The 57,671-nt window shown below is 35.1% G+C and carries 53 protein-coding genes, 1 tRNA gene and 1 pseudogene (1 of these 55 running past the window's edge); 36 read left to right on the plus strand and 19 right to left on the minus strand.

What is annotated here, in order from left to right:
* The first annotated feature begins 80 nt into the window (after positions 1-80).
* The 4 genes from Q0L65_RS06855 (at position 81) to Q0L65_RS06870 (ending at position 3,577) form a co-directional block, all read left to right on the plus strand.
* Positions 81-419: a T9SS type A sorting domain-containing protein gene (locus tag Q0L65_RS06855; RefSeq protein WP_296684734.1), complete on the plus strand. Its 339-nt coding sequence runs from the start codon at positions 81-83 to the stop codon at positions 417-419.
* Positions 420-647: 228 nt separating this feature from the next.
* Positions 648-1,469: a UDP-2,3-diacylglucosamine diphosphatase gene (locus tag Q0L65_RS06860; RefSeq protein ID WP_296684736.1), complete on the plus strand. Its 822-nt coding sequence runs from the start codon at positions 648-650 to the stop codon at positions 1,467-1,469.
* A gap of 39 nt (positions 1,470-1,508) precedes the next feature.
* A complete protein-coding gene (locus Q0L65_RS06865; RefSeq protein WP_296684738.1) occupies positions 1,509-2,504 on the plus strand; it encodes a glycosyltransferase family protein in 996 nt (331 codons plus the stop codon).
* Between the two features lie 92 nt (positions 2,505-2,596).
* Complete coding sequence (locus Q0L65_RS06870; protein ID WP_296684739.1) at positions 2,597-3,577, plus strand: acyl transferase; 981 nt, start codon at positions 2,597-2,599, stop codon at positions 3,575-3,577.
* Here Q0L65_RS06870 and Q0L65_RS06875 read toward each other — a convergent pair.
* Complete coding sequence (locus Q0L65_RS06875; protein WP_296684741.1) at positions 3,574-4,515, minus strand: DUF3078 domain-containing protein; 942 nt, start codon at positions 4,513-4,515, stop codon at positions 3,574-3,576. The two genes, Q0L65_RS06870 and Q0L65_RS06875, sit on opposite strands and share 4 nt — an antisense overlap.
* Positions 4,516-4,545: 30 nt before the next feature.
* Complete coding sequence (locus tag Q0L65_RS06880) at positions 4,546-6,318, minus strand: 1-deoxy-D-xylulose-5-phosphate synthase (protein WP_296684742.1); 1,773 nt, start codon at positions 6,316-6,318, stop codon at positions 4,546-4,548.
* A 37-nt stretch (positions 6,319-6,355) separates the two neighbouring features.
* Between Q0L65_RS06880 and Q0L65_RS06885 the strand changes: the two genes are divergently transcribed.
* Entirely contained in the window at positions 6,356-6,799 is a 444-nt protein-coding gene (locus Q0L65_RS06885; RefSeq protein ID WP_296684744.1) for a nucleoside deaminase, read from the plus strand.
* A gap of 177 nt (positions 6,800-6,976) precedes the next feature.
* Here Q0L65_RS06885 and Q0L65_RS06890 read toward each other — a convergent pair whose 3' ends face one another.
* Positions 6,977-8,521, minus strand: a complete 1,545-nt coding sequence (locus tag Q0L65_RS06890) for a ribonuclease E/G (protein ID WP_296684745.1) — start codon at positions 8,519-8,521, stop codon at positions 6,977-6,979.
* 381 nt (positions 8,522-8,902) lie between these two features.
* Complete coding sequence (locus tag Q0L65_RS06895; RefSeq protein WP_039112429.1) at positions 8,903-9,193, minus strand: HU family DNA-binding protein; 291 nt, start codon at positions 9,191-9,193, stop codon at positions 8,903-8,905.
* A gap of 134 nt (positions 9,194-9,327) precedes the next feature.
* Between Q0L65_RS06895 and mutY the strand changes: the two genes are divergently transcribed.
* The 3 genes from mutY to gldD are packed head-to-tail and all read left to right on the plus strand — an operon-like array spanning position 9,328 to position 11,395.
* A complete protein-coding gene (mutY, locus tag Q0L65_RS06900; RefSeq protein WP_296684750.1) occupies positions 9,328-10,359 on the plus strand; it encodes an A/G-specific adenine glycosylase in 1,032 nt (343 codons plus the stop codon).
* A gap of 34 nt (positions 10,360-10,393) precedes the next feature.
* Positions 10,394-10,807: a single-stranded DNA-binding protein gene (ssb, locus tag Q0L65_RS06905; protein ID WP_296684751.1), complete on the plus strand. Its 414-nt coding sequence runs from the start codon at positions 10,394-10,396 to the stop codon at positions 10,805-10,807.
* Positions 10,808-10,831: 24 nt separating this feature from the next.
* Positions 10,832-11,395 (plus strand): gliding motility lipoprotein GldD, encoded by a 564-nt coding sequence (gene gldD / locus Q0L65_RS06910; protein WP_296684753.1) that lies wholly within the window; start codon positions 10,832-10,834, stop codon positions 11,393-11,395.
* Between the two features lie 50 nt (positions 11,396-11,445).
* On the opposite strand, the gene Q0L65_RS06915 is transcribed toward gldD, so the two are convergent.
* The gene (locus Q0L65_RS06915) at positions 11,446-11,823 is read right to left on the minus strand and encodes a heavy metal-associated domain-containing protein (RefSeq protein ID WP_296684755.1); all 378 of its coding nucleotides are present in this window, start codon (positions 11,821-11,823) and stop codon (positions 11,446-11,448) included.
* Between the two features lie 96 nt (positions 11,824-11,919).
* Here Q0L65_RS06915 and Q0L65_RS06920 point away from each other — a divergent pair, with 96 nt between their 5' ends.
* Positions 11,920-12,786: a DMT family transporter gene (locus Q0L65_RS06920; protein ID WP_296684757.1), complete on the plus strand. Its 867-nt coding sequence runs from the start codon at positions 11,920-11,922 to the stop codon at positions 12,784-12,786.
* Between the two features lie 51 nt (positions 12,787-12,837).
* Here the strand turns inward: Q0L65_RS06920 and Q0L65_RS06925 are convergent, their stop codons facing one another.
* A complete protein-coding gene (locus tag Q0L65_RS06925) occupies positions 12,838-14,886 on the minus strand; it encodes a pitrilysin family protein (protein ID WP_296684759.1) in 2,049 nt (682 codons plus the stop codon).
* Between the two features lie 8 nt (positions 14,887-14,894).
* Positions 14,895-16,220 (minus strand): pitrilysin family protein, encoded by a 1,326-nt coding sequence (locus Q0L65_RS06930; protein WP_296684761.1) that lies wholly within the window; start codon positions 16,218-16,220, stop codon positions 14,895-14,897.
* Between the two features lie 252 nt (positions 16,221-16,472).
* Between Q0L65_RS06930 and rplU the strand changes: the two genes are divergently transcribed.
* Together rplU and rpmA are read left to right on the plus strand one after the other, a co-directional pair.
* Positions 16,473-16,916 (plus strand): 50S ribosomal protein L21, encoded by a 444-nt coding sequence (gene rplU, locus Q0L65_RS06935; protein WP_296684763.1) that lies wholly within the window; start codon positions 16,473-16,475, stop codon positions 16,914-16,916.
* A 25-nt stretch (positions 16,917-16,941) separates the two neighbouring features.
* Positions 16,942-17,202 carry a 50S ribosomal protein L27 gene (rpmA, locus tag Q0L65_RS06940; protein WP_296684764.1) on the plus strand — a complete coding sequence of 87 codons (261 nt, stop codon included), beginning with the start codon at positions 16,942-16,944 and terminating at the stop codon, positions 17,200-17,202.
* Positions 17,203-17,279: 77 nt separating this feature from the next.
* Here the strand turns inward: rpmA and Q0L65_RS06945 are convergent, their stop codons facing one another.
* Together Q0L65_RS06945 and ahcY are read right to left on the minus strand one after the other, a co-directional pair.
* A complete protein-coding gene (locus Q0L65_RS06945) occupies positions 17,280-17,765 on the minus strand; it encodes a DUF1761 domain-containing protein (protein WP_296684766.1) in 486 nt (161 codons plus the stop codon).
* Positions 17,766-17,886: 121 nt separating this feature from the next.
* A complete protein-coding gene (gene ahcY, locus Q0L65_RS06950) occupies positions 17,887-19,203 on the minus strand; it encodes an adenosylhomocysteinase (RefSeq protein WP_296684768.1) in 1,317 nt (438 codons plus the stop codon).
* Positions 19,204-19,435: 232 nt separating this feature from the next.
* On the opposite strand from ahcY, the gene Q0L65_RS06955 reads away from it, so the two are divergent.
* The 5 genes from Q0L65_RS06955 to Q0L65_RS06975 all read left to right on the plus strand — a co-directional run bounded on the left by Q0L65_RS06955 (position 19,436) and on the right by Q0L65_RS06975 (position 24,320).
* Positions 19,436-20,095, plus strand: a complete 660-nt coding sequence (locus Q0L65_RS06955) for a 4'-phosphopantetheinyl transferase superfamily protein (RefSeq protein WP_296684770.1) — start codon at positions 19,436-19,438, stop codon at positions 20,093-20,095.
* Between the two features lie 2 nt (positions 20,096-20,097).
* Positions 20,098-20,727 (plus strand): nicotinamide riboside transporter PnuC, encoded by a 630-nt coding sequence (gene pnuC / locus Q0L65_RS06960; RefSeq protein WP_296684773.1) that lies wholly within the window; start codon positions 20,098-20,100, stop codon positions 20,725-20,727.
* The gene (locus Q0L65_RS06965) at positions 20,682-21,311 is read left to right on the plus strand and encodes an ATP-binding protein (RefSeq protein ID WP_366051449.1); all 630 of its coding nucleotides are present in this window, start codon (positions 20,682-20,684) and stop codon (positions 21,309-21,311) included. The genes pnuC and Q0L65_RS06965 overlap by 46 nt, the downstream gene beginning before the upstream one ends.
* Positions 21,312-21,480: 169 nt before the next feature.
* Positions 21,481-21,885 (plus strand): alternative ribosome rescue aminoacyl-tRNA hydrolase ArfB, encoded by a 405-nt coding sequence (gene arfB / locus Q0L65_RS06970; protein WP_296684774.1) that lies wholly within the window; start codon positions 21,481-21,483, stop codon positions 21,883-21,885.
* A gap of 296 nt (positions 21,886-22,181) precedes the next feature.
* A complete protein-coding gene (locus Q0L65_RS06975) occupies positions 22,182-24,320 on the plus strand; it encodes a TonB-dependent receptor (RefSeq protein WP_296684776.1) in 2,139 nt (712 codons plus the stop codon).
* Positions 24,321-24,372: 52 nt separating this feature from the next.
* Here Q0L65_RS06975 and Q0L65_RS06980 read toward each other — a convergent pair whose 3' ends face one another.
* Positions 24,373-24,786 carry a hypothetical protein gene (locus Q0L65_RS06980; protein WP_296684779.1) on the minus strand — a complete coding sequence of 138 codons (414 nt, stop codon included), beginning with the start codon at positions 24,784-24,786 and terminating at the stop codon, positions 24,373-24,375.
* Between the two features lie 169 nt (positions 24,787-24,955).
* Here Q0L65_RS06980 and greA point away from each other — a divergent pair, with 169 nt between their 5' ends.
* A complete protein-coding gene (gene greA / locus Q0L65_RS06985) occupies positions 24,956-25,432 on the plus strand; it encodes a transcription elongation factor GreA (RefSeq protein WP_296684782.1) in 477 nt (158 codons plus the stop codon).
* A 10-nt stretch (positions 25,433-25,442) separates the two neighbouring features.
* On the plus strand, positions 25,443-25,832 hold the full coding sequence (locus tag Q0L65_RS06990) for an HIT family protein (protein ID WP_296684784.1): 390 nt from the start codon (positions 25,443-25,445) through the stop codon (positions 25,830-25,832).
* A 20-nt stretch (positions 25,833-25,852) separates the two neighbouring features.
* Here the strand turns inward: Q0L65_RS06990 and Q0L65_RS06995 are convergent, their stop codons facing one another.
* A complete protein-coding gene (locus Q0L65_RS06995; protein ID WP_296684785.1) occupies positions 25,853-27,007 on the minus strand; it encodes a HAMP domain-containing sensor histidine kinase in 1,155 nt (384 codons plus the stop codon).
* A gap of 164 nt (positions 27,008-27,171) precedes the next feature.
* Between Q0L65_RS06995 and Q0L65_RS07000 the strand changes: the two genes are divergently transcribed.
* Both Q0L65_RS07000 and Q0L65_RS07005 read left to right on the plus strand, forming a co-directional pair.
* A complete protein-coding gene (locus tag Q0L65_RS07000) occupies positions 27,172-27,555 on the plus strand; it encodes a DUF3127 domain-containing protein (RefSeq protein WP_296684788.1) in 384 nt (127 codons plus the stop codon).
* A gap of 185 nt (positions 27,556-27,740) precedes the next feature.
* Positions 27,741-29,084, plus strand: a complete 1,344-nt coding sequence (locus Q0L65_RS07005) for a deoxyguanosinetriphosphate triphosphohydrolase (protein WP_296684790.1) — start codon at positions 27,741-27,743, stop codon at positions 29,082-29,084.
* Between the two features lie 94 nt (positions 29,085-29,178).
* Here Q0L65_RS07005 and tyrS read toward each other — a convergent pair whose 3' ends face one another.
* Positions 29,179-30,474: a tyrosine--tRNA ligase gene (gene tyrS / locus Q0L65_RS07010; protein WP_296684791.1), complete on the minus strand. Its 1,296-nt coding sequence runs from the start codon at positions 30,472-30,474 to the stop codon at positions 29,179-29,181.
* 171 nt (positions 30,475-30,645) lie between these two features.
* On the opposite strand from tyrS, the gene Q0L65_RS07015 reads away from it, so the two are divergent.
* Positions 30,646-31,635: an NAD-dependent epimerase/dehydratase family protein gene (locus Q0L65_RS07015; protein WP_296684793.1), complete on the plus strand. Its 990-nt coding sequence runs from the start codon at positions 30,646-30,648 to the stop codon at positions 31,633-31,635.
* 51 nt (positions 31,636-31,686) lie between these two features.
* On the opposite strand, the gene Q0L65_RS07020 is transcribed toward Q0L65_RS07015, so the two are convergent.
* Positions 31,687-31,757, minus strand: a tRNA-Gln gene (locus tag Q0L65_RS07020).
* Positions 31,758-31,983: 226 nt separating this feature from the next.
* On the opposite strand from Q0L65_RS07020, the gene Q0L65_RS07025 reads away from it, so the two are divergent.
* Positions 31,984-35,265, plus strand: coding sequence for a DUF2723 domain-containing protein (locus Q0L65_RS07025; protein WP_296684794.1), 3,282 nt, complete (start codon positions 31,984-31,986; stop codon positions 35,263-35,265).
* A 61-nt stretch (positions 35,266-35,326) separates the two neighbouring features.
* Here Q0L65_RS07025 and Q0L65_RS07030 read toward each other — a convergent pair whose 3' ends face one another.
* The 3 genes from Q0L65_RS07030 to Q0L65_RS07040 are packed head-to-tail and all read right to left on the minus strand — an operon-like array spanning position 35,327 to position 37,857.
* Entirely contained in the window at positions 35,327-35,773 is a 447-nt protein-coding gene (locus tag Q0L65_RS07030; RefSeq protein WP_296684796.1) for a DUF4296 domain-containing protein, read from the minus strand.
* A gap of 5 nt (positions 35,774-35,778) precedes the next feature.
* Positions 35,779-37,119, minus strand: a complete 1,341-nt coding sequence (locus tag Q0L65_RS07035; RefSeq protein WP_296684798.1) for a dihydroorotase — start codon at positions 37,117-37,119, stop codon at positions 35,779-35,781.
* A 12-nt stretch (positions 37,120-37,131) separates the two neighbouring features.
* The gene (locus Q0L65_RS07040; RefSeq protein WP_296684799.1) at positions 37,132-37,857 is read right to left on the minus strand and encodes a polyprenol monophosphomannose synthase; all 726 of its coding nucleotides are present in this window, start codon (positions 37,855-37,857) and stop codon (positions 37,132-37,134) included.
* A 105-nt stretch (positions 37,858-37,962) separates the two neighbouring features.
* On the opposite strand from Q0L65_RS07040, the gene Q0L65_RS07045 reads away from it, so the two are divergent.
* The 3 genes from Q0L65_RS07045 to Q0L65_RS07055 all read left to right on the plus strand — a co-directional run bounded on the left by Q0L65_RS07045 (position 37,963) and on the right by Q0L65_RS07055 (position 40,014).
* Positions 37,963-38,634 carry a DUF4271 domain-containing protein gene (locus tag Q0L65_RS07045; protein WP_296684801.1) on the plus strand — a complete coding sequence of 224 codons (672 nt, stop codon included), beginning with the start codon at positions 37,963-37,965 and terminating at the stop codon, positions 38,632-38,634.
* A gap of 12 nt (positions 38,635-38,646) precedes the next feature.
* Positions 38,647-39,396, plus strand: coding sequence for a uroporphyrinogen-III synthase (locus tag Q0L65_RS07050; RefSeq protein ID WP_296684802.1), 750 nt, complete (start codon positions 38,647-38,649; stop codon positions 39,394-39,396).
* 147 nt (positions 39,397-39,543) lie between these two features.
* The gene (locus tag Q0L65_RS07055) at positions 39,544-40,014 is read left to right on the plus strand and encodes an Lrp/AsnC ligand binding domain-containing protein (protein WP_264534381.1); all 471 of its coding nucleotides are present in this window, start codon (positions 39,544-39,546) and stop codon (positions 40,012-40,014) included.
* Between the two features lie 105 nt (positions 40,015-40,119).
* On the opposite strand, the gene leuS is transcribed toward Q0L65_RS07055, so the two are convergent.
* Positions 40,120-42,987: a leucine--tRNA ligase gene (gene leuS, locus Q0L65_RS07060; protein WP_296684804.1), complete on the minus strand. Its 2,868-nt coding sequence runs from the start codon at positions 42,985-42,987 to the stop codon at positions 40,120-40,122.
* A 196-nt stretch (positions 42,988-43,183) separates the two neighbouring features.
* On the opposite strand from leuS, the gene Q0L65_RS07065 reads away from it, so the two are divergent.
* From Q0L65_RS07065 to truB, 4 genes are read left to right on the plus strand one after another with little or no spacing between them, the layout of a single operon-like run.
* The gene (locus Q0L65_RS07065) at positions 43,184-44,059 is read left to right on the plus strand and encodes a permease-like cell division protein FtsX (protein ID WP_296684806.1); all 876 of its coding nucleotides are present in this window, start codon (positions 43,184-43,186) and stop codon (positions 44,057-44,059) included.
* Positions 44,060-44,099: 40 nt separating this feature from the next.
* Positions 44,100-44,345 (plus strand): DUF3098 domain-containing protein, encoded by a 246-nt coding sequence (locus tag Q0L65_RS07070; RefSeq protein WP_296684807.1) that lies wholly within the window; start codon positions 44,100-44,102, stop codon positions 44,343-44,345.
* Positions 44,346-45,131, plus strand: a complete 786-nt coding sequence (locus Q0L65_RS07075; protein ID WP_296684809.1) for an undecaprenyl-diphosphate phosphatase — start codon at positions 44,346-44,348, stop codon at positions 45,129-45,131.
* A complete protein-coding gene (gene truB / locus Q0L65_RS07080) occupies positions 45,131-45,838 on the plus strand; it encodes a tRNA pseudouridine(55) synthase TruB (protein ID WP_296684810.1) in 708 nt (235 codons plus the stop codon). Before Q0L65_RS07075 ends, truB begins: the two co-directional genes overlap by 1 nt.
* Here the strand turns inward: truB and Q0L65_RS07085 are convergent.
* A complete protein-coding gene (locus Q0L65_RS07085) occupies positions 45,810-46,415 on the minus strand; it encodes a thioredoxin family protein (RefSeq protein WP_296684812.1) in 606 nt (201 codons plus the stop codon). The genes truB and Q0L65_RS07085 overlap by 29 nt on opposite strands.
* A 158-nt stretch (positions 46,416-46,573) precedes the next feature.
* On the opposite strand from Q0L65_RS07085, the gene pyrH reads away from it, so the two are divergent.
* The 3 genes from pyrH to Q0L65_RS07100 all read left to right on the plus strand — a co-directional run bounded on the left by pyrH (position 46,574) and on the right by Q0L65_RS07100 (position 50,521).
* Positions 46,574-47,281, plus strand: coding sequence for a UMP kinase (pyrH, locus tag Q0L65_RS07090; RefSeq protein WP_296684814.1), 708 nt, complete (start codon positions 46,574-46,576; stop codon positions 47,279-47,281).
* 83 nt (positions 47,282-47,364) lie between these two features.
* Entirely contained in the window at positions 47,365-47,928 is a 564-nt protein-coding gene (frr, locus tag Q0L65_RS07095; RefSeq protein WP_296684816.1) for a ribosome recycling factor, read from the plus strand.
* Between the two features lie 106 nt (positions 47,929-48,034).
* Entirely contained in the window at positions 48,035-50,521 is a 2,487-nt protein-coding gene (locus Q0L65_RS07100; protein WP_296684817.1) for a DUF5686 family protein, read from the plus strand.
* On the opposite strand, the gene Q0L65_RS07105 is transcribed toward Q0L65_RS07100, so the two are convergent.
* A complete protein-coding gene (locus Q0L65_RS07105; protein ID WP_296684819.1) occupies positions 50,510-52,780 on the minus strand; it encodes a cation:proton antiporter in 2,271 nt (756 codons plus the stop codon). The genes Q0L65_RS07100 and Q0L65_RS07105 overlap by 12 nt on opposite strands.
* A gap of 190 nt (positions 52,781-52,970) precedes the next feature.
* On the opposite strand from Q0L65_RS07105, the gene Q0L65_RS07110 reads away from it, so the two are divergent.
* The 4 genes and pseudogenes from Q0L65_RS07110 to rpoN form a co-directional block, all read left to right on the plus strand.
* Positions 52,971-55,391 (plus strand): MMPL family transporter, encoded by a 2,421-nt coding sequence (locus tag Q0L65_RS07110; RefSeq protein WP_296684821.1) that lies wholly within the window; start codon positions 52,971-52,973, stop codon positions 55,389-55,391.
* A gap of 160 nt (positions 55,392-55,551) precedes the next feature.
* On the plus strand, positions 55,552-56,985 hold the full coding sequence (gene asnS / locus Q0L65_RS07115; RefSeq protein WP_296684822.1) for an asparagine--tRNA ligase: 1,434 nt from the start codon (positions 55,552-55,554) through the stop codon (positions 56,983-56,985).
* A gap of 35 nt (positions 56,986-57,020) precedes the next feature.
* Positions 57,021-57,410, plus strand: a pseudogene (locus Q0L65_RS07120) (GxxExxY protein).
* A 35-nt stretch (positions 57,411-57,445) separates the two neighbouring features.
* A protein-coding gene (gene rpoN, locus Q0L65_RS07125; RefSeq protein WP_296684824.1) for an RNA polymerase factor sigma-54 crosses the window boundary here: on the plus strand, positions 57,446-57,671 show its 5' portion. Its footprint extends 1,241 nt past the window's final position; only the first 226 of its 1,467 coding nucleotides appear in the window; the start codon lies at positions 57,446-57,448; its stop codon lies beyond the right edge, outside the window.

Consider the following 57,671-nt stretch of genomic DNA (forward strand, 5'->3'; position numbering starts at 1 on the left):
ACCACTGCAGATTACGCAGTGGTTTTTTTTATATTCTGTAAAATAAATTCGTTATATTTGCGTTAGTGAATCTTTTTTGAATGACAAAAATCTACTTTTATACTACTATTTTAACGTTGTTCTTTTGTTCTTTGAGTGTTTCTGCTCAGGAAACAAGACTACAATCTAGACTACAAGAATCAACTTCAATAGAAGGCTTGAACCTGTATCCTAATCCTGTGAGTAATGGTAAAGTATATATTACAACTAAAAATGATTTAGATAAAGAGATACAAATTTTTGATGTTTTAGGCAAAAAAGTACTCCAAACTATGTTGAGTTCAAGAGAACTCAATGTATCTACATTAACTCCTGGTGTATACATCATCAAAATCAAAGAAGAAGAAGCTTCTACCACTCGAAAATTAATCGTACGATAATTTTTCACTCATCATTCTACAACCTTTTTAAAAATATTTTTTTAGAATAACTCCTATTTTAAATAAATTATATTTTAATAATCTTAAGCAAACATCCCCATAACACTTCCTTTCTACTTTCGTAAAAATTATTTATGAAATCGCCGTTATCAAAAAGTTTGCGCAAGCAAACACCAATAAACAAAAAGCGATAACATATATGACTGTTGGTAAATAACTTTTACATATATGAAAAAGAAAAGAAAAATACCCTTAGTTGTACTAAGCGACGTACACTTAGGAACTTATGGCTGCCATGCGAATGAATTACTCTCTTACTTAAAATCTATTCAACCTGAAATGCTCGTTTTAAATGGAGATATTTTTGACATTTGGAACTTTAGTAAAAGTTATTTTCCAGCTGCTCATATGAATGTGTTGCGGCAGATTTTAAAAATGTCAAACCAAGGAACTAAAGTAATTTATATCACTGGAAATCACGATGAGGCACTTCGAAAATACTCTGATTTTGTTTTAGGAAATTTTGAATTAGCTGACAAATTAATTTTAGAATTAGACGGAAAGAAAACATGGATTTTTCACGGAGATGTATTTGACTCTTCTACGAAAGGATATGCAAAGATCTTAGCTAAACTCGGAGGAAAAGGATATGATTTATTGATTCTAATCAACAGCTTAATCAATTGGTTTTTAGTTCTGATGGGCAAAGAAAAGAGAAGCTATTCTAAAATGATCAAAGATAGTGTTAAAAAGGCCGTTGCTTTTGTCTCTAATTTTGAAACTACTGCCGCCGAAATTGCCATCGAAAAAAAAATCGATTATGTGATTTGTGGACACATTCACAAACCGCAAATGAAAGAAGTTGCTAATGAACACGGAAAAGTAATGTATTTAAATAGTGGTGATTGGGTAGAAAATCTTACTGCATTAGAATACAACAAAAAGAAATGGCGCCTATTTCATTATAAAAAAATTGATTTTAAAAATCAAGATATAGCTGTTGATGATGATACAATAAACGACATTGTCAACAAAATTCTTTCTCAATAACACCAAATCAATTGCATTTAAAAGCACAAATAACATTGGATGAAAATATTTTATGCTATTCAAGCAACAGGTAATGGTCATATAAGTAGAGCAATGCAACTATACCCCTACTTACTTAAATTTGGAGAAGTAGATTTTTTTATGAGTGGTAGTAATGCCAGTTTAGCTATTGATTTACCAGTAAAATTCAAAAGTTCTGGTTGTAGTTTATTCTACAGTAAATGTGGCGGTTTAGATTATTGGAATATTACCAAGAAAATTAAACCTATCCAAATGTATAAAGAGGCTAAATCCTTGCCTCTTAAAAATTATGATGTAGTGATTAATGATTTTGATTCTATTACTTCATTAGCTTGTAAACTGCAAAAAGTACATTCTGTTCAATTGGGGCATCAAGCAAGTTTTGTTTCAAAACAAACACCAAGACCAGATAAGAAAAGCGTAATGGGAGAAATGATTTTAAAACATTATGCTTCAGCACCAAAAAACATTGGATTACATTTTGAAAAATACGATTCGTTCATTGTTCCTCCTATCATTAAAAATGAAATTCAACAAGCAGAACCTACCAATTTGGGTCACATCACGGTTTATCTTCCGTCATTTGATCAAACTTGTCTAGAAAAAGCTTTTAGCAACCTTCCTGACCAAGAATTTCATTGGTTTTTGAGTGAGGTAAAATTCAAACACACAATAGGTAACATTACTTATTATCCTGTTAACCAAATCAATTTCAACGAAAGTTTAATTAGTTGTCATGGCATCATTACTGGGGGCGGATTTGAAACTCCAGCCGAAGCGTTGTATCTGAAAAAGAAAATACTAAGTATCCCGATTCTAAACCACTACGAACAAGAATGTAATGCAGCGGCATTGAAAAAAATGGGCGTACCTGTGGTTTACGAAGTCGGTGATAACTTTGAATTAATTATAGAGAATTGGCTTAACAATAACAATTCAATGCCTTTGATTCAAGCCAACAATATTAATGAAACGTTACAATATCTATTTGAAACCTATCATCAAACCACCTAAATAAATTCTATTTAAAGCTCCATTTTTAGGAGCTTTTTTTATACCCGTTTCTTTTCCCATTTATTTCGATTACTTTTGTAAAAAAATAATTCTTGATTTCAACCCACGATATATTTACCATTAGTAATCAAAAACAATTTGACAAAATTGCTTTGAAAGTATTCCGTTTTCAATACGAGAATAATTTGGTGTATCGTGAATTTTGCGATTTTTTAAAAACAGATGTACAAAAAGTAAAATCAATACAACAGATTCCTTTTTTACCCATTCAGTTTTTCAAAAGCCACTCCGTAGTTTCCAATACTAATCCTATCCAAGCTACTTTTACCAGTAGTGGTACAACCGGAATGAGTACTAGTAAACATTTAGTTACAGATGTAAGTATTTATGAAGAAAGCTATCGCAAAGGATTTTCTCAGTTTTATGGCAACATTGAAGACTATGTAGTTTTAGCATTGCTTCCTTCGTATTTAGAAAGAGAAGGCTCATCATTAATTCATATGGTAGATGATTTAATTCAACTATCAAATCAGCCCGAAAGTGGATTTTACTTGCATAACTACGACGAACTAATTGAAAAATTAATTCAACTAGATCAAGCAGGACAAAATGCAGTTCTAATTGGAGTCACCTATGCTTTACTCGATTTAGTCGAAAAACATTCATTTCAGTTAGAGAACACTATTATTATGGAAACCGGAGGGATGAAAGGCAAACGAAAAGAAATGATTCGCGAAGAATTACACCAACAACTTTGCGAAGGATTTGGCGTCAATGCCATCCATTCAGAATATGGAATGACCGAATTATTGTCACAAGCCTATTCTTTAGGTGAAGGAATTTTTGAATGTCCTTCTTGGATGCAAATCCTCGTTCGCGATACCGAAGATGCTTTGTCATATGTGAGAGAAGGCAAAACAGGCGGCATCAACGTCATTGATTTAGCCAATATCAATTCCTGTTCGTTTATTGCTACACAAGACCTAGGTAAAAAATATTCCAATGGGAGTTTTGAAGTTTTAGGTCGATTTGACCATTCTGATATTAGAGGTTGTAATTTGATGGTGATTTAAAAAGTGTAAACAAGGCCAACGCCTAACATTTGTTTCAATTGTACCTTAGGTCCTACCGTAACCTGTTTGCCGTCGATCTCCTTCTTGGCTTTAATATCATCATCATAAATAATTCGTGCACCAATACTTGCACGAACATATTGATTCACTACTAAGTCTAATAGAAAGTCATAATCAATATCAATATTGCCAAAATTATTAATATAATCAGAGTACAGCACTACTTTATTAACCAAATTAATATTTTTTACTATTTCTTTTTTATAGTAACTCGTAAATAAAAACCCTAATTCTGTCTTTGATTTTTTTCCATCAACAATACTATTGCCATTCGAATCGTACTGTGCTTTAGTAACACCAAATGCGCCCTGATTCGCCAGACGCTGGTCTAAAACTAAAGTAGTCTTAAAGGTAAACGGCGAAATATAAAAAATTCGATGCTTCTTTTTACTCGCATTTTCTGCTCCAACTCCTAAAAAAATATAAGCCGGGGCAAACAATCGAGAGATCGCTTTTTGTGTATTGGGATACGAATATCCATTGGTGAATTGAGTATTGAAATTAAATTTGGCAGAATGATACCAATTGGTAATCGTATCTTTTCGGTACCCAAAAGTAGAGTTAATCTGAATAGCATCGTCTGTTTTTCTCATCTCATGTCCATCCTGTTTATTTAACCCATAACGAATAGATAAATCATTTACCCACTTTTGATTGTCTTTGGCATAAACTCTAGAAAAATCTCCTTTGAGTAACCCTGAAACAGCACTATTACCTCCTGCACTCCAGTTGACAAAAGTAATTTCTGAAATATCAAATCCCAGTTTATTTTTTTTTGTCCAATGTGAAATTGAATCGGGCGATTTTGTACTTACCAATTCTTGAGCAAAAATCGTAATTGAAAAAAGGAATAAAAAAAGAAAAAAACGGAATCTCATTATATTTTTAGTATTAAAATTTTGATTTATTTATAGTACCTCTCGGAAAAGAGCTTCCAAACTTGTAACGTCAATTTTACAATATTGTTGCAATTCCAAAACAGTACCTTGCTCAATAAATTCATCTGGAATCCCTAATAACCGAACACTGGAATGGTACTTATTGGCAGCCGAAAATTCTAAAATGGAACTACCAAAACCCCCTGTAATTACGCCATCTTCAACAGTAATTATTGTATCAAATTTTGAAAAAATAGTATGTAAAAGTGTTTCGTCCAAAGGTTTTACAAAAGGAAAATCAAAATGAGCAATCTCTTCTGGATAATTTAAATTTTCTAAAGCTTGCGTCACATTATTCCCAATCGTTCCGTTAGACAAAACGGCTATTTCAGTTCCTTCTTTTATACAATATGCTTTACCAATGGGTATGGTTTGATAGGGTGTTTGCCAATGGGTGTTTTGTCCACGTCCACGTGGGTAACGAATAGCAATAGGATGTTCCAATCCTAATTGAGCGGTGTACAAAATGTTCTGTAAAGCCATTTCATTTCGTGGTGAATACACAATTAAATTTGGAATACAACGCAGATAGGCCAAATCAAAAACACCATGATGAGTAGCGCCATCCTCTCCCACTAAACCAGCCCGATCCAAACAGAAAATAACCGGTAAATTTTGCAAAGCCACATCATGAATCACTTGATCATACGCTCTTTGTAAGAACGTCGAATAAATATTGCAAAAAACAACCATCCCTTGTGTTGCCATTCCGGCTGCCAAAGTAACCGCATGTTGTTCCGCTATCCCTACGTCAAAAGCACGTTTAGGAAAGGCATCCATCATTAATTTTAGCGAACTTCCAGTAGGCATTGCCGGAGTAATACCTATAATTTTTTCATTCTTTTGTGCCAAATCCAAAATCGTTTCACCAAAAACATCTTGGTATTTTGGCGGTAAATTTGCTTCCGATTTAGGAATAATTTCTCCCGTATTAGCATCAAATTTTCCTGGGGCATGGTATTGCACTTGATTCTCTTCCGCTTGTTGCAGTCCTTTTCCTTTGGTCGTAATAACGTGCAAAAATTTTGGCCCTTTTACTTTTTTTAGTCGCTCTAATTCTTGGATTACTGCCTGAATATCATGTCCATCAATAGGTCCTGAATAGTCAAAATTCAAGGACTTAATCATGTTGTTTTGTCTCGGATTTTTTCCTTCTTTGACGGCCGTCAAATAGTTTTTCAACGCACCCACGCTTGGATCAATCCCAATGGCGTTATCATTTAAAATGACTAATAAATTAGCATCGGTAACTCCAGCGTGATTCAGTCCTTCAAAAGCCATTCCCGAAGCTATCGAGGCATCGCCAATAACCGCAATATGTTGTTGTTCCAAATCGCCTTTCAAATTAGCAGCAATTGCCATACCTAAAGCAGCAGAAATAGAAGTAGATGAATGGCCTACGCCAAAAGCATCGTACTCACTTTCGCTTCGTTTTGGAAAACCTGAAATGCCGTGAAGTTGTCTGTTGGTATGGAAATTATCTCTTCTTGCCGTAAGTATTTTATGTCCGTAGGCTTGATGCCCTACGTCCCAAATTAAACAATCGTTGGGCGTATCAAAAACATAATGCAAAGCAATAGTCAACTCTACCACTCCCAAACTAGCACCCAAATGGCCTTCTTTTACCGAAACCACATCAATAATGAAGTCGCGCAACTCTTGAGCCAGTTGCGGCAATTGATTGACATCAAGTTGACGTAAATCATTGGGACTGTTAATACTTGAAAGTAAATTGTTTGACATGATGCAAATGTACAAATTGAATTCTTATTTTTGCCAAATGGAAAACCCTTTCAACGACACCTATTTTATGAAGAAAGCCTTGCAAGAGGCTGAGATGGCTTTTGACAAGGGCGAAATTCCCGTAGGCGCACTAATTGTAATCAATAACACCATCATTGCTCGTAGTCATAATCTAACGGAATTACTGCATGACGTAACGGCTCATGCCGAAATGCAAGCCATTACAGCAGCCGCTAATTTCTTGGGTGGAAAATACCTAAAAGACTGTACTTTGTATGTCACTTTAGAGCCTTGTCAAATGTGCGCTGGTGCTTTGTATTGGAGTCAAATTTCCAAAATAGTGTATGGTGCAAGCGATGAGCAACGTGGGTTTACAGCAATGGGAACGCAATTGCACCCTAAAACTGAAGTGGTTTCTGGAATATTAGCAGAAGAAGCTTCGGAACTAATGAAACGCTTTTTTGCGGAGCGCAGGAAGTAATCTTTACTAATTAACCTTAGCCCAGATAGAAGCGGCATCCTTTTTTGGTGACTGAGGAACTCGAAGGCACCAAAAAGATAGAGCGAATAGCTGGAAATAGCTCCTAAAATAAGATTGCTTCGTTCCTCGCAATAGGACATAAAAAAACCGCCAATCTTTCGAAAGGCGGTTTCTTTTTTATTCTGAAATAACATTCCCTTTTTTGTCAAAGAAATGGTATTCTAAATACGTGTAAGCGTCACGTGGTATAATTTTCACCCATTTTTTATGTTCAAAGAACCACTTTGAACGTATTGATGGAAAACCTTTGGTAAGGTAGGCAGCCACAAATGGATGTACATTAAGTACTACATTTGAATGACTGTTTAGAACTCTTTCTAGGTCTAAAGTAATCTTGTCAATGATAAGAATTGGCGCTTCAATTTCGCCGCTTTCATTATTCGGATCTTCTTCTCTAGTTTTGATATTCATTTCTGGTCTTACGCGTTGACGTGTTATTTGGACTAATCCAAATTTACTCGGCGGTAAGATTTTGTGTTTGGCTTTATCATCGCTCATCTCTTCTCGTAAGAAGTCGAATAATACTTTACGATTTTCAGGATTCGCCATATCGATAAAATCAACTACGATTATTCCGCCCATATCGCGAAGACGCAATTGTCTTGCTATTTCGGCGGCTGCAATCATATTCACTTCCATGGCGGTATCTTCTTGATTAGAAGCTTTATTAGAACGGTTTCCACTATTCACGTCAATAACGTGTAATGCTTCGGTATGTTCAATAATAAGGTAAGCCCCTTTACTCATAGAAACCGTTTTTCCAAAGGAAGTCTTGATTTGTCTCTCTATATTGTATTTCTCAAAAATGGGAGTATCATTGGATTGATAAAACTTCACAATTGATTCTTTGGACGGTGCAATTTCTTGTACATAATCCTTGGTTTGTTGGTACAACTCTTCATCATCAATTTGAATACCACTAAAGGTATCGTTAAATACGTCTCGTAAGATGGAAGAAGCTCTGTTGAGCTCTCCTAATACTTTTGACGGATGATGAGCAGTTGGTAATTTCTTACACATTGCAGTCCATCTGCTAAGCAGGTTCTGCAAATCTTTTTCTAATTCGGCTGTATTTTTGCCTTCGGCTACTGTACGAACAATAACACCAAATCCTTTTGGTTTAACAGATTGTACAAGTTTTTTCAAACGATCTTTTTCTTTTTTGTCTTCTATTTTTTGAGAAATAGAAACACGGTCAGAAAAAGGAACTAACACAATAAAACGTCCGGCAAGAGAAAGCTCAGCGCTAATTCTTGGTCCTTTGGTTGATATTGGTTCTTTTACGACTTGTACTAAAATTGATTGATTGGCACTCAAAACATCTGTAATGGTACCATCTTTATCAATTTCATTGTCAAACTGAAAGGTTTTTAGGGAGAAATCTTTTAATTTACCTGCGCTTACAAGTTTTATGAATTTCAGTTGGGAAGCTAAATTAGGACCTAAGTCGTGATAGTGTAAAAAGGCATCTTTTTCGAAGCCAACATTCACAAAAGCAGCATTCAGTCCAGCAACTGGTTTTCTTATTTTGGCAATAAAAATATCACCAACTTGAAAGTTGCTTTTTTCTTCTTCTTTGTGTAATTCAATTAGTTTTCCATCTTTTAATAAGGCAAAATCTACGGCTTCTGAACTGGATCGAATGATTAATTCTTTATTCACGCTGTACATTTTTATCCGAACATTGGGTTGTCGGTCATTGGTTGTGCATTGGTGGAAAAAACCATCAACTATCAACCATCAACTACCAACTTATAGTAAGGATGGATTAAACAATATTTTTAACAGGTATTGAACCCGGGGAAAACTAGCTAGCAGCGGACAGTTCTATGCAGTCAGTATACTGAATACTAAAAACTGGAGACTGATTACTAATTTTCAATTTCAATGAACGTTTAAAAAGAAAAAAGTAGTTTAAAACTACTTTTTCTTCTTGTGACGGTTAGCTCTCGCTCTTTTTTTACGTTTGTGCGTCGCTACCTTATGTCTCTTTCTTTTTTTACCACTTGGCATATCTTGTAGATTTTATGATTAATTACTCTTTTATTTTGCTTCGTTATTGATTTTTACGCCTTCTACAAAAACTTTTGCCGGTTTAAAAGCAGGAATATTGTGAGCAGGAATTTTTATTGTTGTGTTTTTTGAAATGTTTCTACCTGTTTTTTCAGCTCTTGTTTTTACGATAAAACTTCCAAAACCTCTTAAATATACGTTATCTCCAGTCTCTAATGAAGTTTTAACTTCATTCATAAAGGTTTCTACAGTTGCCTGAACATCTCCTTTTTCAAGACCTAATTTCTCTGAAATTTTCGCTACGATATCTGCTTTCGTCATTTTCTTTCCTTATTTATAAATGTTGTACTATTTTTTTGAGTTTGCAAATATATGAATTAAAAAAACAATTATTCAAGCTAATTCATTAAATTTTAATCACATAAACTTTTACTTTTGCAAACAAATATTTAACAATGGATTTTTCTAAGTTATTGATAGGTTGGTATTTACAAAACAAGCGCGATTTACCTTGGCGAAATACCACCAATCCATACCCGATTTGGCTTTCAGAAATCATGCTCCAACAAACGCGAGTGGCGCAAGGAATGCCTTATTTTTTTTCATTTACAAATGCCTTTCCAACTGTTTTTGATTTGGCCAATGCTCACGAAGAACAAGTTTTAAAATTATGGCAAGGATTAGGCTATTATTCACGTGCCAGAAATTTACACCAAACCGCACAATATATTGCTAATGAACTTGGAGGTATTTTTCCAAACAACTATAAAGATTTACTTCAATTAAAAGGAATTGGCGAGTACACCGCTGCAGCCATCGCTTCATTTGCTTATAACGAAGTCGTTCCTGTAGTTGACGGAAACGTATTTCGGGTGCTATCACGTTATTTTGATATTGAGACCGATATTGCTTCGGCTTCCGCCAAAAAGGAGTTCAGCGCAATAGCTTTGGAATCAATTCCAAAAGATAACCCTGCCTTATTCAATCAAGCTATAATGGAATTTGGCGCTTTGCAATGTGTTCCAAAAAACCCCAATTGTTCGGATTGTATTTTCAACCAAAGTTGCGCTGCTTTGCAAAAGAAAAAAGTAGACCAACTTCCTGTAAAATTAAAAAAACTAAAAGTCAGAAACCGATACTTTAATTACCTCATCTTTTCAGACGACGTTGAAAATACCATTATTCAAAAACGTACAGATAAAGGAATTTGGCACAATTTATATGAGTTCCCCTTGATTGAATCTGAAAAGGAAGAAGATTTCAAGACTATGTCAAAGCAAATTCAAAACAATTTTCAGCATTGGAATATCCTAACTATTGGAGAAGAAAACTCGAAAAGCATTATTCATAAATTATCGCACCAACATTTGCATATTAAATTTTGGAATGTAAAAGTAGGCGGAACTATTCCAAACGGTATTAACTCAACTGATTTGAAAACCTATCCGTTCCCTATAGTGCTTCATAATTTTATCGAGGCAAAATAAAAAATCCTATCTTTGATTCAAATACCACGACATTATGAATGGAACAGTAAATAAAGTAATTCTTATCGGCTATCTTGGAGACGAAGTCAAGTTGCATTATTTTGAAGGAGGGAATTGTATTGGCCGATTTCAATTGGCAACACACGAAGTCTACATCAATAAAACAACGAACGAGAAAATCACTTCTACAGAATGGCATAATTTAGTGGTGCGAAATAAAGCAGCTGAATTGTGCGAAAAATACCTTTCTAAAGGAGATAAAATTTATGTAGAAGGCCGTATCAAATCCCGTCAATGGCAAGCCGAAGACGGAACAACCAAACATACGTCTGAAATTCAAGTGGTTGAATTTACTTTTTTGAACACTAAAAAAGATTCCGAAAACAACAAAACAACTCCTTCAGAACCTCAGAATACTACTTTACCTATTAACGATTTGCCTTTTTAATCGCTATACATTTACAAATTTTTTATGCCAAAAAAAACAATCCTTTTTATAACGCTCATTCTTGTAGCCTTGACTGTGTTGAGCTGTAAAAAAGAAGTGTTGCCAAAACCTTCAAGTCATTTACGCCTTGACTATCCTGAAGCCAATTATGCGCAATTTGAAAGTCAATGCCCTTTTACTTTTGAGATGAATGCCGATGCCGTTATCAAAGGTGAAAAAGAGTGTAGCTTCACCATCAGCTACCCAAAAATGAAAGCAACTATTTATTTGACCTACAAACCCGTCAATGGAAATATCAATAAATTATTGCGCGATGCTCAAAAATTAACCTATGAACACGTAATTAAAGCCGATGATATTTTAGAGCAGCCCTTTCTAAATCCACAACAAAAAGTATTTGGAATGTTTTACCAAGTAGATGGAAACGCTGCAACTAATTCACAGTTTTATGCTACTGACAGTACCAAGCATTTTGTAACAGGTTCGGTTTATTTTTATGCCAAACCTAATTTTGATTCCATTATGCCTGCCGCTAGTTATGTCAAAAATGACATGCAACGATTACTAGAGACTTTGAAATGGAAATAACAAAAAAAGCATCCCAAAAGGATGCTTTTAATTTTATACAGTAAATTAGTTTATGATTTCGGTAAAACTACTTTATAGGTTTTTCCGTCAGCAGTAGCTTCAACTACTTTAGTCAAACTTTCTTGATTTTGAATTGTTTTATCAAATACCACAGTGGCTTTTTTAGAATCAAAATCTACCGTTGCTTTTTGAACACCGTCTAAAGCACCTAATTCTTCTTCAATGGTTTTGGCACAACCCATTGCGCAAGTCATTCCTTCAATTTCAAAACTCGCAGTTTGTACATTTTCAGCAGCTATTACTACTTCTTTTTTAGGTGCTGCAGTTTCTTTTTCAGCCGCAACCTCCTTTGTTTCAGCTTCTTTTTTGCAGGATACCGTTAAAAGACTAATGAACGCCAGTACCAATATTGTTTTTGTAATTTTCATATTTGTGATATTTATTTCTTTGATAATGACAAAATTAATTAAAAAAAGACGGACAATTTCACAAAATTAGTAGAATTTTGAGCCAAATTATTTTCTATGGAATCCAAACAGCTCAAATGGGTCTATCTCACTATTCTTTCTTTAATTTGGGGAAGTTCTTTTATTTTAATTAAAAAAGGCTTAGTCGGATTAACCGCCCTACAATTAGGCTCTTTACGTCTGATTTTTTCAGCGCTTTTTTTACTGTTAATTGGATATAAAAGTTTGTTTACACTAACTAAATCACAATGGAAATATATTGCCTTAACAGCAGTTTTTGGCACGTTCCTACCTGCCTATCTTTTTGCCTTAGCCGAAACTGAAATTGATAGTTCTACAACTGCCATTTTAAATTCATTAACTCCATTAAATACTTTAGTATTGGGAATGCTCGCTTTTGGAGTACCTTTTAAAAGAAATCAATTTTTCGGAATTTGCATTGGTCTATTAGGGAGCATTTTGCTGGTCTTTAATGGAGCTTCAAATCATCCTGAACAAAATTATTACTATGCGCTTTTGGTAGTAGTGGCATCCATTTGTTATGCAACTAATGTGAATTTGATTAAAAAATATTTACCTAACGTAGCTCCTCTAAGCATAACCACAGGAAACTTTTTGGTTTTATTAACTCCCGCTATTTTGTTATTGTACTTTTCAGGATTTTTCGAAATAGCAACAATTCCAGAAGTTCAAACATCAATGGCATACATTGCGATACTCGGAATAGTGGGTACTGGAATTGCCAATATTCTTTTTTTTAAATTGATCCAATTATCATCACCAGTTTTTGCAACTTCAGTAACGTATTTAATTCCGATTGTCGCTTTCTTTTGGGGATTATTGGATCACGAAATACTGACACCTATTCAATTCATCGGAGCATTTGTGATATTAATTGGCGTATATCTTTCGTCTAAGAAATAAAAAAAAGCGGTCTTTTCAGACCGCCTTTTAATTATACAAACTAAACGCTATTTATTGAAAATCAGCATCTGTTACTCCTTCGTTAATTTTCACATCAGACATTTTCACATTCAATTCAAAACCTACATTTTGAACCAAGTTAAATGGGACTTTCACTCCTTTTACCTCACGGTAGTCTAAATAAGAATTGGTTTTATTCATCGTTTTTCCACCTTGCTCAATTGTAATAACATCCGCAATTTTCAAACCTGATTTAATATCATAGTACAAGGTTGTTTTTCCGTTTTTCAAAGCATAGGCTTCCGTTCCGTTGATAGTTTCTATTCCTGTTAAACTCACTTCCGGTTTTTTCAATAGATTCAACTCTTCAAATGGCGTCGCAGCTGCTTTCAAATCTTCCAAATCTTTGCCTTTAATTTCTACTTTCTGACCTTGTTGAATGACAAAACCACCTTTTTCATTTACTAATTGCTTCATCAAACTCATTCCGCCCATTGCTAGCTCTACCACTAATTTACCTTTTGCGTCAATTTTGGAATTGAAACTTAAAGGAGCTGGAGCTTGCGGAATAGTAGTTGACCCAACCATTGCAATTGTTTTCACCGCAAGAGCGGCTTTTTCGCCACCAATAGCCTTAATATAATTATCCAAAACCGTTTTGGCAGTCATTCCTTTAGGAACTTCTTTTTTGAAAACTGGTTTTTCTACAGCATTCCCGTATTTGTCAAAAAACAAAATCGGAATTTTCAATTTTTCTAATGCTGGAGCTACATCAGCACCTTTACCTACAATTAAGATTCGGCTATTATCTGCTAAAAAATATTTATTGGCTACACGTAATACATCGTCAGCAGTTACCGCATTGATGTTTTTGATGTAGTTTTCATAAAAATCAACGGGTAAATTTTGCGTTTGAATTCGCAAAGCATAACCCGCAACTGTTTGTGGTTTTTCAATTTGCATTACAAAACGCCCGATATAACCCGCTTTTACACTAGCAAGCATATCATCAGACACTTTTTCCGTTCTGATTTTTTTATATTCTTTGAAAATTTCAACTACTGTACTATCTGTTACTGCATTTCGAACTTGAGTGGATGCTTCAAACTTCGTAATGCGTTTATCTCCACGAATGCTTGATCTTGCTCCATACGTCCATCCGTGAGCTTCTCTCAAATTCATATTCAGGTAACTATTAAAGTCCCCTCCTAAAATTTGATTGGCAACCAAAGCTGGGAAATAATCTGGATCGGTCATTTTTAGATTAACCAAATTCACCACAGCCACTTCTGACTGTACCGCATTGGGCATATCTACAAAATTGATTTGCGAAAAAGCAACATCTTTTGGCTCTGCATAAGCTTGAACTGGAGCTACTGCTTTTTTCCAAGAACCAAATAATTTTTCAACTGCTTTTTTAGTTTCGGCAAACTTAACGTCACCTACAATAATTAAATAGGCATTTGCAGGAACAAAATACGTATTGTAATTTGCTTGAACATCAGCCAAAGTAACATTTTTCAAAGTAGCCTCACTCACATATTCACCATTAGGATGATTTTTTCCAAAAGTCAAGAAATCATTAACTCGAGAGGCAATTTCAGGAACACTTTTTTCACTTGCTTTTAAGCCTTCAATCATTTTGGCTTTTTCTTTGTCAAATTCAGCTTGAGTGAAGTTAGGATTTAAAGCGCCATCAGCTAATAATTCTAAAACACGACCCGCGTATTTAGACAATGTATTTCCAGAAGCACCATTGGAACTAAAACTAATATTGGCTCCCATGAAATCAATCTCTTCATTGAAAGCCGTTTTAGAGATTTTTTTGGTTCCGTTACCAATAAGACTACTAGTCAAATCAGAGACTCCTTTTTTAGCTCCTTCGGCATAAGGGGCATTATCTAAAGTTAGCGTAAACGAAACCCTAGGTAATTTATGATTTTCAACCACCATTACTTTCAACCCATTCTTTAATTGGAATGACTCTGGTTTCCCTATTTTAATTGTTGGGGCTACTCCTGATTTGGGTTGAGGGATGATTTGTCCTTGCATTATCGCTGATATAAATAAGCTTGATAAAATTATAATTGATTTTTTCATGATGTATCTTAGTTTTGGGATTTATCTTTCACTGGCACATAGTCCAATACCATTCTTTGGTTTGGATTCAAATACTTCTTAGCAATATCCCTAATTTCCTCACGAGTGATGGAATGATACATTTCGATCTCGGTGTTGATTAAATTTACATCACCGTACAACAAATGATACGTAGCTAAATTATTAGCAATACCTTCAATGGTTGAATTACTATTTACATATTGATTATCAAATTGGTTTTGTAATTTTTGTAAATCTTTCTCAGAAATTAACTCAGTCTGTAATTTGACAATTTCTTCGTCTATTTCAGCAAGCAAATTAGCCGCTGTGAATGGAGATTGAGGTAGACCATACAAGATGTACGTCCCATAATCTTCTTGACTGTAATTGAACGCTCCTATCTGAAGTGCCATTTTCTTATCGTCAACAATCTTTTTGTACATTCTTGAACTTTTCCCATCACTCAAGATAGACGAAATCATATCTAATACACGGGCATCACGAGTTTTCATTGATGGTGTTCTGTATGCAGTAACCATCATTGGCAATTGAATATTTGGATCTTCAAATTTGGCTTTGATAGTTTCTGTAATTGGAGCTTCCTCATAAATTTCACGCTTGATTGGTGTCCCTTTTGAAATCACTCCAAAATACTTCTGAATCCATTCTTTAGCTTGTTCTGGTTTGAAATCTCCAGCAACAACTAAAACGGCATTATTTGGAATGTAGAATTTTTTATTAAACGCTTGAAATTCCTCTAGCTTAGCTGCATCCAAATGTTCCATTGAACCAATAGTTGTCCAACGGTACGGATGATTTTTAAACATGTTTTTCTTCACTTGCGGTAATAATTGACCATAAGGACTGTTGTCATAACGCAATCTTTTCTCTTCTTTTACTACCTCATTTTGAGTATCTACTCCTATTTGATTGATTACAGGATGCAATAAACGTTCTGCTTCCATCCACAAACCTAACTCTAAATTGTTAGAAGGAAAAACTTCGTAATAATAGGTTCTGTCTTCCGTAGTATTGGCGTTATTTACACCGCCATTTCCTGTGACAATTTTAAACCATTCGCCTCGTTTAATATTTTGTGTTCCTTCAAACAACAAATGTTCAAAAAAGTGAGCAAAACCAGTTCGATCTGGTTGTTCATCTTTGGCACCGACATGGTACATTACCGAGGTCACCACCGTTGGGGCTGACGGATCGTTGTGCAAAATTACATGCAATCCATTGTCTAAGTCATACTCTTCAAAGGCGACTTTCTGAGCAGAAGCGACTCCTCCCAGCATCAATGCAGCACTTAACATCATGATAGATTTTTTCATAAAGATTAATAATTTAAATTAGATTTAGGGTTTAATACTCCCAAGGAATTTATTAGATATCCCAAAAGGAATATTGTTACATCAAAAATAGTTTTTTTTAATTGGAATTGGGTTACAAATTCAACTTTGATAAAAAATTAACACTTCTTTTCTTTAAAGAAAATAGCGCTAAAAACTTTTTCACCAGAGAGATTGCACAGTAAAATATTAGTTGTATATTTGCAACCTTAAAATTAATAAAAACAATTTCGTATGTATGCAATCGTAGAGATAGCAGGGCAACAATTCAAAGTAAGCAAAGACTTAAAGGTTTATGTTCACCGTTTGGCTAACGAAGAAGGTTCAAAAGTTTCTTTTGACAAAGTTCTTTTATTAGACGATAAAGGTAATGTAACTTTAGGCGCCCCAGCTATAGAAGGTGCTTCTGTAGAAGCTAAAGTGTTACAACACTTAAAAGGAGACAAAGTTATCATTTTCAAAAAGAAAAGAAGAAAAGGATACAAAAAGAGAAACGGTCACAGACAATATCTTACTCAAATTGTAATTGAAGGTATTACAGTAGGTGGAGCTAAAAAAGCTGCAGCACCTAAAAAAGAAAAAGTAGTAGCTGAAGCGCCTGCAACTGAAGAAGCTAAACCAGCTCCTAAAGCTAAAAAAGCAGCACCAAAAGCTAAAAAAGAAGATACTAAAGAATAATTAACAATATTAAAACCAATACGTCATGGCTCACAAGAAAGGTGTCGGTAGTTCGAAGAATGGTAGAGAATCAGAATCAAAACGTTTAGGCGTTAAGATTTTTGGTGGTCAAGCTGCTATTGCTGGAAACATCATCGTAAGACAAAGAGGTTCTAAACACAATCCAGGTGAAAACGTTTACATCAGTAAAGATCACACTTTACATGCAAAAGTTGATGGAGTTGTTAAGTTCCAAAAGAAAAGAGATAAGAAATCATACGTTTCTATCCTTCCATTCGAAGCATAATCAGTAAGATTTTATATATCATTAAAAAACCTGTTTCTCACGAAACAGGTTTTTTGTTTTATACTATTATGCTGATTTTAAACCCAAGCACAAACAATTGCTCCAATAATCATCAATGAAACGGTCCAAAATCCAGCATGGATGAAGATGTATTTCCAAGATTTTCTTTCAAACAAACCATTAATAGCAATCATTGGGAAAGCAAAAAACAAGCCCGTCATAAAACCATGCAAAGCACCGTGTTTTGCCGTTCTAAAAGCCATTCCATAATCAGCCATAAAAGCCGCAAAAGAAGGTTTTATACTTGTAATTGTTGGTCCGCCAACCATCCCCAAAGCACCCATCTGATGAATGGTTAATGACTGCATTATCATTCCAATAAAAATAGAAAAGATAAATGTTAGCCCAAAGATTTTAAGCATATTGCCTTTTTGCAATTCTTCTTGTGTCAAACCTGTTTCTTTCATCCAAACTGCTCCAAAAACCTTTGGATGGTACCATACAAAACCCACTAATAAAGTAGTAAAAGCCGCCACTACAGGCGAAATAAAATTCATTTCCATAGCATTATTTTTAGTTGTTAATACAAACAAATATAACGATAATAAGCAATAAAAAACCCTCACATTGCTGTAAGGGTTTTTAGTTTAAAAGATTACCATTGCTTCGTTACCTCGCAATGACTTAGTATCTGTAGTATTCTGGTTTGAATGGCCCTTGAACCTCAACTCCAATATAAGCTGCTTGCTCTGGACGTAATGTCTCTAATTCCACACCTAATTTCGCCAAGTGTAAAGCCGCTACTTTTTCATCTAAATGTTTTGGTAACATATACACCTCATTGTTATAAGCCGCACTGTTTTTCCACAATTCGATTTGTGCCAAAGTCTGGTTGGTAAATGAGTTACTCATTACAAAACTTGGGTGACCTGTAGCACAACCCAAGTTTACCAAACGACCTTCAGCCAAGATGATAATATCTTTTCCGTTTACGTTGTAGATATCTACTTGAGGTTTTACTTCGTTTTTAGTATGACCAAAGTTTTTGTTCAACCAAGCCATATCAATTTCGTTATCAAAGTGTCCGATGTTACATACAATCGTTTTGTCTCTCATCTGTTCGAAGTGAGATCCTAACACAATATCTTTATTTCCTGTTGTAGTAATAATGATGTCAGCTGTACCAATAACTGTATTCAATTTCTTTACTTCAAAACCATCCATTGCTGCTTGTAAAGCACAAATTGGATCGATTTCAGTTACCGTTACAATAGAACCTGCACCTCTAAAAGAAGCGGCTGTTCCTTTTCCAACATCTCCGTAACCACAAACAATAACTCTTTTTCCAGCCAACATAATATCGGTAGCTCTTCTTACCGCATCTACAGCCGATTCTTTACATCCGTATTTGTTGTCAAATTTCGATTTAGTAACCGAGTCATTTACGTTAATCGCTGGCATTGGTAATGTTCCTGCTTTTACTCTTTCGTATAATCTATGTACTCCTGTTGTAGTTTCTTCAGACAATCCTTTGATTCCTTCAACTAAATGAGGGTAACGATCAATAACCATATTAGTCAAATCACCACCATCGTCCAAAATCATATTCAATGGTTGTCTGTCTTCACCAAAGAATAAGGTTTGCTCAATACACCAGTCAAAATCTACTTCGTTCAAACCTTTCCAAGCATATACTTGAATTCCAGCAGCAGCAATAGCAGCAGCAGCCTGATCTTGAGTAGAGAAAATATTACAAGAAGACCAAGTTACCTCAGCACCCAAAGCAATCAAAGTCTCAATCAAAACTGCAGTTTGAATCGTCATGTGCAAACATCCTGCAATACGAGCTCCTTTCAAAGGCTGTTCGGCTGCATATTCTGCACGAAGTGCCATCAATCCTGGCATTTCAGCTTCTGCTAATTCAATTTCTTTTCTTCCCCAAGCCGCTAGAGAAATGTCTTTTACTTTGTAAGCCACATAAGGCGTCGTTGCTGTACTCATTTATAGTATATTTGTTATTGTAAAAATTTTTGCAAAATTACATAATAACTTATGATTTTAAAAACATTCCCCTACTTTTATGAATTGTTTAGGGTGCTAATCTTTTAAAAATCAATAAAATAATTGAAATTTATTTCTTTTTGGAGCTATTCCCGCCATTCGCTTTATCTTTACTGCCAAAAACTGGCAGCAAAGGATGTCACTACTGTCGGGGCTAAAACACGTTTTCGGTATGCCATTGTATAAAACTATTCAGCACAATTCCAACACACAAATCCTGATTTGGAATATTACCGAATCGTTTGAACAATTGAACCAAGAAGTCCAATTGAACGAAAAAAATCAATTGCGCCTCAACGGAATGAAATCTGAAATGCACCAACGTGCTTTTCTAAGTATTCGGAAATTATTAGCACTAGCGGGTTATTCGGATTTTGATTTGTATTATGATGAATTTGGCAAACCGCATTTAATAGACGAAAAACACATTTCGATTACCCATTCCCATCACTTTTCGGCCATTATTTTGAGTCCCGAAGCCGTTGGTATCGACATCGAAATGCAACGCGATACAATTCTAAAAATCGCCCATAAATTTGTCAATGATAAAGAACTCGAACGTCTCCAAAAAATGGATACCAACGACTACATCAAAAAACTAACCGTGAAATGGGGTGCTAAAGAAGCTATTTTCAAAATTAGAAACGAAAAAGGAATCAGTTTTAAAGATCATATTCAAGTTGCTCTTTTCGAATTGAATGAACAACAAACCATAGCCGATTTAAATTATAACGGTACCAACCAAAAATTTACCATTCATTTTTCAGAACTCGACACCAATTTTACATTAGTGTATGCCTTTGAAAATAACACTCCAACTCAAGCAAAATAATTATGTTAGAATTCTTCTTTTCGCAATACAAAGACTACCAGACGTATGATATTGTTTTAGAACTGATTGCCGTGATATTAGGAATAGCCAGTGTTTGGTATGCTAAAAAAGATGACATTCTAGTTTTTCCTACCGGAATAATTAGCACTTTAATTTATGTGTATCTACTATGGAAATGGACATTGTGGGGCGACATGATGATTAACGGCTACTATTTTATCATGAGTATTTATGGGTGGTATCATTGGACTAGAAAAAAAGGAGACGTTGTTGAATTTCCTATTTCAGTTATTTCGACTAACGAAAAACGTATTTCTTTATTTATCTTTATCTTTACCGTCGCATTTGTAGTTGCTGTCTACCACTATTTTAACAAATTCAATACTTGGTATGCGTATGTGGACACATTTGTCACCGGAATTTTCTTTATTGGCATGTGGCTTATGGCCAAACGTAAAATAGAAAATTGGGTGTTTTGGATTATTGGAGATTTGGTTTCAATTCCGTTGTATTTTGCAAAGGGATTTACTTTTACTAGTTTTCAATATATAGTATTTACAATTGTTGCCGTTTACGGCTATTTAGAATGGAAGAAAACCTTAAACAGCTCCCAACAGGCGCTAAAAGAATAATAAAAATTGCCTTATTTGGTCCCGAAAGTACCGGCAAAACCACTTTGGCAAAACAATTGGCAGAATACTACAAAACCGATTGGGTACCCGAATTTGCGCGCGATTATCTTCAAGAAAAATGGGACAAACAACAAGCCATTTGCGATGTAGATGACATGTTGCCCATAGCTTACGGGCAAACACTGCTAGAAAACAAAAAGACAGCAACTGCCAATCAATATCTTTTTTGCGACACCAATTTAATGGTAACCAAAGTCTTTTCCGAAGTGTATTACAACTATTGTGAACCTGCTTTAGACCAAGCCGCACGGGAACACGAATACGATTTATTCTTTCTAACCGATATCGATGTGCCTTGGGAAAAAGACGATTTGCGCGACAAACCTGAAGGACGCGAAACAGTTTTTAGTGTTTTCAAACAATCCTTAATTGATAATCATAAACCTTTTATCACCCTTTCAGGAGACAAAAAATTACGACTACAAAAAGCTATTTCAATCATTGATGATTTGACGGTAGCATTACAAAAAGGTCAATCTTCTTTGGAATTTGTTCAAATGTATCTTAAAGGAATAAGTAAATAATTCTTATTTTTAAACCAATAACATCAAGTCGAATCTACGAAAAAAAACGTAACCACAAAGAACACAAAGTAGGCACGAAGTTCGCAAGGAGATAAAACTTATATGACTTATATATTTAATAAAAATCTTTCGGTCTTAGAGACTTCGCGGCAATAAAAAAACAAAAAAAATGAACAGAGAACAACTTTTGACCGAACTTACTTTCAAAGCCGTCCGCAGTAGTGGAGCGGGTGGTCAAAATGTGAACAAAGTTGCTTCAAAAGTCGTTTTAACCTTTGATATCCAAAAATCACAAGCCTTTTCTGAGGAAGAAAAAATTTTAATTTACTCCAATTTAGCTTCCCGACTAACCACAGACGGTGTTTTAATTTTACATTGCGACGAAGATCGGAGCCAACTCAAAAACAAGGAAATTGTAATCAAACGATTTTTGGAACTTATCAAAAAAGGGCTTTTTGTACCCAAAGAAAGAAAAGCAACTAAAGTTCCAAAAGCAGCAATCCGAAAAAGAATAAAAGACAAAAAAAACTTGGGCGAAATTAAAAAATCCCGTAGAAAACCTGATTTAGATTAATTTTATTGGTCAACACAGATTTCATGGATTTTTTTGAAATTGAAATTGATTTCTGAAATTGCCATTGCTATTGAAATTGAATTTTCTATCTTTGCCCCGTCTCACGGGGTGCTAGATTCTGAATCAAGTTCAGAATGACAGCTGAGATTATACCCAATGAACCTGGGCAGGTAATGCTGCTAAGGGAAAACAGACTAAAAACAATTAATGTGCACGTTAATTTTGAAGTCTAGAGTAACCATTTTAATTTTTTAACCAAGAATAATTTACCCCTGTTATTCGTAATCTATTTACGAATGAAATTTTTATTATTCAAAACGAGCCATAGACAACTGTTTCTAAGCTCATTTCTATTGTTCTCTTTGGCATTATTTTCTCAAGAAAAACCAAAAGACACAACGCGAGTAAATCAACTCGACGAAGTATTAGTCTCGGCGATTCGAGTAACTTCCAAAACTCCTGTTAGTTTTAGCAACCTATCCAAAAAAGAAATTCAAAATCGAAATTTAGGACAAGACATTCCTATTTTAATGAATTACATGCCATCCGTAGTAACTACTTCTGATGCTGGAAATGGCGTAGGTTATACCGGAATTCGCGTTCGCGGAAGCGATGCAACTCGTGTTAACGTAACCATTAACGGAATTCCGTACAACGATTCAGAAAGTCATGGAACGTATTGGGTGAATATGCCCGATTTTGCTTCGTCGCTTCAAAGTGTGCAATTGCAACGTGGTGTAGGAACTTCAACGAATGGCGCAGGTGCTTTTGGAGCCAGTTTAAATATGTTAACTGATTCCTATTCAGAGAAAGCATCTGGCGAAATATCCAATTCTTTTGGAAGTTTCAACACCCACAAACACACGGTGAAATTCAGCACCGGTTTACTCAATAATCATTTTGAAATCGCGGGACGTTTTTCTACATTGGAATCAGATGGCTATATTGACCGCGCGAGTTCTGACTTAAAATCTTACTTTTTACAAGGAACTTACGTAGGTAAAACTACATTAATCAAAGCTTTGGCTTTTGGAGGAAAAGAAAAAACCTATCAATCTTGGAACGGAATTGACGGCGAAACCTTGTTAAGCGATAGAACCTTTAATTCGGCGGGGATTTTTACTGACGAATTAGGTCAAACACGTTACTACAATAATGAAACCGACAATTACCAACAAGATCACTACCAATTGCATTGGAACGAAAAAGTTTCCAATACTTGGAACACCAACCTCGCATTCCATTACACCAAAGGAAAAGGCTATTATGAGAACTATAAAGAAGAGGCTGATTTTTCGAGCTATGGCCTAACTCCAATTTCAATCAATGGAACCACTATCAATACCACGGATTTAATTCGTCAAAAATGGTTGGACAATGATTTTTATGGCACTACATTTTCGGCAAATTACAAATCGGATACAATGGATTTCATCTTTGGCGGAAGCTATAACAAATACGAAGGTGACCATTTTGGAAAAGTAATTTGGGCAAGGTACGCTTCACAATCAGAATTAGGCGACCACTATTATGATGACTATGCTTCTAAAACAGACGGTACCGCTTTCGCGAAAGCCAATTACCAAGTAAATGAAAAATGGAGTCTTTTTGGAGACTTACAAGTTCGAAATGTACACTACAAAGCCAATTCGTATGAAACGGGTTTAGTGAATGATAATTTCTCTTTTTTCAATCCAAAAGCAGGGATAAATTACACCATCAACTCTAAAAACAACTTGTACTTTTCGTATGCAAGAGCGAATAGAGAACCTAATCGTACCGACTATGAAGGAGGAGGAAGTGTAAAACCAGAAAAATTAAATGATTTTGAATTGGGCTGGAGGTACTTAACCGAAAAAATTCAATTGAATTCTAATCTGTATTATATGGCTTATAAAGACCAATTGATTCTAACTGGAACCTTAGACGATGTTGGAAGTCCTATCCGTTCTAACAGTGAAAAAAGTTACCGATTAGGCTTAGAGGTTGATGCTGCCATTGTAGTATCAAAACAAATCAGTCTTCATCCTAACGTTACCTTAAGTAGTAATAAAAATTTAGATTTGGCGGTAAGCGGTCAAAATTATGGAACCAAAGACATCTCGTATTCGCCATCTGTAATTGCTGGAAACAGTTTCATTTACAAACCTACCGAAAGTATTCAAATTGTTTGGCTACAAAAATATGTTGGGCAACAATACATGAACAATATAGAGTCGGCAGAATCTAAATTGACCGATTATTTTATCAATGATTTGAATGTTTCATACGAAATAAAACCGAAATCAATTTTCAAATCGATTGTAATCAAAGGATTAATTAACAATGTTTTAGATAAAAAATACATTTCAAACGGATACATGTGGGACGTATATCCTTATTATTACCCACAAGCTGGAACTAATTTCCTAGCAGGATTAACGGTGAAATTTTAGATTACTTTATATTATAAATTCGGAAAAATCCTGGCAGCAATGTCAGGATTTTTTAATTGTAAATATGAAGTACATTCCCATTCACATCTACTCGGTATTGTTTCATAGGATATTGTAAACTCCCTTGACCAGAAAACAAACTATAGGTTTTACCATCACAAGGACAAACCGCTTCAATTCCGTTAATGGTCATTGTAGAGCAAGAACTTACATTTTGATTCGGACAAGCTGCATCAAAGACATTGTAACCACTTCCTGTATTAAAAATAATAAGTCCTTTCACTCCTTTTCCCGCATAATAAACCGCATTACTAGGATACTGAAGATTAGAATACAATGGCAGATTCATATTGATGTCCACCGAAAAAGAATAATTAGGAATAAAAGGATTTGTATTGACAGGTCCACTATTTGAACAAGAAAAAAACACCAAAAAAAGAACAGAAAGCAATACCGATTTTTTCATTATTTTAAGAATTAGTAGCTACAAATTAGCGAAACAAATTTAATTTATTTACATTTGAAATAGATTGTCATAGCGAATATAGTTACAATCTAATTAAAATTATAGTATCTTTGTGGAAAGAAATCCCGTCCTGATGGGATTTTTTCTATTTTATATAAACAATGAAGTTATGAGCACAGTATCTTATTACACCGCAGAAGGATTAAAAAAATTACGAGAAGAACTAGATTATTTAAAAAATGTGATGCGCCCAAAAGCATCTCAAGATATTGCTGATGCAAGAGATAAAGGAGATTTATCTGAAAATGCCGAATACGACGCAGCCAAAGAAGCACAAGGTATGTTAGAAATGCGCATTGCTAAACTTGAAGAAATTCACTCTAACGCCCGTTTAATTGACGAGAGTCATTTAGACACCTCTAAAGTATTAGTATTATCTAAAGTTAAAATCAAAAACCAAACTAACGGAATGGAAATGGTATATACTTTGGTAGCCGAAAGCGAAGCCGATTTAAAAACAGGAAAAATCTCTGTAACCTCTCCTATCGGGAAAGGATTATTAGGAAAATCGGTAGGAGAAGTAGCTGAAATTACTGTTCCTAATGGTGTTTTGAAATTTGATATCTTAGAAATTACAAGAGAATAATTTAAATACTATGAGTTCTATTTTTACCAAAATTGTAAACGGAGAAATTCCTTGTTATACAATTGCAGAAGATGCTAATTTTTTAGCTTTTTTGGATGTCAATCCCAATGCTAAAGGGCATACGCTGTGTATTCCAAAACAAGAAATTGACCAGCTTTTTGAAATAGACGATGAGTTGTATTTAGGTTTGATGCAGTTTTCTAAAAAAATAGCCACTGCAATACAAAAAACCGTGCCTTGCAAACGCATCGGCATGGCAGCAATAGGTTTAGAAGTACCTCACGCACACATTCATTTGATACCCTTAAACGAAATGGACGAAATGCGTTTCCAAAACAAAGTAACGATGAGCAAAGATGAATTTGAGGCTTTAGCTAAAGCAATTCAGAGTAATTTGTAAAAATACAAAAGCGAATCCGTTTAAATTGATTCGCTTTTTTTATAACTCAATTGTATCGTAGTTCCTTTACCTATTTCTGACTGCACCACTTTGATACTACCTTTGTGGTATTCTTCCACAATTCTTTTGGTCAACGATAATCCTAGACCCCAGCCCCTTTGTTTAGTTGTAAAGCCTGGTTCAAATATGGTTTTGAATTGCTTTTTAGGAATCCCATTTCCCGTATCAGAAACTTTAATTTTTACTGAATCTCCTTCTTGCTCAACAACCAAATCTAAATTACCCTTCCCTTTCATCGCATCAATGGCATTTTTAACTAAATTTTCAATGGTCCAACTGTGCAAAGTAGCATTGAACAAAACAAAAACAGGCAATTCAGGAGCCTGAAAAGAAAACACGACTTGTTTTGAAAACCGTGATTGCAAATAATCAAAGGTTTCTTGCGTTGCTGCGATAATATCTTGGTTTTCTAATTTGGGTTCCGACCCAATTTTAGAAAAACGGTCGGTAATGGTTTGCAATCGCTCAATATCTTTTTCGATTTCGAAAGTCGTTGATTCCGCTACATTTTCGGCTTTCAGCAGCTCAATCCAACCTATTAATGAAGAAAGAGGTGTTCCTATTTGATGCGCAGTTTCTTTTGCCATTCCCGCCCAAAGTTTGTTTTGAGTCGCCATTTTGGTACTTCGGTAAAAATTATACACCAAGGCAGCAAACAAAACGATAATCAATAACAAAGCGATAGGATAATATTTTAATTTGTTCAACAAAGCCGAATTCCCGTAATACAACTTTTGAAACTTCCCAGGCGCATATTCAATGACAATAGGGTCGTTTTCATTTTTAAGATTAGTTAAAAATCGAGCCGATTCTGTTGTACTTGCGATGATTTTATCGTCAATATTTACCGTATTAATGATCTTGTTGTTCTCCGTCAAAATAATTGGAATAGACGAATTGGTACTAAAAATTTGAAGAGGTAATTCCACATCCGTATTCGCATCTGCATTAATCAATGTTTTTTGAGCCTTCGCCCAAAGATTCATTTTTAAACGCTCCTCATTTTTGAATATTTGAAAAAAGGTGTACGTATTCCAAAGTATTAATGAGATAATACAAAAAGAAGCCAAGATGATGAACCAGCGCGTGGTGTTGCGTCTATCCGAAAAAAACATAGATTCAATTTAGATTATAAATGTAACGAAATAATTTGAAAAAGATTTTAGGCCTATGCCAAAGAAAAAATTGACACTATCCCAAAAAAGACCTCTTGCCTAGAAAAGAAGAAGTTAGTATATTTGTAAATCTAAAGAAGAAATAAACTTAAAAAATAATACAGATGGAAGTTACAGGAAGAGTAAAAATGATTGACCAAACTAAAGAAGTAGGTTCTGGTGGTTTCAAAAAAAGAGATATTGTTGTTACTACAGACGAACAATACCCACAACATATTTTGGTACAATTTGTTCAAGACAAATGTGACTTATTAAACAATTACCAAGTAGGTGACCAAGTGAAAATCGACATCAATCTAAGAGGTCGTGAGTGGACAAACCAACAAGGCGAAACTGTTTATTTCAACACTATTCAAGGATGGAGAATTGGAAAAGTACAAGCAGAAGCTCCAGCTGCTGCCACACAAACTCCTCCAATGCCAACAGCAGAAACTTTTGCTCCAGCAACCAGTTTAAATGAAGAAGAGCCAGACGATTTACCGTTTTAATCTTTCCTAATATTCACAAATAGGCTGTCTAAAAAGTACAAGGATTGTCATTCCGAATTTATTTCGGAATCTATAAAATAATATCGATTATTTATAGAAACTGAAACAAGTTCAGTTTGACAAGATCTAGACTTTTTAGACAGTCTTTTTTATTTACATTTGTAATTCACAAATACTACCAAGCGATGAACTGGGAACAACTTTTATCATTAAAAAGACAAGGCGACAAAGGCAAAAGATTACGCGTAGAACAAGACGATACCCGTCTGGGGTTTGAAGTGGATTACGACCGCATCATCTTTTCGGCTGCATTTAGAAGTTTGCAAGATAAAACCCAAGTCATCCCACTTTCCAAAACCGATTTTGTTCACACTCGCTTGACGCATAGTTTAGAAGTGTCGGTAGTGGGTCGTTCTTTGGGCCGATTGGTAGGAAAAAAAATCTTAGAAAAATACCCCCATTTAAAAGAAGTTCACGGCTACCACATGAATGATTTTGGCGCTATTGTTGCCGCTGCTTCATTGGCACACGATATTGGAAATCCGCCTTTTGGCCATTCGGGCGAAAAAGCCATTGGCGAATATTTCTCGATTGGAAAAGGACAACACTACAAAGACCAACTCACTTCAAAACAATGGCAAGATTTAATCGATTTTGAAGGCAATGCCAACGGATTTTCGGTATTAACAGCCAATCGTCCTGGAATTGAAGGTGGTTTACGAATTTCATTTGCTACACTGGGGGCGTTTATGAAATACCCTAAAGAAAGTTTGCCTAAAAAACCAACTAAGAATATTGCCGATAAAAAATACGGTTTCTTCCAAAGTGATAAAAATTTCTTTGAAGAAGTGGCTAAAGATATGGGCTTAATTCCAAATAAATCAGGAAAAGACATTGGATTTGAAAGACATCCTTTGGCGTATCTTGTGGAAGCGGCAGACGATATTTGTTACACGATTATTGATTTTGAAGACGGAATTAATTTGGGCTTAGTCCAAGAAGAATATGCGCTGGAATATTTAATTAAATTAGTTAAAGATTCAATTGACAGTACTAAATACAGCACTTTAAACACCAAGGAAGATCGCATTAGCTATCTGAGAGCGTTAGCTATTGGGAGTTTAATAAATGATGCTGTTCGCGTTTTTATTGAAAATGAAGAAGCCATTTTAGCCGGAAAATTCCCGTATGCTTTAACGGATAAAAGCAAGTACAAAGCGCAAATGGACGACATTATTAAATTGAGTGTGAAAAATATTTATCAAAGTCGTGAAGTCATCGAAAAAGAAATTGTAGGTTACCAAATTATCCAAACCTTATTGGATAAATTCATTTCGGCAATGAACAATAAATTCAACGGAACAGCTTCAAATTACGACCAATTGATTTTAAAAATGCTACCCGAAAAACACAATTTAGAAAAAGAAAATCTATACGACCGATTGCTACACATTTGCCATTATGTTTCCATGTTAACTGATGGAAATGCATTGGAATTATTTGAAACCATTAACGGTACTAAGAAATAATTTTGCCACTAAGGCTCGAAGTCACAAAGATTTAAAAATTTCTTTACAATTTGCTTTGCGCCCTCGTGCCTTTGCGGCTAATAAAAAATGAAAATTACTTCACTCTTACAATAAAATAATTTTTCTTTCCGCTTTGCAAAAGCACGAATTGATTGTTGATCAAATCGTTAGTTGAAAGTTGGTATTCTTCGGTTATTTTTTCTTTGTTTACCGAAATAGAATTGGCTGTTAAGGCTCTTCTCGCTTCTCCATTGGATTTAAAGAAACCTGTTTTTTCATTTAAAACCGTCACAATATCCAATCCTTTTTCGATTTCGTTTTTAGCAATTTCAGCTTGAGGAACTCCGTCAAAAACTTCTAAGAAAGTCGCTTCGTCCAATTGCTTCAAATCAGCTGCCGAAGCATTTCCGAAAAGAATATTCGACGCTTTAATAGCTTTTTCCAACTCTTCTTTAGAATGTACCAAAGTGGTTACTTCTTCTGCCAGTTTTCTTTGCAACACTCTCAAATGTGGCGCCACTTGATGCTCTGTAATTAAAGCTTCAATAGTTGCTTTATCTAAAAAGGTGAAAATCTTAATGTATTTTTCTGCATCTACATCGGTCGTGTTCAACCAAAATTGGTAAAATTTATATACCGAAGTTTTGTCAGCCGTTAACCAGACATTTCCGCCTTCCGATTTTCCAAATTTAGATCCGTCAGCCTTAGTAATCAAAGGACAAGTCATCGCATACGCTTTGGCACCTTCGGCATTCATACGACGCACTAATTCGGTTCCCGTGGTAATATTACCCCATTGATCAGAGCCTCCCATTTGCAACAAACAGTTGTATTCTTTATGCAAATGATAAAAATCATACCCTTGAATCAATTGGTAGGTAAACTCAGTAAACGACATTCCTTCGCCTTCGCCAGACAATCGTTTCTTAACCGAATCTTTTGCCATCATGTAGTTTACGGTAATACGTTTACCCACATCACGCGCAAAATTGATGAACGACAAATCCTTCATCCAATCGTAATTATTCACTAAAACAGGCGCATTCACTTCCTTCGAATTAAAATCCAAGAAACGAGAAAGCACCGCTTTGATTCCTTCTACATTGTGTGCCAAAGTAACTTCGTCCAACAAATTTCTCTCATCTGATTTCCCTGATGGATCTCCAATCATTCCTGTTGCGCCTCCTACTAAAGCAATCGGTTTATGTCCAAAATTTTTCAAATGAACTAACAATAAAATTGGCACCAAACTTCCAATATGCAACGAATCAGATGTCGGATCAAATCCAATATAGGTCGTTGTCATTTCTTTCAAAAGTTGTTCTTCGGTTCCCGGCATGATATCATGAACCAAGCCACGCCATTGTAATTCTTCTACTAAATTTTTCATTTTTATAATCAATTTGCGCAAAGATAGGAATTTCAATGGCAAAATTCAATGGCAATGTCAAACTCAAAAATCAATGATTAAATAGATTGCTCCGTCGTTCCTCCTCGCAATGACAAAAACTTTACGCCCTTGTGACTTCGTGGCAATAGCAAAAAAAAGTATCTTTACGACATGATTTTAGTTACAGGTGGTACTGGTTTAGTGGGTGCGCATCTCTTACTCCATTTAGTGGAGCAGGGAGAAAATGTTCGCGCTATGTATCGAACTACAACTTCGATTGATAAAACCAAAAATTTATTTTCGCTCTACCACAAATCCGATTTATTCAAAAAAATTCAATGGATCGAAGCCGATATTCTTGACATTCCGTCTTTGGAAATAGCCTTTCAAAATATTGAATTCGTTTACCACTGTGCTGCTCTGATTTCTTTTGACCCAAAAGAGGAAGATGTCATTCGGAAAACCAATATTGAAGGCACCGCCAACATCATTAATTTTTGCTTGGCATACGGAATCAAAAAAATGCTATTTGTGAGTTCGATTGCCGCTTTGGGAGATCCAACTTCAGCAGAAATAACCATTTCTGAAACTACCGAATGGAATCCAGAAAAGCCCCATAGCGATTATGCCATATCAAAATATGGTGCCGAAATGGAAGTTTGGCGTGGGCAACAAGAAGGCTTAAGCGTACTCATTGTCAATCCGGGAATTATTTTAGGTCCAGGATTCCCTGAACAAGGAAGTGGCGCCTTATTTTCGGCTGTTGCCAAAGGATTGTCTTTTTACACACTAGGAACAACAGGATTTATTGCGGTTACTGATGTAATCGAAGCAAGTGTCCAATTGATGAATAGCGACGTCAAAAACGAACGATTTACATTAATTGAAAATAATTATTCGTTTCAAGAAATCCTAAACTGTATTGCTGACAGCATGCAGATGAAGCGTCCTCAATGGCATGCTACTCCTTTTCTAATGAACCTATTTTGGAGAATGGATTGGTTTTTAGCTACTTTTTTCTTTCAAAAAAGAAAATTATCTCGGGCTAGTGCCAAAGCCTCGTATTCGAAAAGTAACTATGACAATTCTAAAATAAAAGGGGTTTTGAATACTGATTTTAAATCGGTGAAAGAATATATTAAATCAATTACTTCTTTATAAGTTCGATTTATTACATAAAAAAAGCCTCTCAATTTCTTGAGAGGCTTTATGTTGGTCTACAAGGACTCGAACCTTGAAAGACTGCACCAAAAACAGTTGTGTTACCATTACACCATAGACCAGCAGTGCTGTTAAGCGAGTGCAAATTTAATACAAATTTTATTTTGCGCAAACTTTTGGATTGTTTTTATCAAAAAACTTTTGGGTTTAACCCAAAGCCATAAGAAACCAACTAAAAACCAATTCATTACTACACGAATTTCAATAGTAGAATTTTTTGTTAATGCTCGCCTGATTACATAAAAAAACATTTTCTTTGCATCTTAAAATAAAAACCCAATTTTAATCATGAATAAGGCCGATTTCAATTTTAATAAATGGAACACTATTTTAGGTTGGTTTGCATTTGCGGTAGCATTAGTAACTTACACCCTTACCGTTGAACCAACGATGAGTTTCTGGGATTGTGGAGAATATATCGCCACTGCCGCAAAATTAGAAGTAGGTCACCCGCCTGGAGCGCCTTTATTTCAAATGATTGGAGCATTTTTCGCTATGTTTGCTATTGACAAAGAGCATATTGCTTTGATGGTCAATATGACCTCGGTGGTTTCGAGTGCATTTACTATTCTGTTTTTATTTTGGTCGTCCAGTATGATTTTGAAAAAAATCATTGGTTCGTATAATGAAATAAACAAAGACAACTCTATTGTTATTCTTGGAAGTTCGCTAGTTGGCGCATTGGCTTATACTTTTTCAGATAGTTTTTGGTTCAATGCTGTGGAGGCCGAAGTATATGCTATGGCTTCTTTACTAATTGCCTTGCTGCTTTGGTTAGGCTTGCGTTGGGAACAAGAAATGAATACCCCAAGAGGAGACAGATGGTTGTTAATTATTTCTCTTGTGATTGGACTTTCTTTTGGAGTTCACTTCATGGCTTTATTGACCATTCCTGCGATTGGATTTTTATATTTTTTCAAAAATTACAAAACGGTTACCGTTAAAAATTTCATTATTGCCAATGTAGTAGTGATCTCGATTTTGTTGTTCATCTTCAAAATGTTATTGCCTTTAACGATGGCCTTCTTTGGTAAAACCGAAATTTTCATGGTCAATGAAATGGGATTACCTTTCAACTCAGGAACTATTTTTGTAACCCTTTTATTGATTGCGTTTTTCTATTTTGGATTGCGTTACACCAAACAAAAAGGATTGGTTTTTTACAACACAATTATACTTTGTACATTGTTCATTTTAATTGGATTCTCAACTTGGATGATGTTGCCTATTCGGGCCAATGCCAATACCGTAATTAACGAAAATAAACCTTCGGATGCTGCCGAAGTTCTTGCCTATTACAATAGAGAACAATACGGTGTAAATCCGCTTTTTTACGGACCACAATATACAGAGACTTTTGCCGGCCTAGACAAAGACAGACCTTATCTTGACAAAGCACCTAACTACGAAAGAGATTATACTACTGGTAAATATGCTATTACTAATAATTTCAAAAATGCAGAACAAAACAGCGATGACAACCAAAAGACATTTTTACCAAGATTGTGGAGCCCTGAACATGTCGAAAATTATATCAATTTTACCAGTCCGCCTGAATTCAAAATTAATTACGATTATCCTTTTGAAGAAGACTTGGCCAAATATGGAATTGACGCTAATCAGTTAACTGAAGAAGAATACAACAAAGCCATTGCACAACTCAAAGGTGAAATCGAGAAAGTAGTTACTGAATTCAGACAAGCCTACGCTCAAAAACAAATAGATAATGATGGATACGTGGCTTTCTTGAAAAACTACGGCGATTACTTGATTATTGAAAAACCAACTACCGTTGATAATTTTAGTTTTATGATTGAATACCAATTTGGGTACATGTACTGGAGGTATTTGATGTGGAATTTTGTAGGTCGTCAAAATGACGTACAAGGACGATACGACAATTTAAACGGAAACTGGATTAGTGGCATTCCGTTTATGGATAGTTTGCACTTGGGTTCTCAAGACAATTTACCGTCGGATGTATTGAATAATAAAGGTCGCAATGTGTATTTCTTTTTGCCTTTTATCTTAGGATTAATTGGACTGATGTACCACGCCAGCAAAGACCGAAAAAGTTTTTATGTGTTACTTTCTTTATTTTTATTTACTGGAATCGCCTTAAAAATATACTTGAACGAAAGACCTTTTGAGCCTCGCGAACGCGATTATGCTTTAGTGGGATCTTTTTATGTATTTGCGATTTGGATTGGTTTTGGAGTGTATTCTCTTTACGAAAGTGCCAAAAATTATTTAGCTCCAAAAATTGCTGGACCTATTTTCATTGCAGCTAGTATATTAGCAGCACCCGTTCTTATGGGATTCCAAAACTGGGATGACCACGACCGTTCTGACCGCTATACTGCCGTAGCTATGGCTAAAGCGTATTTGAGTTCTTGTGACAAAAACGCCATCTTATTTACCATTGGAGACAACGATACTTTCCCACTTTGGTACGCTCAGGAAATTGAAAATTTCAGAACTGATGTGAAGATTGTGAACACCAGCCTTTTTATGACCGATTGGTACATTGACCAAATGAAAATGAAAAGCTACGAATCAGACCCGCTACCCATTTCATTTAAACACAATGAATATGTAGGAGACAAATTAGATTATGTAGCCCATATCCCAAAGATAGAAACACGTTGGGATGTGAAGGATTTTATCGCTTTCATCAAAAATCCAAAATCAACGGTAGAAATGCAAAATGGACAAACCATTCATTTTTATCCAACGAATAAAATCAGAATTCCTATCGACAAAAATACTATCATCAAAAACAAAGTGGTAAGTCCACAGTACAATGATTCTATTGTTTCGGCTATTGACATCGACATTAAAGGAAGTGCTGTTTATAAGAACCGATTGATGATGCTAGACTTAGTAGCTAACAATAATTGGAAAAGACCTATCTACTTTAGTGGTGGTGCTTTTGATAGCGACGACTATCTTTGGATGAAAGAATTTCTCCAACTAGAAGGAATGGTGTACAAATTAGTTCCTATTCGAACTCCATTAGACAAAGATGCAAGTCAAATGGATATGGGCCAAATTGATTCTGAAGTGATGTACAATAAAGTAATGCATTGGGATTGGGGCAATAGTGAAAGTCCTACTATTTATCACGACCCAGAAACGCGTAGAAATAGTATTACCTACCGCATGAATTTATCTCGATTAATGAATCAATTAATTAAAGAAGGCAAAAGAGAGAAGGCAAAAAATGTAATTGATTTAGCGATGACCAAGATGCCTGTGGATAAATTTGACTACTATTCTTTAGTTGATCCTTTTGCAAAAGGGTATTATGAAGTAGGCGAGAAAGCAAAAGCACAACAATTACTAACCCAGTTAATTAAAAAATATACTGAAAATCTCGATTATTACAGTCAACTTTCAGCAATAGAGCAAGTCGATATCGCTACGGAAATCATTACCGATATTGAGCGTTATAGAGGACTGTTAGAAATTATGAAAGAGAGTAACGACCTTGCTTTTTATAACAAGTCTAAAAAAACATTCAACACTTACATTAGTGTTTTCGAACGCTTTGGGCGAGAGAAAGAATAAGGAAAGAATCTCCTGAAAAATAAAAAAGCAGCACTTCAATAGTGCTGCTTTTTTTATAGAATTAATTTATTTTTTTACGAATCGTTTGTAAAGAATCGTTGACTTTAACCGCCTGTTGCTTTTTCTTTTTTAGTTTAGCCAGTCGGAGTTTGTTTTTCTTTTCTTCCGATTTAATTAAGGCTTTTGCTTTTTTCTTATCCCTCTCCAAACGCTGAACTACTTCGTCAAACATGATTTTATAGTTTTTATAATCGGAAGCATAATACACATTATTTTGCGCCAATTGCAAACTGTCTATTTTATACTTTTTGTAAATAAATTGTTTCGGTCGGATTTGATTGGAATCTAAAACCGCTGGATTTTGGTATTTAATAGCTTCTAACAATGATAAATCATACATAATATTGACCATCTGAGATCTTTCGATAAGATGCTTTGGTTGCTTCACCAAATCTTCTTTACACCCTAAAAAGGTCAAAATTGCTAAAAATGGTAGTATCTTTTTCATCCCAATTATCTATTAAACAGCAATCGTTTTCCAGCACGAATGTCTTTTACTTTAAAAGCGTTATATACCAATTGCCCATTGACAAATGTATGCGTAATTCTTGATTTAAAAGTAAAACCTTCAAATGGTGACCAACCGCATTTAGACAAAATATTTTCTTTTTTAACACTCCAAGGCAAACCTGCATTGACAATAACCAAATCAGCATAATAGCCTTCTTTGATGAATCCACGCTTTTCAATTTTGAAAATTTTAGCAGGATTATGGCACATTTTCTCCACAATCTTCTCAATACTTATTTTTCCTTGATGATACGCTTCAAACAAAGCCACTACTGCATGCTGAACCAACGGTCCTCCAGAAGGCGCATTCAGGTACGATTGTTGTTTTTCGGCTAATGTATGAGGTGCGTGATCAGTAGCAATCACATCTATCCTATCGTCTAATAGTGCTTTCCAAAGTGCATCCCTATCGGCTGCTGTTTTCACCGCAGGATTCCATTTAATAAAGTTGCCTTTGGTAGCATAATCGTCATTGGTAAACCACAAATGATGCACACAAACCTCTGCTGTAATTTTTTTGTCCTCCAATGGAATTTTATTGGTAAACAAATCCATTTCTTTAGCAGTTGATAAATGAAAAATATGCAAACGTGCTCCTGTTTTTTTTGCCAAAGCGATTGCTTTTGAAGACGAAAGATAACAGGCCTCAGCACTTCGAATCAAGTGATGTGCCGTCACTGGAACATCCTCTCCAAATTCTTCTTTGTATTGTGCTAAATTGTTTTTAATAGTCGTTTCATCTTCGCAATGCACCGCAATCAACATCGGAGTACTAGAAAAAATACGTTCCAAAGTAGCCTCATTATCCACCAACATATTTCCTGTAGATGAACCTAAGAAAATCTTGATTCCAGCTACATTTTTCGGGTTGGTTTTTAAAACCTCCTCCAAATTATCATTAGTAGCTCCCATCATAAACGAATAATTCGCAAATGATTTTCGGGAAGCAATCTCGTATTTTTCTTCTAAAATTTCTTGAGTAACGGCATTCGGAACCGTATTAGGCTGTTCTATAAAAGAAGTAATTCCTCCCGCTACCGCTGACCTTGATTCGGATTCAATATCTCCCTTGTGAGTAAGCCCTGGCTCTCTAAAATGTACTTGATCATCGATAGCTCCTGGAATTAAATAATTTCCTTCGGCATCAACAATTTTACATTCAGCAGATTTAGCACTAATCGTTTCTGCAATTTCAACAATTAAGTCGTCCTCAATTAAAACATCGCCCTCAAAAATCGTCCCTTCGTTTACTATTTTGGCATTCTTAATTAAAACCCTGTTCATCCTATCTTTTTCTTATAATGTGTTGACTAATCTTTTTAATCGTAGTGCAATAACGCCAAATACCGCTTCTACGATAATGGAATTACTCATTTTCGATTGTCCTTTGGTTCTATCAGTAAAAATGATAGGCACCTCGGTTATTTTAAAATTTTTACAAAAAGTGCGGTATTTCATTTCGATTTGAAATGCATAACCTACAAACTTGATTTGATCTAAATTGATACTCTCTAATACCTGTCTTTTATAACAAACAAATCCCGCAGTAGCATCATGAATTTTCATTCCAGTAATTAAACGCACATACACCGACGCAAAGTACGACAACAGAACGCGACTCAAAGGCCAATTGACCACATTAACCCCCGTAACATAGCGAGAGCCTACCGCTAAATCAGCATCACCAAGATGACACGCCTGATACAATTTTTCTAAGTCGTGAGGATTGTGCGAAAAATCAGCATCCATCTCAAAAATAAAATCATACTGATGTTGCATTGCCCATTTAAATCCATGAACATAAGCCGTACCCAAGCCTGACTTCTTAGTTCTTTTTTCCAAAAACAAACGCCCCGGAAATTCTGACTGAAGCGCAATTACTTTATCAGCGGTGTGATCTGGAGAATTATCATCGATAATTAAAACGTGAAATGGTTTGTGTTGCGAAAGCACTGTTCTAATAATGCTCTCAACATTCTCAATTTCGTTATAGGTAGGGATTATAACAATGCAATCATTCATATTTTTGAGTAATTTCACCGCAAAAGTAAGCTTTTTATGCCATTTGAGTCATAATAAAATTATAATAAAAAGAATGAAATAAAAAATTAGTAATTTTGTCACACTATGACTGAATACGTACTTCATCCCCGCATAACTGAGAATACTGATTGGGCAACGCTTTTATTTTTAATGTGCTTTGCAACCATTGCAATCACCAAATCGGTATTTGAAAATCGATTCAGCGATTTTGCTAACCTACTTTTTTCGGATAAATACAACAAAGTGTATCGAGAAAGCAGCAATTTAAAAAACGGATTTACGATAGCCTTATTTTTTGTTCAAGTCGTTTCGTTGGCCTTTTTTATCCAACTCGCTTTAAGCATTTATGGGTACGGGAGTAAAACAGATTGGATGCAATACATTCAAATTACCAATTTTTTACTTTTCTTCATTCTAGCAAAAGTATTGGTAGAAAAGATAATTGCAACCTCATTTCATATCGAAGAATTTGTAGAACAATTTAACCATCAAAAAGTAACGTACCGAACCTATATTGGACTTCTTTTACTTCCAATTAACATGTTGTTTTTTTATTTTGATCACATTTCAACTGCTCTACCCTCTGCTATTATCGCAATCGTAATAGTAGCTAACCTAATTACTTACATCATTTCCATAAAAAATTATCAAAATTTAATATTCAGTAAGTTGTTTTATTTTATTTTGTATCTTTGCGCTCTCGAAATAGCCCCTTACTATTTCATGTATTATTGGTTTACAAAAGGAATTGCTTAGAAAAAGTTAAATATGAAAGTGAAAACAATTTTGGTGTCGCAACCAGAGCCTAAAGTGGAGAATTCTCCGTACTTTGAGCTGCAACAAAAGCATAAAATAAAAATTGATTTCAGACCTTTTATTCACGTAGAAGGGGTTAGCGCCAAAGAAATTAGACTGCAAAAAATTGACTTAAATAATTACAGTGCAATTATTTTAACAAGTAAAAACGCGGTAGATCACTTTTTTAGAGTGGCCGAAGAAATGCGTTACAAAGTTCCTGAAGGATTAAAATACTTTTGCCAATCAGAAGCCATTGCATTTTACTTACAAAAATATGTGGTGTACAGAAAACGTAAAATATACGTAGGTCCAAAAGATTTTGCTGACTTATCACCTTTGATTAAAAAATACAAAGACGAAAAATTCTTGTTACCTGCTTCAGACCAATTGAATGCTGATATTCCTGTTACTCTAAACGGTTTAAAAGTAGATTGGACTCCAGCTACTTTTTACAAAACAGTAATGAGTGACTTGTCTGATTTAGCTGATGTATATTATGATGTGTTAGCTTTCTTTAGCCCAACAGGAATCAAATCATTATTCAAGAATTTTCCTGATTTCAAACAAAACGATACGCGTATCGCCGTTTTCGGAAGCACTACTCAAAAAGAGGCGTTGGATCACGGATTACGAATTGACATTATGGCTCCAACTCCTGGAACACCATCCATGACGATGGCTTTAGAAAAATACATTGCCGAAGCAAATAAAGGAAAATAAACTCCTTACAAATACAATTCAAAACCATCCTTTCGGATGGTTTTTTTATATACAAGAAACTCCTTCCTGATTAGATTAATTATATTTTGTGTATTTTTGATTTTCAATTCCAACTAAAATTCGCTTTTTAGTTACAATTAACAATCTATGAAAATCAATTCCCTACAAGTAGAAATAGACGGTATCGACAAAGAAATTTTGCGCGATTTAATGGAAGATGCGCGAAAACCCATTCTTCAAATCGCTAACAAAATTGGAATCTCAGGGGCTGCCATCCACCAACGTTTACGAAAACTAGAACAATCTGGTGTAATTTCAGGTTCCAAGTTTACCGTAAATCACAAAGTATTAGGTTACAATACGATGGCTTTTGTGGGAATCTATTTGGACAAAGCCGCTCGAAATTCAGAAGCCGTACGCGACTTAAAGAAGATTCCAGAAGTGCTGGAATGCCACTATACTACCGGAAATTGGTCTATTTTGATTAAAATCATCTGTTTGGATAACGAACACTTGATGCACTTATTAAATACCAAAATTCAAGCTATTGAAGGCGTTTCCAGAACAGAAACTTTTATTTCTTTAGACCAACAAATAGATAGGCAAATCCAATTGTAGGTTATTTAGTTATGGGCTGATTGGGTTATTTGAAAATAAAAAATCTGCGAATCTGCGGTTATTTTTGAACCACAGATTTGCAGATTAATTTATATCCTAAAATTTCTACCCTACTAAATTGATGATTTTTCCAGGTACAATAATTACTTTATTAGGTGTTCTTCCGTCTAATTGACGTAAAGTACGCTCATCTTTCATCACAATTTCTTCGATTTGTTCCTTGGTTAAATCCAAAGGCAATTCAATTGTAAAACGCATTTTTCCATTGAACGAAACCGGATATTCTTTACTGCTCTCAACCAAATGAGCTGCTTCAAATTCAGGAAAAGCTACCGTAGCAATTGAATCCGAATGACCCAATAAAGACCACAACTCTTCTGCAATGTGAGGTGCATAAGGCGAAATTAAAATTGCTAACGGTTCTAAGATTGCTCGTTCATGACAATTTTGAGTCGACAATTCGTTTACACAAATCATAAATTGAGAAACCGAAGTGTTGAATGAAAAACTCTCAATATCTTCTGCCACTTTTTTAATCGTCTTGTGTAACGATTTCAAATTCTCTTTTGTAGGCTCATTGTCTGTAACAATCAATCCGTTATCGTCAAAATACAAACGACATAGTTTTTTCAAGAAACCGAAGACTCCCGAAATTCCAGCTGTATTCCAAGGCTTGGCTTGTTCCAATGGTCCCAAAAACATCTCGTACAAACGCAAGGTATCGGCACCATATTCAGCACAAATCAAATCTGGTGTAACGACATTGTATTTGGATTTTGACATTTTTTCAATCTCGCGACCTACAATGTATTTGCCATTATCTTCTGTGATAAACTCTGCATTTGCATAATCTTCTCTCCAATTTTTAAATGCTTCGATATCCAACTCGTCAGAGCTATTAATCAAATTAACATCTACGTGAATCGGTTGTACATTTTGACCTTTAATTTGATTCTTAGAAACATACGTATTCGTTCCGTCTAAACGATACACAAACGCACTCATTCCCAAAATCATTCCCTGATTAATCAGTTTTTTGAACGGTTCTTCAGTTGGTGCAACCCCTTTGTCTTTTAAAAATTTGTTCCAAAAACGAGAATACAATAAATGCCCTGTGGCGTGTTCGCTTCCGCCAATGTATAAATCTACACTTTCCCAATACTTTAAGGCTTCTTGACTTGCAAATTCAGTTGAATTATGTGCATCCATATAACGCATCCAATACCACGAACTTCCTGCCCAACCCGGCATAGTGTTCAATTCTAAAGGAAAAATAGTCGTATTATTAACCAAATTCGTTTCAACGACTTTGTTATTTACACTATCCCAAGCCCAAACTGCAGCATTCCCTAAAGGTGGCAATCCGTCTTCGGTAGGCAAATAATTAGCAACTTCTGGCAAAATGATAGGCAAATGTTGTGCATCAATCATCTGAGGCAATCCATTGACATAATATACCGGAAATGGCTCTCCCCAATAACGCTGACGAGAAAAAACAGCATCACGCAAACGGTAATTGGTTTTCCCTTTTCCTTGTCCTATTTTTTCTAAGGCTTCAATTACTTTTTTTGTTCCTTCTTTGTAGCCTAAGCCATTCAAAAAGTCAGAATCTATTAGTTCAAAGCCGCCTTTATCTCCATAAGCCGCTTCTGAAATGTCTTTGTTAAAAATATTTTTAATGACTGGCATTCCGTTTTGACCTTTGAAGAAATTAGCAAAAGCATAATCTCTTTCGTCTCCACAAGGCACCGCCATTACTGCTCCTGTTCCATATCCTGCCAACACATAATCGCCTATCCAAACTGGAATAGGCTCTTTTGTAAAAGGGTGTTCAGCATAAGCTCCTGTAAAAACTCCTGAAATGGTTTTTACATCGGCCATTCTCTCCCGCTCGGAACGTTTTGCAGTTTTTTCAATATATTCCTCAACTGCTTGTTTTTGTTCTGGAGTCGTAATTTGCGCCACTAACTCATGTTCTGGAGCCAAAGTCATAAACGTAACTCCAAAAATCGTATCAGGTCTTGTTGTAAAGACCTCTATAGATTGCTTCGTTTCGCTCGCAATGACGTTAAATGAAACCATCGCTCCAACTGATTTTCCAATCCAGTTGCGTTGACTTTCTTTAATACTTTCGGTCCAATCAATAGTGTCTAATCCTTGCAATAAACGTTCGGCATAAGCTGAAATTCGCATACTCCATTGGGTCATTTTTTTACGAATCACTGGAAAACCACCACGCTCTGAAACACCATTTACAATTTCGTCATTCGCCAAAACGGTTCCTAATCCCGGACACCAATTCACCTCAGTTTCTGCCAAATACGTTAAACGGTATTGCAATAGTATTTTTTGTTGTTCCTCTGATGAAAAGGCTTTCCATTCTGAGGCAGAAAAAGGAGCAATGTTATCATCACAAACTGCATTGACATTCGTATTTCCTTCTTTTTCAAATTGTTCAACTAATGTGGCAATATCCTCTGCTTTATCTGAATTTTTATTGTACCAAGAATTAAATAATTGAATAAAAATCCATTGTGTATGCTTATAATAATCGGGATTAGAAGTACGCACTTCACGACTCCAATCAAACGAAAATCCAATTTTATCCAATTGTTTTCTGTATCCCGCAATTTGATTTCCTTCTTTGTCAACCCCACCATCAATATTGACCGAAGTAGTATCTTCTGGACGTTGTCCTGTTTGAATGGCATATTGTTCTGCCGGCAATCCAAAACTATCATACCCCATTGGGTGCAACACATTAAATCCTTGATGTCTTTTGTATCTTGAATACACATCCGAAGCAATATACCCTAACGGATGCCCTACGTGTAAGCCCGCTCCTGATGGATACGGAAACATATCTAACACATAATGTTTGGGTTTATCAGAATTATTTTGCGCTGCAAAAGTTTGATTTTCTGCCCAATACTTTTGCCATTTCGCTTCAATTTCGTTCGGATTGTATTTCATTGTATATTATTTTACCTCAGTCGTTACCTTGACTGAAAATAGGTTTGTTTTTAAATTAAAAATGAAAAAGTTGGTCTAACTTTTACAATTTCAGGTGCCAAATTTACGTTTATTGTACGAAAGTTAAAACTTTGAACGATATTAACTTTAAATAAAGAAATTCTTTATTATTTTTACCCCATAATTTTGACAAACTATGAGTTCTTCTTACGATAAATTTCAAAAACGCCGTTTAATTTCCTCTTATTTTTCTGTAGTATTAAGTGTATTCTTAGTCTTATTCTTGTTAGGGATGTTAGGGCTTTTCATTATTAATTCTAAAAAATTAGCGGACGATTTTAGAGAAAACATTGCGATGACAGTGTTTTTCAAAAATGAAGCTAACGATACGATTATTAAATCTTTTGATGCCGAATTAAAAAAAGCACCGTTTGCTAAAACTTTCGAATACGTTTCAAAAAACGCTGCTGCCAAACAACATACCGACATTATTGGAGAAGATTTTGTAACTTTTCTTGGTGAAAATCCATTACAAAATTCGTTTGACATTCACTTAAAAGCCGACTATGTGTACAGAGACAGTATTGCAAAAGTAGAAAGTCAATTGAGAAGAAATCCAATGGTTTCAGACATTGTATATGATAAACAACTAGTCAATTTAGTAAATGACAACATCAAGAAAGTGAGTATGTGGATCCTTATTATTAGCGGATTTTTTACCATTATTGCCGTTTTACTAATCAATAGTTCGCTACGTTTATCCATTCATTCCAACCGTTTTATCATCAAAACCATGCAAATGGTGGGAGCTACCAAAGCTTTTATCAGAAAACCATTCGTATTGCGAAGTGTACGTCTTGGAATGATTGGTGCTGGATTAGCCATTTTAGCTTTGATTGGAGTATTAATTTATTTGGAAAGTAATTTCCCAGAACTAGGACTACTTGACGACCAATTACTCATTGCTTTAGTCTTGATTTCTGTTTTTGGAATTGGTGTTTTGATTACTTGGTTGAGCACCTATTTTGCAACACAACGTTTCTTGAATTTACGAACAGACGATTTGTACTAACTAAACTTGAGGAGATTGCTTCGTTCCTCGCAATGACTTTATGAAAAACAATAGCGAACATAAACAAGAATTTCTTTTTGAAAAAGTAAATTATAAAATCTTACTGATTGGTATTACTGTAATTGCGTTGGGATTTATTCTAATGTCTGGCGGAGGAAGTGAAGATCCAAACGTTTTTAACGAAGATGTATTTAATTTCAGACGCATTCGTTTAGCACCTACTACAGTTTTAATTGGTTTTGGAATTACCATTTATGCTATTTTGAAAAATCCAAAAAAAACCTAAATGAATACATTACAAGCTATAATCCTCGCAATAATTGAAGGTATTACTGAGTTTTTACCTGTTTCGTCTACAGGACACATGATTATCGCTTCTTCTTTCTTCGGAATAGAACATGACGAATTCACTAAACTTTTTACAATTGTAATACAATTAGGCGCGATCCTTTCGGTAGTAGTGCTTTATTTTAAACGATTTTTCCAAACGTTTGATTTTTATTTCAAACTTCTTGTTGCCTTTATTCCTGCGGTAGTTTTAGGCTTGCTTTTCAGCAAAAAAATAGACGCCTTACTTGAAAATCCCGTTACTGTTGCTGTTTCACTTTTAATTGGAGGAATCCTATTACTGAAAGTAGACGATTGGTTCAACAATTCTCAAGAAACGGAAGTCACCTATTTAAAAGCTTTAAAAATTGGATTGTTCCAATGTATCGCCATGATTCCAGGTGTTTCTAGAAGTGGCGCTACAATCGTAGGAGGTATGTCCCAAAAACTAGCCCGTACTTCAGCAGCTGAATTTTCATTTTTTTTAGCAGTTCCTACTATGTTAGGTGCTACCGTAAAAAAATGCTATGACTATTATAAAGACGGATTGGTATTGTCTCATGAGCAAATCAATTTCTTAATTATTGGAAATATAGTTGCTTTTATTGTGGCACTTTTAGCCATAAAAACATTTATTGGATTTTTAAGTAGACGAGGCTTTAAACTTTTTGGATATTACCGAATTGTAGCCGGAATTGTGTTGTTAATCATCCACTTTTTCATTCATCCCTTGACTATTATTTAATGCAAGCAGACGATTTTTTGAATGGTCAAGTTCTTTTGATTGACAAACCGCTGACTTGGTCTTCTTTTCAAGCGGTGAACAAATTGAAATACATTTTAAAGCGTAATTTTGATTTGCCCAAAAAATTTAAAATTGGACATGCCGGAACTTTAGATCCTTTAGCCTCTGGCTTATTGATTATTTGCACGGGTAAATTCACCAAAAAAATCACCGAAATTCAGGCACAACCCAAAGAATACACCGGCACTTTCTTTATTGGAGCCACAACGCCTTCGTATGATTTAGAAACCGAAATCGATCAAACCTACCCTACCACACATATTGACGAGGCTTTAATTCACAAAACAGTGGAGCAATTTCTAGGTGAGATTGACCAAAAGCCTCCTGTTTTTTCGGCTATAAAAAAAGAAGGAATTCGCTTGTACGAGCACGCAAGAGCAGGTATTGAAGTAGAAATTGCATCCCGAAAAACGACCATTTACGAATTTGAAATCACCCGAATCGCTTTGCCAGAAATTGACTTCAGAGTAGTGTGTAGCAAAGGAACTTATATTCGTTCATTAGCATTTGATTTTGGAAAAGCAATGAACTCAGGTTCCCATTTAACCGCTTTGCGTCGCACTAAAATTGGCGACTACAATGTGCAAAATGCGATGACTCCAGAACAGTTTGAAAAATCTATTCTAAATCCTGAAGCAACTGAATAATTTCATTTTGCGTACTCACGCCTTTATCGTGCAAGTACCATAACTGTAATTCGGTTTTAGTTGTTTCGTCAATTACTCCAAATTTTTCTTTATACCTTTCAATCAAATCGATAGCTCCTTGAGGTCTTGGTCCCCAATCACCTACTACAGATCCCGTCGCTTTATCAATGACAATAAGTTTAGGAATAGCCTTGGTTTTGTTAGTCAAAAAATGACTCATCAAATCTTCATTTTCATCACGTAACACTAATTTCAACTCTATTTTTTGGTTAGCTTCTAATACCATTTTATTGAGAATTGGCAAAATTTGTGCCGCATCTCCACACCAACTTTCCGTCAGTACTATCCAAAGATAACTTTTGTTTAAAGTCTTCAACTTGGCACTATTTTCCTCTGTAATTTTTATCGTTTTATCCAAACGATGCATCCTTGCCTCATTCAATTCACTATAATGCGTACGTTCTTGGGTTTGTTCTACAGCGGTGGATTTTCCTTCTTTTAACAAATCAGCCATTAATTTTCTGTATTCTGGATACGAATGACTTCTGAACAAAGCCTGAGCAACAAAGGTTTTCACAGACTAAATTTTATATAGACAAAGGTAGCCTTTAAAAGAAAAAGAAAAAGTGACTTTTATTACTTAAGACTAAAAAAATCGTTTCAAATTATTTTTTAAAAACACTATTTCAAAAAATAAGAATATAACTATATTTGCATCAAATAACTCAACTACTCATGAAATACAATAGAATTCTTCTAAAATTAAGTGGCGAAGCTTTAATGGGCGATTTAAACTACGGAATTGACCCGAAAAGATTAGCAGAATATGCTGACGAAATCAAACAAATTCATGATAAAGGAGTTGAAATTGCCATTGTAATTGGAGGTGGAAATATCTTTAGAGGTGTTGCCGGTGTAAGTTCAGGTATGGATCGTGTTCAAGGCGATTATATGGGGATGTTAGCTACCGTTATTAATGGTATGGCATTACAAGGCGCTTTGGAAGACAAAGGAATGAAAACTCGTTTACAAACGGCTTTAAAAATGGAGTCTATCGCGGAGCCTTATATCAAAAGAAGAGCCGTTCGTCACCTTGAAAAAGGAAGAATTGTAATCTTTGGAGCGGGAACAGGAAACCCTTACTTTACAACAGACACTGCAGCTGTTTTACGCGGAATTGAAGTAAACGCTGATGTGATTTTAAAAGGAACTCGTGTTGACGGTGTATATGATTCTGATCCAGAGAAAAATGCTGGTGCTGTGAAATTCGACTACATTTCTTTTGAAGACGTGTTAAGCAAAGGATTGAATGTAATGGACACTACTGCATTTACTTTAAGCCAAGAAAATCAATTACCAATCGTAGTTTTTGACATGAACAAAGAGGGCAACCTAATTAAAATTTGCGAAGGCGAAAACATCGGAACTGTAGTAAATATTTAATAAAAAGACAAATAGACTTCTTAGATTGTTAGACCATAAGGCCTCAACAATTTAAATAATCTAAAAATCTAAATAATCTAAAAATGACTGAAGAAATTGAATTTATATTAGATAGTACCAAAGAATCGATGGAAGGTTCTATTGCGCATTTAGGGAAATCATTTTTAAATATCCGTGCTGGGAAAGCATCTCCTGCAATGTTAGGAAGTGTTTTTGTTGACTATTATGGTTCGGCTACACCGCTTTCTCAGGTGTCAAAAATAAGTGTCCCTGACGCAAGAACAATTACATTACAACCTTTCGAAAAAAACATGTTGCAAGCCATTGAAAAAGCAATTATGATTGCTAATTTGGGTTTCAACCCAATGAACAATGGAGATGTAGTAATCATTAGCGTTCCGCCTTTAACAGAAGAAAGAAGACGTGAATTAGCAAAACAAGCAAAATCAGAAGCTGAGGATGCCAAAATCGGAATTAGAAATGCACGTAAAGATGCCAATACCGAAATCAAAAAATTAGAAAAAGACGGAACTTCAGAAGATGTTTGTAAAAGTGCCGAAGATGATGTTCAAAATTTAACTAATGCGTACATCAAAAAAATTGACGAACTTCTTGTAGAGAAAGAAGCTGAAATTATGAAAGTATAATAAAGACTTACTATAAAATTAAAATCCGCCATACTGTTATGGCGGATTTTTTTATGTGTACTTTTGTAATTCAAAAATTGAACCTACTGAAAAACAGGCTTTTTTTATGAAGTACTTATATTGTATTCTTTTATTGTTCTCGCTTTCCATTCAAGCACAATTTCAGTGGAGTGGCATTGTTAAAGACGCCAGCAGTAATAAACCCTTGCCCTTTGCTTCTATTTATATCTCTACTGGAATGAATACTATTTCAGATGTTGATGGAAAATTTAATATTACAACATTAGCACCTATTAGCGAATTTACAATCTCTTACATTGGTTATAATAAAAAAACAACTCTTATAGAAAAAGGGAGATCATTTTATCAAATTTCATTATACCAAAACACAAATAATTTACAAGAAGTAATTATCCCCAGAGAAAATCCTGCCGTTGCCATTATTCGGAAAGTTATTGCTAAAAAAACACAAAACAATCCATTAAAAAAATTAGACAGTTTTGAATTTAAATGCTATAACAACCTCGTAATCACTGCCAATCCAGACTCTATAAGTTCAAAAATTGACACCATATCAATTCTTAAAAACAACATAAAAATTGACTCGTCAAATTATAAATTTAAAAAGACGGTACAAAAGCAGCACCTATTTCAAACTGAAAAAGTGTCATTATACCAATACGATGGAAACCAACTAAAAGAAACTATTTTAGGAACTAAAATGGCCGGACTACAGCAACCTATTTATGAAATTTTAGGTTTTAAACTTCAATCATTTTCCATTTATGATTCGAATTATGAACTTTTTGAAACCAAATACAATAGCCCAATTGCTAACGATGCTGTTAACGAATACAAATACCAACTATTAGATTCTATTGCTATTGAAGGTAGAAATGTTTATATGATTCACTTTAAAAACAAGAAAAAAAACAAAGCAACTGGATTAGAAGGCGTATTGTACATTGACAAAAATACTTTTGGAGTTGCTAAAGCTGTAATGCGTATCAAAGGTGTTTTAGACATTAGCGGGACGCACGAATTTAACTTCATTACGCAAAAACAAGTATGGTTTCCGTCGAACAAGATTTTTAAAATTATCAAAGGAAATAATGATGATGATTTAAAACTTTTAGGAGGAACAATACAATTTCAAGGAGATGCAGAAAAAGACTTCCAACCTCGAAAAAAAGAGGCTTCCGATTTTGTCTATTTGCTCTCAAAAAGCACCAATTTTGAACTTCAATTGAATCAACCTATCAAAATAAAAAACGGAGCCATTGCTCTTGAAATTAACAAAGAGGCAATAAATAGAACCGATGATTTTTGGAATAAATATCGCAAAGACAGCCTAGATATTCGAAGTCAAAAAACCTATGCCGTATTAGACAGTATCGCCATAAAGAATCAAATAGAGCGAAAAATTAGAATTGGCCGCCGACTTATTAATGGATTTTTTCCGGCTGGACCTATAGATTTAGACCTTAGAAAATTTTTTAGTTTCAATAACTACGAAGGATTCCGAATTGGCATTGGGGGAACAACCAACGATCGTTTCTCTAAAACGATTAAAGTGGAAGGTTACTCAGCCTACGGTACAAAAGACGGCAGCTTCAAATACAGTTTTGGGACAGGAGTCCAACTAGGAGAGCAAACCAACTCGTGGCTTGGGGTTTCCTATACCGATGATGTTCGAGAAATTGCAAGTACAATTTTCTCCATCGACAAAAGAGGTTTCAAAATTTATGACCCAAGACCTTTTAACATTAGTACTTTTTACAATTTTAAAAGCTGGAAAGCTTTTGTAGAAACCAAAATAATTCCGAAAACAGAAAGTGTATGGGAAATCGCGACTTCCAAATTAGAACCAAAGTTCAATTACACTTTTCTTTTAAACGGAAAAACCTATTCAAACTATGCCATGACAACCGCAATGGTTTCCTTAAAATGGAGCCCATTTAGCGATTATATGCAAACACCTACTGGAAGAGTTGAAGTAGAAAAACGATTCCCAAAATTTACTTTTCAATTTACAAAATCAGTTCCTAAAATTGCTTCAAATGATTTTGATTTTGGAAAAATTGACGTGAAAACTGAATATGAAAAAAAACACCTCAACGGACAAAAAACGAGTATACTTATCCAAGGAGGCTACGCTTTTGGAGAACTTCCTTTAACACATTTGTACAGCATCTCTCCAAATAACATTACTAAAGAAACTATTATGCAACGCATCACTTTTGCTGGAAAGAATAGTTTTGAAACTATGTTTTATAACGAATTTTTCTCAAGTGAATACATCCACTTTCAATTGAAACATGGATTCCAAAAAATCACACTTTTCAAAAAAGTCAAACCTTCATTTGTTTTTGTAACGCGAATGGCTTGGGGAAATTTAAAGCATCCAGAACGCCACCTAGGTTTGGATTTTAAAACATTAAACAAAGGATACTTTGAATCTGGTATTGAGTTAAACCAAATCTATAAAGGACTGGGGCTAGTGGGCTTTTATCGTTACGGACCTAACGGACTTCTAAAGTTTGAAGACAATATTGCAGTAAAAATAAGCTACATTTTGGACCTAGGGTTTTAAAATCAATACCGAGGGAACACCACTCAACCAAACACTTCGAGAGTCTACAAGTGCCTTCCAACTTTCTAGACTGATAATCATCACGTCTTGATTGGCTAAAAATTCTTTTTTAACGATTCTGTCTTCCATCAAATTAATGTTATTCGGATATTTTTGTTCCAAAGATTCTAAAGCACTTTGTACCACAAAATTAGTATGAATATCCCCATTGACGTCCAGTATTTCAACTTTCGAATTGTTATTGTAAATCAATTTTTGAGCGTAGTCCAACAAAAAAGAATCTTCAGATGTGAATATAGGAATAAATACCCTGTTAACACTTTGTAAATCTTTGTCAATTAAAATCCCTAAAGGCATTTTAGTCTTGGATATAATTTGACGCGTTCTTTCGTCAAAAGGAGAATTTTCAAACAAGCCTTCTTTTCCTGTGAACTTGTCTATCAAACGGTCTGGATTGATAATTCGGGTAGTAAACCCAATCACTTTCCCTAAAATAGTACCTTCAAAAATAGATTTCCCTAAGCCTACTAATAACAAATCATAATCGCCTTGATTAGCTACATCAGCAATTTCAGTTTCAATATCCATAGTGGCTTTGAATAGCGTATTGATTTCTTGATTCAAGGATTTAGATTCTTCTAAAATAGGTACAAAACTATCTTTCTCTATTTCTTCTGTATTGAACGTGTGCATTTCATCGCTTAAGTACAAATGCATCGCAGTAATTGAAGCTGATTTTTTTTGCTTCTTCGTCAAACTGTTCGCTAAACGCAATAGTGACTTGCCTTTTTCATTATTACCAAAAGAAATTAAAACCTTATACTTATTATTGTTTACTACAATTTCAGGAGTAACAGTCTCTTTATTTTTAAAAATAAAATTGATAAAATCAAGCGCGGGACCTGTCATAAAAGTAGTAACCAGAGCCATAATTACCATCATTGTGAATACCTCTGGTGTTAGTACTTTCAATTCTAAACCAATGTTCAACACAATCAATTCCATTAATCCCCTAGTATTCATCAAAGCACCAATAGTTAAACTATCAGACCATGATTGTCCAACAAATTTCGCTGCCAAAGCACTTCCTAAAAATTTTCCAACAACAGCTACTAAGATGATAAACCCTGTCACTTTCCATAAATACGGATCATTAATCAGGCCTATTTCTGTTTTTAAACCTGTAAAAACGAAGAACAAGGGTAGTAACAAAATCAAAGAAACATCTTCCACTTTTTCTATAAAAATCGTTCTGAACTTAGGCACATCAGGCATAATAGCTCCCGTCATAAAAGCCCCAAACAAAGCATGAATTCCAATCACTTCGGTAGCATACGACGAAATAATCAAAGTAAGAAAGAATATAGCAACAACCGGTTTTACCAAGGTATCTTTTGTGCCATACAACTCCCCAATACGTTTCAAGAAAGGCTTCACTACCAACAACATTACTAAAACATACAAGGCGGCTAACCCAATTATATATAAAGAACTAACAAACGTTCCCGCTTTAACAATAGCAATTACAACAGCCAATAAACACCAAGCCGTAATATCATCGGCAGCAGCACAAGTAATAGCTATAGCTCCTAATTTGGTTTTATGAAGTCCTCGCTCTTGAACAATTCTAGCCAAGACAGGAAAAGCAGTAATACTCATCGCAATGCCCATAAATAAGGCAAAAGATAAAAATTTAACCCCTTCAGGCGCAAAACGATTATAAACAAAATAGGACAATCCAATCCCCAATGCAAAAGGGATAACAATACTCGCATGGCTGATGACAACCGCTTCGTTCGCTTTATTTTTAAGTACTTTTAAGTCTAATTCCATTCCAATCACAAACATGAAAAGAATTAGTCCTATCTGACTTAAAAATTTTAAATTTCCTAAAGATTCAACAGGAAATAATGTGGATGAAAACTCCGGAAAATACATCCCTAATAACGAGGGACCTAATACAATCCCAGCGATGATTTCTCCAATCACAGTAGGTTGTCCAATTTTTTTAAAGACCCAACCAAAAAAACGAGCTACAATAATAATAGTCACGATTTGGGCCAAAAGAATGGCTAATGGATCTTGTAGATTATGTATCATAGAGTCTACAAAATCATTCCAAGAACCGTTTTCACTAGCCGTTTTTACAATTGATTTATTAAGCTCAAGAAACTTTCCTTCCCTTATAATCCAATATATAAGCGCACTAAAACCTCCTGTTACAGCGATATAAAATGCTCCGTTTTTATAATTTTTCATACCTCTTAAACCTACTTTATCCTTTACAAAGATGTAGAAATCAAATATAGCAATTATAATAAGAATACAAATAGTAACCTAAATTTAATCTTACACTAATTACACTACAAAAAAGAATAAAATCACTCCAATCAAAACAAAGAAAATCGACCCACTTTGTCTACCTTTGCATCGATTAAAAAACAAATTAATGATCAAGTGGTTTAGTTTAGGTTTTTGGGAGTTGTTTGCCCGAATTGTACTTAGAAATAGGATTTTAATGCTATCAGTCGTGATAGTTATAACAGGATTGTTAGCTACACAGTGGAAAAATATTCATTTCACCCACACTGAAGCCAATATGTTACCCGATGATAATGTGGTCAATATTGAATACAATGCGTTCCTAAATAAGTTTGGCGAAGAAGGAAACCTCATCATCATTGGAATTAAAGACGATGCGATTTTTACACCCAAAGCGTTTGCCTCTTGGACCCGTTTAATGAACCAACTTAAAAAAGACCAGGCGGTCGATTTAGCCATTTCAATTAACGATTTACAACAACTACAACGTAATGATTCTTTAGAAAAATTTGAATTAGTTCCTTTTGTTGATTCCAAAAAAACAGTAAACAAAGCTTATCTCACTCAAATAAAGAAAAAACTTTTTACCGATTTGCCTTTTTACGAAGGACTTCTTTTTAATAAAAAATCAGGTAGTATTCGTTCCGCTATTTATTTGGATAAAAAAATCGTGAATACGCCAGCACGAAAAGACTTTGTGCTTGAACGTTTGGTTCCTGCCGTTGAGGCATTTGAAAAAGAAACCCATATTGATTTGCGTGTTTCAGGTATGCCCTATATTAGAACCTTAAATGCCGCGACTATTGTGAAAGAAATTGGGCTATTCATAGGCGCCTCATTATTAGTTACTTCATTACTTTTCTTTTTCTTTTTTAGAAGTTTTAGAGCCACTTTAATTTCGATTATTATTGTAATTATTGGGGTAATGTGGTCCTTTGGATTCTTAGGTCTTTTCAATTATGAAATCACAGTGTTGACCGCATTAGTACCTTCGTTAATCATTGTCATCGGAATTCCGAATTGTATTTTCTTAACTAATAAATACCACCAAGAATACAAAGTACACGGCAATAAAGCCAAGGCATTACAACGTGTTACCACTAAAATCGGAATGGCTACCTTAATGACTAATGTAACTACCGCCATTGGTTTTGCGACTTTTGTTGCGTCTAACAACCAGCTCTTATTGGAATTTGGAGTAGTTACTTCTATTAATATTATTGGGCTATTCTTTTTGTGTATTATTGTTATCCCTATTTTTCACAGCTATATTCCCGCTCCAATAGACCGACACATCAAACATTTAGATCGTGGTTCTGTAAAAAACTTTATGGACTGGATATTACGCAATGTAAAATACAATCGCTTTTCGATTTATGTAGTGGCAATTGTGTTGCTCATTTTTGGAATTATCGGGGTGTTCCAAATGCGTATTTCGGGCAGTTTGATTGAAGATATGCCTAAAAAAGAACCATTCTTTGAAGATATTGTCTTTTTTGAAAAAGAATTTGACGGAGTAATGCCTTTGGAAATTATGATTGATACCAAACGCAAAAAAGGGGTAATGAAATTATCCACGCTCAAGCGAATGGAAGAATTGGAACAAACCATTGAGGAAATTCCGGAATTGTCTAAAACGATGTCCATCGTCAATTTAGTTAAATATTCTAAACAAGCCTATTATAACGGCAATCCCGAATACTACGAATTACCTACTTCGCAAGAGCAAGCGTTTATTTTATCGTATGCCAAAAATGCGACTAAAAACAACAAAGACAATCTGATGAAAAGTTATGTGGATTCTACTGGACAATATGCTCGTATTACCACTTTTATGCGTGATGAAAACGGGGGTAAAATTCCTGAAATTGAAGCCGAAATAAGAAAAGAAGCCGACAAACTTTTTCCGCCCGATCGCTATCATGTGACAATCACTGGAAAAGCCTTGGTGTTCCAAAAAGGAACTGGCTATCTTTTAGACAATTTACTTTCGTCCTTGATTTTTGCCTTTTTCCTAACGGCGCTTTTGGTGGCATTTATGTTCCGCTCGTTCAAAATGGTCTTGGTTTCTATCATTCCAAATTTATTGCCTTTGTTGTTAACTGCTGGAATTATGGGCTTTTTGGATATTCCGTTGAAACCTTCTACCATTTTGGTTTTCGGAATTGCGTTTGGACTTTCGGTTGACGACACGCTGCGATTTCTGGCTCAATACCGCGAGGAATTAAAGAAAAACAATTGGAAAATTCGCAAGTCGGTCTATGCTACATTTAACGAATCTGGGCTGAGTATGTTCTATACTTCGATTGTGTTGTTTTTTGGATTTTCGGTATTTATGTTGTCGAGTTTTGGAGGCACCATTGCGTTAGGTGGACTTATCTCTTTGACTTTACTATTCGGAATGTTGTCCAATTTAATGTTGTTGCCGGCATTGGTATTGACGTTGAACAAGACATTGGCTAACGAACAGGAATTCATAGAACCTAAGATCGATATTATTGAACATTCTGACGAAGAAATAGACAATCTCGAAAAGCAGGAACGCTAGCCCCGATAGAAGCAGCATCCTTTTTTTAGGCTTCCAGCCTTTAAAAGGCTGGAAGCCTAAAAAAAGATATAGCGGATAGCGGGAAATAGCTTCTATAAAAAAACAAAAACAATTATATTTGCAGCTTATAAAGCTGATTTTTAATATCAATACCATAAAAATGAAACATACAAAAGTTAAAGACTTACTAAACAGTACAACGACACTTCAAGAAGTAAATGCAAAAGGATGGGTAAGAACTTTTAGAAACAATCAATTTATTGCGTTGAACGATGGTTCGACTATCAACAATATTCAGTGTGTGGTGGATTTTGAAAACACGCCTGAAGAAACCTTAAAAAGAATTACAACAGGAGCTTCAGTTTCGGTTACAGGAAGTTTAGTAGAGAGCAAAGGAGCTGGACAGAAATACGAAATTCAAGTTTCAAAATTGGAAATTTTAGGAGACTCGGATGCAGAGAAATTTCCGATGCAACCCAAAAAACACTCGTTGGAATTCTTGCGTGAAAATGCGCATTTAAGAGTAAGAACCAATGCCTTTGGAGCCATTATGCGTGTGCGTTCGGTATTAGCACATGCGGTTCACACCTATTTTCAAGAAAAAGGATTTGTGTATGTAAATACGCCAATCATTACTGGTTCAGATGCAGAAGGTGCAGGCGAAATGTTTAAAGTAACCGCCTTGCCTTTTGACAACACGCCAAGAAACGAAGAAGGAAAAGTTGATTACAAAAAAGACTTTTTTGGAAAAGAAACGAACCTTACCGTTTCTGGGCAATTAGAAGGCGAAACCTTTGCGATGGCTTTGGGCCAAATTTATACTTTCGGGCCTACTTTTAGAGCTGAAAATTCGAATACGTCTCGCCACTTGGCTGAATTCTGGATGATTGAACCTGAAGTAGCGTTCAATGATTTAGATGACAATATGGACTTGGCCGAAGATTTTATTCAGTATGTAATCAAATACACGATGGACAAATGTCCAGATGATTTGAAATTCTTGGAAAGTCGTTTGTTAGACGAAGAAAAACAAAAACCACAGGCTGAACGTAGCGAAATGGCTTTGTTAGACAAATTAAACTTTGTGTTGGAAAACAATTTCAAACGCGTTTCTTATACCGAAGCCATCGAAATTTTAAGAGAATCTACTCCCAATAAAAAGAAAAAATTCAGTTATATCATTGACGAATGGGGTGCCGATTTACAATCAGAACACGAGCGTTATTTGGTTGAAAAACACTTTAAATGTCCGGTAATTTTATTTGATTATCCAGCGAATATTAAAGCGTTTTACATGCGTTTGAACGAAGATGGAAAAACGGTTCGTGCGATGGACATTCTTTTCCCAGGTATTGGAGAAATCGTAGGGGGTTCGCAACGTGAAGAACGTTACGATGTTTTGGTCGAAAAAATGAAAGCATTGGGTATTGACGAAGAAGAATTATGGTGGTATTTAGACACCCGTCGATTCGGTTCTGCAGTACACTCTGGTTTCGGACTTGGATTTGAGCGTTTGGTGTTATTCGTAACCGGTATGACTAACATTCGTGACGTAATTCCTTTCCCAAGAACACCAATGAATGCAGAATTCTAAATTTCTTGCCACAAAGTCGCTAAGCCCCCAAGCAAATGGAAGAAAGAATAGAACAAATTGCAAAGAACATTGTTCATTGCGCTTATAAAGTACATAAAGAACTTGGACCTGGATTACTTGAAAAGGTATATGAAATCTGTTTGGTACATGAATTAGAAAAATGTGGGTACAACGTTAAAAGGCAAGTTGAAATACCAATAGTGTAAGACGGCATGACTTTTAAAGAAGGCCTAAGATTAGATATTATAGTCGAAGATGAAATCATTATTGAAGTCAAAGCAGTTGAATTAGTCAATGCGGTTTGGGAAGCACAAATTATTAGTCAATTGAAAATTACCAATAAAAAACTTGGCTTTTTAATTAATTTTACTGTGCCTTTAATCAAAAATGGCATCAGGCGATTCATTAATAGTAACAAAAAATAAACCTTAGATTCTTAGTGCCTTTGTGGCAAAAAAATATGCTAAAGCAATTCCTAAATCTCAAATTATCCCAAAAATTATCTCCTCAACAAATTCAGTTGATGAAGTTAATTCAGTTGCCTACGCAAGCATTTGAGCAACGTTTATTGGAAGAAATGAACGAAAACCCAGCGCTCGAAGCAGGAAAAGAAGAAGAGGAATATGTAAAAGACGAGTTTGAAACGGAAGACTATGACGATTATGATGATGCCGAATCAGAACGCA

The sequence above is a fragment of the Flavobacterium sp. genome (assembly GCF_024642105.1).
In the GTDB taxonomy this organism is placed as follows: domain Bacteria; phylum Bacteroidota; class Bacteroidia; order Flavobacteriales; family Flavobacteriaceae; genus Flavobacterium.

What these genes read in the sequence shown, in the direction of transcription:
- Q0L65_RS06855 (WP_296684734.1), top strand. Translation starts at nt 81, where the DNA reads ATGACAAAAATCTACTTTTATACTACTATTTTAACGTTGTTCTTTTGT.
- Q0L65_RS06860 (WP_296684736.1), top strand. Translation starts at nt 648, where the DNA reads ATGAAAAAGAAAAGAAAAATACCCTTAGTTGTACTAAGCGACGTACAC.
- Q0L65_RS06865 (WP_296684738.1), top strand. Translation starts at nt 1,509, where the DNA reads ATGAAAATATTTTATGCTATTCAAGCAACAGGTAATGGTCATATAAGT.
- Q0L65_RS06875 (WP_296684741.1), bottom strand. Translation starts at nt 4,515, where the DNA reads ATGAGATTCCGTTTTTTTCTTTTTTTATTCCTTTTTTCAATTACGATT.
- Q0L65_RS06880 (WP_296684742.1), bottom strand. Translation starts at nt 6,318, where the DNA reads ATGTCAAACAATTTACTTTCAAGTATTAACAGTCCCAATGATTTACGT.
- Q0L65_RS06885 (WP_296684744.1), top strand. Translation starts at nt 6,356, where the DNA reads ATGGAAAACCCTTTCAACGACACCTATTTTATGAAGAAAGCCTTGCAA.
- Q0L65_RS06895 (WP_039112429.1), bottom strand. Translation starts at nt 9,193, where the DNA reads ATGACGAAAGCAGATATCGTAGCGAAAATTTCAGAGAAATTAGGTCTT.
- mutY (WP_296684750.1), top strand. Translation starts at nt 9,328, where the DNA reads ATGGATTTTTCTAAGTTATTGATAGGTTGGTATTTACAAAACAAGCGC.
- ssb (WP_296684751.1), top strand. Translation starts at nt 10,394, where the DNA reads ATGAATGGAACAGTAAATAAAGTAATTCTTATCGGCTATCTTGGAGAC.
- gldD (WP_296684753.1), top strand. Translation starts at nt 10,832, where the DNA reads ATGCCAAAAAAAACAATCCTTTTTATAACGCTCATTCTTGTAGCCTTG.
- Q0L65_RS06915 (WP_296684755.1), bottom strand. Translation starts at nt 11,823, where the DNA reads ATGAAAATTACAAAAACAATATTGGTACTGGCGTTCATTAGTCTTTTA.
- Q0L65_RS06920 (WP_296684757.1), top strand. Translation starts at nt 11,920, where the DNA reads ATGGAATCCAAACAGCTCAAATGGGTCTATCTCACTATTCTTTCTTTA.
- Q0L65_RS06925 (WP_296684759.1), bottom strand. Translation starts at nt 14,886, where the DNA reads ATGAAAAAATCAATTATAATTTTATCAAGCTTATTTATATCAGCGATA.
- Q0L65_RS06930 (WP_296684761.1), bottom strand. Translation starts at nt 16,220, where the DNA reads ATGAAAAAATCTATCATGATGTTAAGTGCTGCATTGATGCTGGGAGGA.
- rplU (WP_296684763.1), top strand. Translation starts at nt 16,473, where the DNA reads ATGTATGCAATCGTAGAGATAGCAGGGCAACAATTCAAAGTAAGCAAA.
- rpmA (WP_296684764.1), top strand. Translation starts at nt 16,942, where the DNA reads ATGGCTCACAAGAAAGGTGTCGGTAGTTCGAAGAATGGTAGAGAATCA.
- Q0L65_RS06945 (WP_296684766.1), bottom strand. Translation starts at nt 17,765, where the DNA reads ATGGAAATGAATTTTATTTCGCCTGTAGTGGCGGCTTTTACTACTTTA.
- ahcY (WP_296684768.1), bottom strand. Translation starts at nt 19,203, where the DNA reads ATGAGTACAGCAACGACGCCTTATGTGGCTTACAAAGTAAAAGACATT.
- Q0L65_RS06955 (WP_296684770.1), top strand. Translation starts at nt 19,436, where the DNA reads ATGCCATTGTATAAAACTATTCAGCACAATTCCAACACACAAATCCTG.
- pnuC (WP_296684773.1), top strand. Translation starts at nt 20,098, where the DNA reads ATGTTAGAATTCTTCTTTTCGCAATACAAAGACTACCAGACGTATGAT.
- Q0L65_RS06965 (WP_366051449.1), top strand. Translation starts at nt 20,682, where the DNA reads ATGGAAGAAAACCTTAAACAGCTCCCAACAGGCGCTAAAAGAATAATA.
- arfB (WP_296684774.1), top strand. Translation starts at nt 21,481, where the DNA reads ATGAACAGAGAACAACTTTTGACCGAACTTACTTTCAAAGCCGTCCGC.
- Q0L65_RS06975 (WP_296684776.1), top strand. Translation starts at nt 22,182, where the DNA reads ATGAAATTTTTATTATTCAAAACGAGCCATAGACAACTGTTTCTAAGC.
- Q0L65_RS06980 (WP_296684779.1), bottom strand. Translation starts at nt 24,786, where the DNA reads ATGAAAAAATCGGTATTGCTTTCTGTTCTTTTTTTGGTGTTTTTTTCT.
- greA (WP_296684782.1), top strand. Translation starts at nt 24,956, where the DNA reads ATGAGCACAGTATCTTATTACACCGCAGAAGGATTAAAAAAATTACGA.
- Q0L65_RS06990 (WP_296684784.1), top strand. Translation starts at nt 25,443, where the DNA reads ATGAGTTCTATTTTTACCAAAATTGTAAACGGAGAAATTCCTTGTTAT.
- Q0L65_RS06995 (WP_296684785.1), bottom strand. Translation starts at nt 27,007, where the DNA reads ATGTTTTTTTCGGATAGACGCAACACCACGCGCTGGTTCATCATCTTG.
- Q0L65_RS07000 (WP_296684788.1), top strand. Translation starts at nt 27,172, where the DNA reads ATGGAAGTTACAGGAAGAGTAAAAATGATTGACCAAACTAAAGAAGTA.
- Q0L65_RS07005 (WP_296684790.1), top strand. Translation starts at nt 27,741, where the DNA reads ATGAACTGGGAACAACTTTTATCATTAAAAAGACAAGGCGACAAAGGC.
- tyrS (WP_296684791.1), bottom strand. Translation starts at nt 30,474, where the DNA reads ATGAAAAATTTAGTAGAAGAATTACAATGGCGTGGCTTGGTTCATGAT.
- Q0L65_RS07015 (WP_296684793.1), top strand. Translation starts at nt 30,646, where the DNA reads ATGATTTTAGTTACAGGTGGTACTGGTTTAGTGGGTGCGCATCTCTTA.
- Q0L65_RS07025 (WP_296684794.1), top strand. Translation starts at nt 31,984, where the DNA reads ATGAATAAGGCCGATTTCAATTTTAATAAATGGAACACTATTTTAGGT.
- Q0L65_RS07030 (WP_296684796.1), bottom strand. Translation starts at nt 35,773, where the DNA reads ATGAAAAAGATACTACCATTTTTAGCAATTTTGACCTTTTTAGGGTGT.
- Q0L65_RS07035 (WP_296684798.1), bottom strand. Translation starts at nt 37,119, where the DNA reads ATGAACAGGGTTTTAATTAAGAATGCCAAAATAGTAAACGAAGGGACG.
- Q0L65_RS07040 (WP_296684799.1), bottom strand. Translation starts at nt 37,857, where the DNA reads ATGAATGATTGCATTGTTATAATCCCTACCTATAACGAAATTGAGAAT.
- Q0L65_RS07045 (WP_296684801.1), top strand. Translation starts at nt 37,963, where the DNA reads ATGACTGAATACGTACTTCATCCCCGCATAACTGAGAATACTGATTGG.
- Q0L65_RS07050 (WP_296684802.1), top strand. Translation starts at nt 38,647, where the DNA reads ATGAAAGTGAAAACAATTTTGGTGTCGCAACCAGAGCCTAAAGTGGAG.
- Q0L65_RS07055 (WP_264534381.1), top strand. Translation starts at nt 39,544, where the DNA reads ATGAAAATCAATTCCCTACAAGTAGAAATAGACGGTATCGACAAAGAA.
- leuS (WP_296684804.1), bottom strand. Translation starts at nt 42,987, where the DNA reads ATGAAATACAATCCGAACGAAATTGAAGCGAAATGGCAAAAGTATTGG.
- Q0L65_RS07065 (WP_296684806.1), top strand. Translation starts at nt 43,184, where the DNA reads ATGAGTTCTTCTTACGATAAATTTCAAAAACGCCGTTTAATTTCCTCT.
- Q0L65_RS07070 (WP_296684807.1), top strand. Translation starts at nt 44,100, where the DNA reads ATGAAAAACAATAGCGAACATAAACAAGAATTTCTTTTTGAAAAAGTA.
- Q0L65_RS07075 (WP_296684809.1), top strand. Translation starts at nt 44,346, where the DNA reads ATGAATACATTACAAGCTATAATCCTCGCAATAATTGAAGGTATTACT.
- truB (WP_296684810.1), top strand. Translation starts at nt 45,131, where the DNA reads ATGCAAGCAGACGATTTTTTGAATGGTCAAGTTCTTTTGATTGACAAA.
- pyrH (WP_296684814.1), top strand. Translation starts at nt 46,574, where the DNA reads ATGAAATACAATAGAATTCTTCTAAAATTAAGTGGCGAAGCTTTAATG.
- frr (WP_296684816.1), top strand. Translation starts at nt 47,365, where the DNA reads ATGACTGAAGAAATTGAATTTATATTAGATAGTACCAAAGAATCGATG.
- Q0L65_RS07100 (WP_296684817.1), top strand. Translation starts at nt 48,035, where the DNA reads ATGAAGTACTTATATTGTATTCTTTTATTGTTCTCGCTTTCCATTCAA.
- Q0L65_RS07105 (WP_296684819.1), bottom strand. Translation starts at nt 52,780, where the DNA reads ATGAAAAATTATAAAAACGGAGCATTTTATATCGCTGTAACAGGAGGT.
- Q0L65_RS07110 (WP_296684821.1), top strand. Translation starts at nt 52,971, where the DNA reads ATGATCAAGTGGTTTAGTTTAGGTTTTTGGGAGTTGTTTGCCCGAATT.
- asnS (WP_296684822.1), top strand. Translation starts at nt 55,552, where the DNA reads ATGAAACATACAAAAGTTAAAGACTTACTAAACAGTACAACGACACTT.